At 68.2% G+C, this 40,785-nt stretch carries 41 protein-coding genes; all 41 read left to right on the top strand.

Annotated elements, in window-relative coordinates:
- On the top strand, window positions 1-235 hold a 235-nt coding region (locus tag AC5P98_RS21630; protein WP_495230211.1), incomplete at its 5' end, for a flagellin.
- A 441-nt stretch (window positions 236-676) separates the two neighbouring features.
- On the top strand, window positions 677-2,092 hold the full coding sequence (fliD, locus tag AC5P98_RS21625; protein WP_049405345.1) for a flagellar filament capping protein FliD: 1,416 nt from the start codon (window positions 677-679) through the stop codon (window positions 2,090-2,092).
- Between the two features lie 127 nt (window positions 2,093-2,219).
- Window positions 2,220-2,636: a flagellar export chaperone FliS gene (gene fliS, locus AC5P98_RS21620; protein ID WP_005416447.1), complete on the top strand. Its 417-nt coding sequence runs from the start codon at window positions 2,220-2,222 to the stop codon at window positions 2,634-2,636.
- Window positions 2,633-2,926, top strand: a complete 294-nt coding sequence (locus tag AC5P98_RS21615) for a hypothetical protein (RefSeq protein WP_032959403.1) — start codon at window positions 2,633-2,635, stop codon at window positions 2,924-2,926. Before fliS ends, AC5P98_RS21615 begins: the two co-directional genes overlap by 4 nt.
- Window positions 2,923-3,501 carry a PilZ domain-containing protein gene (locus AC5P98_RS21610; RefSeq protein WP_049405341.1) on the top strand — a complete coding sequence of 193 codons (579 nt, stop codon included), beginning with the start codon at window positions 2,923-2,925 and terminating at the stop codon, window positions 3,499-3,501. Before AC5P98_RS21615 ends, AC5P98_RS21610 begins: the two co-directional genes overlap by 4 nt.
- Window positions 3,502-3,593: 92 nt before the next feature.
- A complete protein-coding gene (locus tag AC5P98_RS21605; RefSeq protein ID WP_032959406.1) occupies window positions 3,594-4,226 on the top strand; it encodes a response regulator in 633 nt (210 codons plus the stop codon).
- 321 nt (window positions 4,227-4,547) lie between these two features.
- A complete protein-coding gene (rpoN, locus tag AC5P98_RS21600) occupies window positions 4,548-5,957 on the top strand; it encodes an RNA polymerase factor sigma-54 (RefSeq protein ID WP_049419501.1) in 1,410 nt (469 codons plus the stop codon).
- A 14-nt stretch (window positions 5,958-5,971) separates the two neighbouring features.
- Window positions 5,972-6,349 (top strand): response regulator, encoded by a 378-nt coding sequence (locus tag AC5P98_RS21595; protein ID WP_010485922.1) that lies wholly within the window; start codon window positions 5,972-5,974, stop codon window positions 6,347-6,349.
- Complete coding sequence (locus AC5P98_RS21590; RefSeq protein ID WP_495230210.1) at window positions 6,346-7,851, top strand: sigma-54 dependent transcriptional regulator; 1,506 nt, start codon at window positions 6,346-6,348, stop codon at window positions 7,849-7,851. The genes AC5P98_RS21595 and AC5P98_RS21590 overlap by 4 nt, the downstream gene beginning before the upstream one ends.
- A 185-nt stretch (window positions 7,852-8,036) precedes the next feature.
- Window positions 8,037-8,453: a hypothetical protein gene (locus AC5P98_RS21585; protein WP_049407635.1), complete on the top strand. Its 417-nt coding sequence runs from the start codon at window positions 8,037-8,039 to the stop codon at window positions 8,451-8,453.
- A gap of 441 nt (window positions 8,454-8,894) precedes the next feature.
- Window positions 8,895-9,260, top strand: a complete 366-nt coding sequence (fliE, locus tag AC5P98_RS21580) for a flagellar hook-basal body complex protein FliE (protein ID WP_014037113.1) — start codon at window positions 8,895-8,897, stop codon at window positions 9,258-9,260.
- Between the two features lie 13 nt (window positions 9,261-9,273).
- The gene (gene fliF / locus AC5P98_RS21575) at window positions 9,274-10,920 is read left to right on the top strand and encodes a flagellar basal-body MS-ring/collar protein FliF (RefSeq protein ID WP_014647047.1); all 1,647 of its coding nucleotides are present in this window, start codon (window positions 9,274-9,276) and stop codon (window positions 10,918-10,920) included.
- A gap of 7 nt (window positions 10,921-10,927) precedes the next feature.
- Complete coding sequence (gene fliG / locus AC5P98_RS21570) at window positions 10,928-11,914, top strand: flagellar motor switch protein FliG (protein WP_024958226.1); 987 nt, start codon at window positions 10,928-10,930, stop codon at window positions 11,912-11,914.
- Window positions 11,911-12,552: a FliH/SctL family protein gene (locus AC5P98_RS21565; protein ID WP_032959411.1), complete on the top strand. Its 642-nt coding sequence runs from the start codon at window positions 11,911-11,913 to the stop codon at window positions 12,550-12,552. The genes fliG and AC5P98_RS21565 overlap by 4 nt, the downstream gene beginning before the upstream one ends.
- A complete protein-coding gene (locus tag AC5P98_RS21560) occupies window positions 12,549-13,934 on the top strand; it encodes a FliI/YscN family ATPase (RefSeq protein ID WP_014647044.1) in 1,386 nt (461 codons plus the stop codon). Before AC5P98_RS21565 ends, AC5P98_RS21560 begins: the two co-directional genes overlap by 4 nt.
- Window positions 13,935-13,937: 3 nt before the next feature.
- Window positions 13,938-14,405, top strand: a complete 468-nt coding sequence (gene fliJ / locus AC5P98_RS21555; RefSeq protein ID WP_014647043.1) for a flagellar export protein FliJ — start codon at window positions 13,938-13,940, stop codon at window positions 14,403-14,405.
- Window positions 14,405-15,574 carry a flagellar hook-length control protein FliK gene (locus AC5P98_RS21550; RefSeq protein ID WP_099475879.1) on the top strand — a complete coding sequence of 390 codons (1,170 nt, stop codon included), beginning with the start codon at window positions 14,405-14,407 and terminating at the stop codon, window positions 15,572-15,574. The genes fliJ and AC5P98_RS21550 overlap by 1 nt, the downstream gene beginning before the upstream one ends.
- A 238-nt stretch (window positions 15,575-15,812) precedes the next feature.
- Window positions 15,813-16,328 (top strand): flagellar basal body-associated FliL family protein, encoded by a 516-nt coding sequence (locus AC5P98_RS21545; RefSeq protein ID WP_049407246.1) that lies wholly within the window; start codon window positions 15,813-15,815, stop codon window positions 16,326-16,328.
- Window positions 16,329-16,338: 10 nt separating this feature from the next.
- Window positions 16,339-17,343: a flagellar motor switch protein FliM gene (fliM, locus tag AC5P98_RS21540; RefSeq protein ID WP_014647040.1), complete on the top strand. Its 1,005-nt coding sequence runs from the start codon at window positions 16,339-16,341 to the stop codon at window positions 17,341-17,343.
- The gene (gene fliN, locus AC5P98_RS21535; protein ID WP_005409543.1) at window positions 17,340-17,675 is read left to right on the top strand and encodes a flagellar motor switch protein FliN; all 336 of its coding nucleotides are present in this window, start codon (window positions 17,340-17,342) and stop codon (window positions 17,673-17,675) included. The genes fliM and fliN overlap by 4 nt, the downstream gene beginning before the upstream one ends.
- Window positions 17,672-18,091 (top strand): flagellar biosynthetic protein FliO, encoded by a 420-nt coding sequence (gene fliO / locus AC5P98_RS21530; RefSeq protein WP_080354537.1) that lies wholly within the window; start codon window positions 17,672-17,674, stop codon window positions 18,089-18,091. Before fliN ends, fliO begins: the two co-directional genes overlap by 4 nt.
- A 1-nt stretch (window position 18,092) precedes the next feature.
- Window positions 18,093-18,872, top strand: coding sequence for a flagellar type III secretion system pore protein FliP (gene fliP / locus AC5P98_RS21525; RefSeq protein ID WP_032959420.1), 780 nt, complete (start codon window positions 18,093-18,095; stop codon window positions 18,870-18,872).
- Window positions 18,873-18,938: 66 nt separating this feature from the next.
- Entirely contained in the window at window positions 18,939-19,208 is a 270-nt protein-coding gene (locus AC5P98_RS21520; protein ID WP_005413254.1) for a flagellar biosynthetic protein FliQ, read from the top strand.
- Window positions 19,209-19,221: 13 nt separating this feature from the next.
- Window positions 19,222-20,013: a flagellar biosynthetic protein FliR gene (gene fliR / locus AC5P98_RS21515; protein ID WP_014037103.1), complete on the top strand. Its 792-nt coding sequence runs from the start codon at window positions 19,222-19,224 to the stop codon at window positions 20,011-20,013.
- A gap of 275 nt (window positions 20,014-20,288) precedes the next feature.
- The gene (locus tag AC5P98_RS21510; protein WP_049407250.1) at window positions 20,289-22,421 is read left to right on the top strand and encodes a putative bifunctional diguanylate cyclase/phosphodiesterase; all 2,133 of its coding nucleotides are present in this window, start codon (window positions 20,289-20,291) and stop codon (window positions 22,419-22,421) included.
- Between the two features lie 206 nt (window positions 22,422-22,627).
- Window positions 22,628-23,758 carry a flagellar biosynthesis protein FlhB gene (gene flhB / locus AC5P98_RS21505; protein WP_046430444.1) on the top strand — a complete coding sequence of 377 codons (1,131 nt, stop codon included), beginning with the start codon at window positions 22,628-22,630 and terminating at the stop codon, window positions 23,756-23,758.
- Window positions 23,759-23,802: 44 nt separating this feature from the next.
- Window positions 23,803-25,863: a flagellar biosynthesis protein FlhA gene (flhA, locus tag AC5P98_RS21500; protein ID WP_153643679.1), complete on the top strand. Its 2,061-nt coding sequence runs from the start codon at window positions 23,803-23,805 to the stop codon at window positions 25,861-25,863.
- Between the two features lie 145 nt (window positions 25,864-26,008).
- Window positions 26,009-27,625: a flagellar biosynthesis GTPase FlhF gene (gene flhF / locus AC5P98_RS21495; protein WP_049407258.1), complete on the top strand. Its 1,617-nt coding sequence runs from the start codon at window positions 26,009-26,011 to the stop codon at window positions 27,623-27,625.
- Window positions 27,612-28,499, top strand: a complete 888-nt coding sequence (locus tag AC5P98_RS21490; RefSeq protein ID WP_032959426.1) for a MinD/ParA family ATP-binding protein — start codon at window positions 27,612-27,614, stop codon at window positions 28,497-28,499. Before flhF ends, AC5P98_RS21490 begins: the two co-directional genes overlap by 14 nt.
- Window positions 28,496-29,242, top strand: coding sequence for an RNA polymerase sigma factor FliA (locus AC5P98_RS21485; protein ID WP_014647032.1), 747 nt, complete (start codon window positions 28,496-28,498; stop codon window positions 29,240-29,242). The genes AC5P98_RS21490 and AC5P98_RS21485 overlap by 4 nt, the downstream gene beginning before the upstream one ends.
- 57 nt (window positions 29,243-29,299) lie before the next feature.
- On the top strand, window positions 29,300-29,692 hold the full coding sequence (gene cheY, locus AC5P98_RS21480; protein ID WP_005413247.1) for a chemotaxis response regulator CheY: 393 nt from the start codon (window positions 29,300-29,302) through the stop codon (window positions 29,690-29,692).
- Complete coding sequence (locus AC5P98_RS21475) at window positions 29,692-30,297, top strand: protein phosphatase CheZ (protein ID WP_006442968.1); 606 nt, start codon at window positions 29,692-29,694, stop codon at window positions 30,295-30,297. The genes cheY and AC5P98_RS21475 overlap by 1 nt, the downstream gene beginning before the upstream one ends.
- 2 nt (window positions 30,298-30,299) lie before the next feature.
- Window positions 30,300-32,144, top strand: coding sequence for a chemotaxis protein CheA (locus tag AC5P98_RS21470; protein ID WP_049407263.1), 1,845 nt, complete (start codon window positions 30,300-30,302; stop codon window positions 32,142-32,144).
- A 90-nt stretch (window positions 32,145-32,234) separates the two neighbouring features.
- A complete protein-coding gene (locus AC5P98_RS21465) occupies window positions 32,235-32,975 on the top strand; it encodes a flagellar motor protein (protein WP_005409527.1) in 741 nt (246 codons plus the stop codon).
- Between the two features lies 1 nt (window position 32,976).
- Window positions 32,977-33,993, top strand: a complete 1,017-nt coding sequence (gene motD, locus AC5P98_RS21460) for a flagellar motor protein MotD (protein ID WP_014647029.1) — start codon at window positions 32,977-32,979, stop codon at window positions 33,991-33,993.
- A gap of 4 nt (window positions 33,994-33,997) precedes the next feature.
- On the top strand, window positions 33,998-34,780 hold the full coding sequence (locus AC5P98_RS21455; RefSeq protein WP_014647028.1) for a ParA family protein: 783 nt from the start codon (window positions 33,998-34,000) through the stop codon (window positions 34,778-34,780).
- Window positions 34,777-35,967: a chemotaxis protein CheW gene (locus AC5P98_RS21450; RefSeq protein WP_049418946.1), complete on the top strand. Its 1,191-nt coding sequence runs from the start codon at window positions 34,777-34,779 to the stop codon at window positions 35,965-35,967. Before AC5P98_RS21455 ends, AC5P98_RS21450 begins: the two co-directional genes overlap by 4 nt.
- A gap of 284 nt (window positions 35,968-36,251) precedes the next feature.
- Window positions 36,252-36,560, top strand: coding sequence for an STAS domain-containing protein (locus AC5P98_RS21445; protein ID WP_014647026.1), 309 nt, complete (start codon window positions 36,252-36,254; stop codon window positions 36,558-36,560).
- Window positions 36,557-36,922 carry a response regulator gene (locus AC5P98_RS21440; protein WP_005409521.1) on the top strand — a complete coding sequence of 122 codons (366 nt, stop codon included), beginning with the start codon at window positions 36,557-36,559 and terminating at the stop codon, window positions 36,920-36,922. The genes AC5P98_RS21445 and AC5P98_RS21440 overlap by 4 nt, the downstream gene beginning before the upstream one ends.
- 45 nt (window positions 36,923-36,967) lie before the next feature.
- Window positions 36,968-38,956, top strand: coding sequence for a chemotaxis protein CheA (locus AC5P98_RS21435; protein WP_049418949.1), 1,989 nt, complete (start codon window positions 36,968-36,970; stop codon window positions 38,954-38,956).
- Between the two features lie 368 nt (window positions 38,957-39,324).
- The coding region (locus tag AC5P98_RS21430) for an MCP four helix bundle domain-containing protein (protein ID WP_495230209.1) at window positions 39,325-40,785 on the top strand (1,461 nt) is incomplete at its 3' end.

Raw genomic sequence — 40,785 nt, 5'->3', positions numbered from 1 at the left:
GATCAACAGCACCCGCGCCGACCTCGGTGCGATCCAGAACCGCTTCACCTCGGTCGTGGCCAACCTGCAGACCTCGTCGGAAAACCTGTCGGCATCGCGCAGCCGCATCAAGGACACCGACTTCGCCAAGGAAACCGCCGAACTGACCCGCACCCAGATCCTGCAGCAGGCCGGTACGGCCATGCTGGCCCAGGCCAACCAGGTGCCGCAGGGCGTGCTCAGCCTGCTGCGCTGATCCACGGCAAGAAGGCGCCGCTACCGTCGGGTCGAACCGACGGTAGCGGCAACCGGGAAGCCACGATGCACGAAGGCGCGGGCCATGCCCGGCCCGGGATCACTCCCGAACCGGCTTGGCATCGCCCGCTCCTGCGGACCTCTCTTTCAGCGCTGTACCTTTGACTGTACGTACCGGGCGGCTTCGTCTCCCCCCGATTGTCAGTAGCCTGATCCCTCCCCTGCATTGGGGGAGGGCTTTTTGCAGACTCCCGGCAGCCCGCGGTGAACCTACCCGCACCCTGCCCCAGCCCTCCTGCAACCCGCGTGCCAGAACCCGCGCCAGGCGATTGGCACGGCACGTGCATCGACGAAGTCCTCAAGACCCAGCGGCGCAGGCCGCTATTTTCGTTGACGACGGGCCACCGCACGACGGCCGGGCCCGGATACCAGGAGAAACGACGTGGCAGACTTTGGATACGGTGGCATTGGCTCGGGACTGGATATTTCCAGCATCGTCAACCAGCTGGTCGCAGCTGACCGCAAGCCCGCCGACAATGCGCTGAACCTGCAGCAGTCCAAGGCCAAGATGCAGTTGTCGTCGATCGGCACCATCACCTCTGCTTTCGACAAGCTGAAGACGGCGCTGACCGCACTGAAGGCCACCACGGCGTTCGACACGCGCACGGTGACCGCCAGCAAGGGCGGCGACAAGGGCACCGACGAGATCCTGACGGCGTCGGTCGCGCTGTATGACGTTGGCACCACCAAGGCTGCGGCCTCCAACGGCACGCACGTGGTCAATGTCACCTCGCTGGCGACAGCGCACAAACTGATCGCCGATACCTCGGTACCCAAGACCGACACGTTTGCTGCCGGAACCTTGACGCTGACCGTTGGCGTGGGCGACAAGGCCAAGACCATGAACGTGGAGGTGGAGGACGGCGACACGCTGACCACCATCCGCAACAAGATCGATGCGGCCGGCCGCAAGGAAGGCGTGCAGGCCACCCTGATCAGCTCCGGCGACAACCAGTACCTGTCGATCGCCCAGGAGAAGACCGGTGCCGCCAACGCGATCAAGCTCGAATACGCCGGCAGCGACGCCAAACTGGGCGGCCTGGTCAACAGCCTCAAGCAGAACACCGCCGCCGCCGACGCCGAGCTGACCATCGATGGTGTGAAGGTCGTCAGCGCGAGCAACACCGTGGCCGATGCGGTTCCGGGCCTGACCCTGAACCTGAAGATGCCGGGCACCAGCACGGTGACCATCAGCACGGACACTGCGGCAGCCACCAAGGTGATGCAGGAGTTCGTCACCGCCTACAACTCTGCACTGGCGGCGATCAACACCGAAACCAAGTACGACGCCAAGACCAAGGAAGCCTCCACGCTGACCGGCGATGCGCAGATGCGCGGCGCCACCAGCCAGCTGCGCTCGGTGATGTCGAGCGTGCTCAAGGACCTGGCCGGTGACAAGCTCGATGCCAAGGCGATCGGCCTGGATACCCGTGGCTATCCCAATGCCGACGGCACGCTGATCCTGGACACCACCAAGTTCGCCGCCGCACTGGCCAGCCAGCCGGAGAAGATGCGCCAGGCGATCACCGGTGATACCGGCGGTGCCGGCAAGCTGTACACGCTGGTCGACGGCTATGTCAGCACGACGGTCGGCAAGGAAGGCGCCTTCGTTGCCCGCACCAAGGGCCTGAACACCACGCTGGACAACATCGACAAGCGCCGCAAGGACCTCGACACGCGCATGAAGAGCGTGGAAGAGCGCTACAAGAAGCAGTTCCTGGCGCTGGACAGCCTGATGGGCAAGCTGCAGCAGAGCAACACCGCGCTGCAGCAGCAGCTGGCCCAGTTGAACCGCTGACGGACATGCACGGCACTCAAGTTTGCCGCGCAATGCACCGATAACGGACGCAACAGCAATCATCGCCGCGCCGTCGGCACCGGTCCCCGCGATCACCCGACGGCACCCCGCGCAAGGAGAATCACGAATGTACGGTTCCAGCCGTCAATATGCCGAGCAGTACCGCCAGGTGGGGGTGACCAGTGCGGTCGCCGATGCCGATCCACACAAGCTGGTGGCGATGCTGCTGGCCGGCGCGCTGGAGCGCGTGCGCCGCGCCCTGGCCAGCCTTGAACGCGGTGACCAGGCCGGCAAGGGCAAGGCGATCGGCGAAGTCTGCGCGATCGTCGGCCACCTCAACGGCTCGCTGGACCATGAGGCCGGTGGCGAGATCGCCGGAAATCTGTCGGCGCTGTACGACTACGTGCTGCAGCGCCTGACCGAGGCCAACCTGCACAACGACCGTGCCGCGCTGGATGAATCGCTGCAGCTGCTGGGCGAGATCGACAGCGCCTGGAACGCGATCCCGCACGAACAGCGCCGCCCGGCCGCGGTGGCGCCATGAGCCTGCAGGAACTGCATGCGCAGCTGGATGCCTTCGAGAGAGCCTTGGGCGAAGAATCCCTCGACCAGGCCGACAGCCTGCTCGACGGCCACGACAGCACCCTGCACGCCCTGCTCAGCCAGCCGCTGACCGCTGCGGACCACGCGCCGCTGAGCGCCCTGTTCGAGCGCCAGCAGAGTCTGCTCGGCCTGCTGCGCCAGCGCCGTGATGCCGTGGCCGCACTGATGAACGACGGCCAGCGCTCCCTTCGCGCGGCGCATGCCTATCTGCAGGCAGAATCGCTGGCATGACCTCGCTGCCGACCACCTCGCTGCATCACCCGGCCGAAAGCGAGCTGTTCGACGAGACGCTCAGCTGCGAACTGGCCCTGCCGGCCGAGTTCCAGGCGGGCAGCGCGGCCGGCCGCACCAGCAGCGCCGAAGGCCTGCTGCGCAGCCTGGCACTGGTCGAGGACAGCCGCGTCGACGAGCACGACGAACGCAACGAAGCCAGCCTGCAGCTGCAGCGCCTGGAAGCCAAGCTGGACCTGGCGATGGTGCTGCTCGGCCGGCTGGTGCGCCAGCAGGGCCAGGAGCTGACCCTGCGCCCGGTGCGCTGGTCGCGCCGTGGCATCCGCCTGCAGCTGGGCCCGCGCAGTGGCGCAAGCCCCGGCCAGGCCGGCGTGGTGCGCCTGCAGCCCAGCGATTGGCTGCCCGACCACATCGACCTGCCGGTGGAGGTCGTCGCAGAAGCCGCCGACGGTAGCGGCGGGCACTTCCTGTGGCTGCGCTTCCAGCGTTTGGGCGATGGCCTGGAGATGGCGATGGAGCGGCACCTGTTCCGCCTGCACCGCCGCCAGGTGGCCGAGGCACGCCGCGCACGCTGAAACCCGCCCCCTTGGCGCTGTACGGCCGACCCTTGGCGCGCCCGTTCAGCTAAGTTAAGGTGGATGCCCCTACACGGATCTGCTGCGTGCCTGTGCGAGTTCTCATCGTCGACGATCACACCCTTGTCCGCGCCGGCCTGGCGCGGCTGCTGCAGGGGTTTGCCGACGTGCAGCTCGTGGCCGAGGCCAGCAACGCCGAACAGGCACTGCAACTGTCCCTGCAGCACGCACCGGATGTGGTGCTGATGGACCTCTCGCTGCCGGGCCGCACCGGCCTGGAAGCGCTCAGCGACATCCGCCTGCGTGCCCCCGGTACCCGGGTGGTGATGATGACCATGCACGACGATGCCGCCCACGTGCGCGATGCACTGGATCGTGGCGCGGTCGGGTTCGTGGTGAAGGACGCCGCACCGCAGGAACTGGAACTGGCACTGCGGGCCGCGCACGCCGGCCAGGTGTTCCTGAGCCCGCAGATCTCGGCCAAGATGCTGGCGCCGATGCTGGGCCGCGAGAAACCCACCGGCATCGCCGCACTCTCACCACGGCAGCGTGAGATCCTGCGCCGCATCGGCAAGGGCGAGAGCAACAAGGAAATCGCCGCCGATCTCGGCATCAGCGTCAAGACGGTGGAGACCCACCGCGCACGGATGATGGAATCGCTGGGCTGCCGCCGCGCCAATGACCTGCTGCTGCTGGCCGCGCGCCATCAGCACGAGCTCGAGTAAGCGCCGGTATCGGGGTCAGATCCCTTTCCCGTGGAAACGGATCTGACCCCGCGACACCCTGCGTTGGCGACGACATCCCGTCACCCCGACATTCCCTGACAGGAATCCGTGCCCCGACCGCCGCGCGCCCAGCGGCTTCGCCACCACAAATCAATGACTTGGCGACGCATTTCGTCAATTTCCCGCGTCGGTGTAGGGAATTCCCCTACACCCTGTCGGGAGTTCCACGAAATGCATCAGGAACCCCCCGATTCCGCCCCCGCCGGATCAAAAGCAAGATGCGTTCCACAAGGCGCCGGGGAGCGGTGCCGGGGAACCACGATGAAGGCTGCACTCTCGACCCAGCTGGGCCAGCAACTCCACCTCACCCCGCAACTGCTGCAGTCGATCCGGCTGCTGCAGCTCGATGGCCTGCACCTGGAGCAGGAAATCCAGCGCCTGCTGGACTCCAACCCGCTGCTGGAGATCGAGGAGGCCGAAGCGCCCGCTGCTGAAGCCACCGAAGCGAGTGCCACCACCCTCGACACCGCCGCCTTCGACGAGCTGCCCGAGCCGTCGATGTGGGATGTGGCCGGTGCCAATTGGCAGGACGGTGATGACGACCGCATGGCACGCATCGCCGCTGGCGAGTCGACCGACCCGCAGCTGCGCGTGCTGCAGCGCCTGGCGCTGGACATGGACGACCATCAGCTGGCGGTGGCCGCGTTCTGGCTGGACCACTGCGATGAAGCCGGCTACCTGCAGGCGCCGCTGGCCCAGCTGCAGCTGCTGGCCAGTGCCCAGTTCGACATCACCGCCGACGGCGTGGAAGCCATCCGCCAGCAGCTGCTGCATGGCGAACCCGCCGGCATGGCCGCGCAGGACCTGCGCGAAGGCCTGCAGGCGCAGCTGCGCAGCCTGCATGGCGTGGTGCCGGCCCGCCACCTGGCCGCACGCATTCTCGATGGCGCGCTCGACGCGCTCGCGGCCCACGACTACCCCGCCCTCGCCCGCCAGCACGACGCCGAGATCGACGACGTGCGCGAGGCGGTGCGCCTGATCCTCTCGCTGCAGCCGCGCCCGGGCGACAGCCTGCTGCCCGAACGCAACGCCGTGGTGGTGCCGGACGTGGTCGCCTGGCACGCTGATGGGCAGTGGAAGGTCGCACTGAACCCGGCCACCAGCCGCCGCGTGTCGATCAACAGCCAGTACGAACAGGCCCTGGCCGAGACCAGCGACGCCGCCCCGGCACTGCGCGAAATGCTGCAGGAGGCGCGCTGGTTCAGCCGCGGCCTGTCGATGCGCTACGACACCCTGCTGCGCACCGCGCGGGTGATCGTCGAGCGCCAGGCCGCCTTCCTGGTCCGTGGCGAAGAGGCCATGGCGCCGTTGACCCTGAAGGAAGTGGCCGAGGAGATCGGCATGCACGAGTCCACCGTCTCGCGCATCACCACCGGCAAGTTCCTGCAGACCCCGCGCGGCACCTTCGAACTGAAGCACTTCTTCGCCGTGCGCCTGGAAGGCGCCAGCGTCTCCGGCCAGGCGGTGAAGGCCATGGTCCGCCGCCTGATCGACGCCGAACCGGCCGGCCGCCCGCTGGCCGATGAGGCCATTGCCGGCCTGCTGTCACGCCAGGGGGTGAACATTGCCCGCCGAACCGTCGCAAAATACCGAGAACAACTGGATATCGCCCCGGCCCGCGAACGGCGCCGGCTCAGCGCCAGGCAACCCCAGCTGGCCCGGGTGGGCTGAAAAGGATGTTGGACATGAACAAGCTCACGGTCCTGCTGGTCGATGACCACGAGGGCTTCATCAACGCGGCGATGCGCCATTTCCGCAAGATCGACTGGCTGCAGATCGTCGGCAGTGCCGGCAACGGCCTGGAAGCGATCGAGCGCTCGGAAACGCTGCGCCCGCAGGTGGTGCTGATGGACCTGGCGATGCCGGAAATGGGCGGCCTGCAGGCGACCCGCCTGATCAAGTCGCAGGACGATGCACCGTACATCGTGATCGCCAGCCACTTCGACGACGCCGAGCACCGCGAACACGCGCTGCGCGCCGGCGCCGACAACTTTGTCAGCAAGCTGTCCTACATCCAGGAAGTCATGCCGATCCTGGAAGGCCTCAGGGAGGATCGATCGTGAGCGAATCGCGCATCCTGGTGCTGGACAACGACGCCGTGCGCGCAGAGCGCACCGTTGCCCTGCTGGAATTCATGGACTTCAACCCGCGCTGGGTGTCCGACGCGGCCGACTTCGACCTGGGCCGCCAGCACCAGAACGACTGGATGGCGGTGATCGTCGGCAGCCTGGACGACAGCGCCGCCAGCACTGCGCTGTACCACTGGCTGGGCGGCAGCAGCCTGCCGCCGCCGGTGCTGCTGGCCGATGGTGATGCTGCAGCGTTTGCCCAGCAGCACGGGCTGCACGAGGCCAACATCTGGCCACTGGAAACGCCGCTGCGCCACGCGCAGATGGAAGCCCTGCTGCGCCGTGCCAGCCTCAAGCGCCTGGATGCCGAGCACCAGGCCGGCGCCGCGCAGGATCAAGGCCCGACCGGCAACGGCCCGGCGGTCACCGCGCTGCGCACCATGATCGAGCAGGTGGCCGCGTTCGACACCACCGTGCTGGTGCTGGGCGAATCCGGCACCGGCAAGGAAGTGGTATCGCGCGCCATCCACCAGCGCTCGCCGCGCCGTGATGGCCCGTTCGTGGCGATCAACTGTGGCGCCATTCCGGCCGACCTGCTGGAAAGCGAACTGTTCGGCCACGAGAAGGGCGCCTTCACCGGCGCACTGACCGCGCGCAAGGGCCGATTTGAAATGGCCGAGGGCGGCACCCTGCTGCTCGACGAAATCGGCGACATGAGCCTGCCGATGCAGGTGAAGCTGCTGCGCGTGCTGCAGGAACGCAGTTTCGAGCGCGTTGGCGGCAACCAGACCATCCGCTGCAACGTGCGCGTGGTGGCCGCGACCCACCGCGACCTGGAGACCCGCATCGCCGAGGGCAAGTTCCGCGAGGACCTGTTCTACCGCCTCAACGTGTTCCCGATCGACGTGCCCGCGCTGCGCGAACGGCGCGAAGACCTGCCGGCGCTGGTGGAAACCATCGCCGCGCAGCTGGCCCGCACCGGCCGTGGCGAAGTGCGCTTCACCCCGGAAGCGCTGCAGGCGCTGGCCGGCTACGAGTGGCCGGGCAACGTGCGCGAGCTGACCAACCTGGTCGAGCGCCTGGCCGTGCTGCATCCGGGTGGCTCGGTGCGCGTGCAGGACCTGCCGGCTCGCTATCGTGGCGATGCCACGCTGGCAGCGGTGGCCGCAGCGGCACCGGCAGCGCCGATTGCCAGCGAAGAACGCCTGGACCTGCGCAGCTTCTCGTTCCATACCCCGGGCAGCGGCGGCCAGCCGGCGCTGGAGCACGGCATCGCCGTCAATCGCACAGCCGCCCCGGCGGCACTGCCCGACGACGGTCTGGACCTGCGCAACCACATGGCCAACATCGAACTGGGCCTGATCAACGAAGCACTGGAACGCACCCAAGGCGTGGTCGCCCACGCCGCCCAGCTGCTCGGCCTGCGCCGCACCACCCTGGTGGAAAAGCTGCGCAAGTACGGCATCGAGCGCGAGCAGGCCGAACTGGCCGGCTGACGCGCGCTACCAGCATGAAGGGGGCACGAACGCCTGGGCTTGCCCGGGCGTTGGTGTTTGTGGTGCCCGGGGTCAGATCCCTTTCCTGCGGAAAGGGATCTGACCCCATTGCATTTGCACGTTTTCCTAGAGACAACGGAATCGCACTGCGGAGCATGGCAGGGACATCCCAAGGAGGTCCCACCATGCATCACCTGATCCTGCTCGCCGTCCTGCTCTGCCCGGCCCTGGCCACCGCGGCCAACTGCACACTGCCCGCCGCGCTCGACCAACGCCGGTTCACCAACCTCAGCGACCCGTTGTACGCGCCGGACAACCCCAACGCCGGACGCATGGTGCAGCTCAGCTTTGCTGGCAGCCAGTACGTGCTGGACATCCTCGGCACCGACCTCCGCATCGGCGGCAGCTACCGCTACCAGCGCCTGGCCCCGCATATCGCGGAAATCCAGATGACCGAGGCCCACCCGGCCGGCCCCGCCCACTACACCCTGCTGCTGACGTGCCAGAGCGACCGCCAGGGCCGTTTCATCTACACCCAGCATGACGGCCCCATCGCACCGCGCCAGCGCCAGAATTCCGGCCGATGGACCCTGCAGCCATAGGCCAGAAAACCGACGCCGGTTAAATGGCGCCGCCAATGGGGTCAGAGCCCGTGCCGACCAACGGTCGGCACCCACCATCAGCAGCAAGTTCCAACAGATCGCGGCCACCTGTCGAAGGCGGGGTGGGTCCGGTTGCGGGGGCGTGAGCGCCATGGATGGCGCGACCGAGCCTCCATGGACGGATTTACGGCGTCCCCCGTAACCGGACCCACCCCGCCATCCCTCAGTAGACCCGCTTCTGCTGTTGCTCCGGCTCCGGCTTCGGCTTCGGCCGTTGCCGTTGAGGTTGCCGGCCAGCGGCCGGCACTACCGCGGGGCGCGGGGTGCAACCCCGCACGCACATCCAACCTCCTCACTTCACTGAATCGAAAACCGGTTTCGGCACGGCACTTGCACTGGCTCCAGCAGACAACCCCATCCCTGTTTCTGGAACCGTTGCAGATGTCCCACTCCGTCACTTCGATCCTTTCGCAGATCCGCTCCTATCAGACCCAGATGGGACAGCCGGCGCTCAACCCGCTGGGCGAAACGCCGCGCAGCAATGCCCTGCCGGGCACGGTGCTGGATGCGCCGCAGGTGCAGCCGGCCAGCTTCACCGAAACCCTGCGTGGTGCGATTGCCGGCGTCAACGATGCGCAACAGAAGTCCGGCGCCCTCGCCAAGGCCTTCGAAATGGGCGACCCCAGCGCCGACCTCGCCAAGGTGATGGTCGCCTCGCAGCAGTCCCAGATCGCCTTCCGCGCCACCGTGGAAGTCCGCAACCGTCTCGTCCAGGCTTACCAGGACGTGATGAACATGCCGCTGTAAGGAATAGAGACGCATGGCACTGACGCTCTCCAAGGACAGCCTGAACGCCGAAAAGGCCGGGCAATGGTTCGACCGCCTGCAGAGTCTGCAGATCACCCGTCGGCTGGGCCTGATGGCGATGATCGCAGTGGCGGTGGCGGCAGGCCTGTCCGTGTTCTTCTGGTCACAGAAGCCGGGCATGGTCCCGCTGTACACCGGCCTGGACCAGAAGGCGACCGCTGAAGCGACCGACCTGCTGCGCGCCGCGCAGATTCCGTTCGCGCTCGACCCGGCCACCGGTGGCATCACCGTGCCGGAAAAGAACCTGCACGACGCCCGCCTGAAGCTGGCCGGTTCCGGCCTGACCGACAGCGGCAAGCTGGGCTTCGAGCTGATGGAACGCGACCCGGGCTTTGGTGTCAGCCAGTTCGTGGAAAGCGCGCGCTACCAGCACGCGCTGGAAACCGAGCTGTCGCGCACCATCAACACGCTGCGCCCGGTGCGCGATTCGCGCGTGCACCTGGCCATTCCCAAGCCCAGCGCGTTCACCCGCCAGCGTGACGTGGCCAGCGCCTCGGTCACCCTGGAACTGCGTGGCGGCCAGCAGCTGGAACGCAGCCAGGTCGATGCCATCGTGCACATGGTCGCCGCCAGCATTCCGGATCTCGCGCCGGAGCGGGTGACCGTGGTCGACCAGAGTGGGCGCATGCTCAGCATCACCGACCCGAACAGCGAAGCGGCGGTCAACGCGGCCCAGTTCGAGCAGGTGCGCCGCCAGGAAACCTCGTTCAACCAGCGCATCCGCGAGCTGCTGGAACCGATGACCGGCCCCGGCCGCGTCAACCCGGAAGTGAGCGTGGACATGGATTTCTCGGTGACCGAGGAAGCCCGCGAGCTCTACAACGGCGAGCCGCAGAAGCTGCGCAGCGAGCAGATGAGCGAGAACACCACCAGCACGCCGGGCCCGCAGGGCGTGCCGGGTGCGACCAGCAACAGCCCGCCGGGCCAGCAGGCCGCACCGGCCACCGCGCAGGCCCCGACCGAAAGCAGCAAGAACGCGACCCGCAACTACGAGCTGGACCGCACCCTGCAGCACACCCGCCAGCCGGCCGGCCGCATCAAGCGCGTCTCGGTGGCGGTGCTGGTGGACAACGTGCCGCGCGCCGGCGCCAACGGCAAGATGAGCCCGCAGCCGCTGTCGGCTGCCGAACTGACCCGCGTCGAAGCGCTGGTCAAGCAGGCCGTCGGCTTCAACGCCGAGCGTGGCGACACCGTGTCGGTGATGAATGCCCCGTTCGTGCGTGACACCACGCCGGTCGAAGGCCCGTCGTGGTGGGAGCTGCCGTGGGTGCACGATGCCGGCCGCATGCTGCTTGGTGCGGTGGTGGTGCTGGCGCTGCTGTTCGGCGTGCTGCGTCCGGCGCTGCGCGCGATCACCGGCCAGAGCAGGAAGAACGACGAACAGGCACTCGAGCCGCATACCGCGGACGTGCAGCTGGTCGATGACGATGGCATGCCGCTGCCGGCGCTGGGCGCTGACCGGGCCAGCCTGGGCGGGCCGGAAGCACTGGCCCTGCCGGTGGATTCATATGAGGAACGACTGCGGATGGCGCGTGAAGCCGTGAAGACCGACTCCAAGCGCGTGGCCCAGGTGGTCAAGGGCTGGGTGGCCAATGACTGAGGCACAACTGACCGGCGTACAGCGCGCGGCCGTGCTGCTGCTGTCCCTGGGTGAGCTGGATGCGGCCGAAGTGCTGCGCCACATGGAACCCAAGGAGGTGCAGAAAATCGGCATCGCCATGGCCACCATGACCGACATCACCCGCGAGCAGGTGGAACGGGTGATGGACCAGTTCGGCCAGGAGCTGGGCTCGAAGACCTCACTCGGCGTTGGCTCGGACGACTACATCCGCAACATGCTGGTGCAGGCGCTGGGCAGCGAGAAGGCCGGCAACCTGATCGACCGCATCCTGCTCGGCCGCAACACCACCGGCCTGGACGCGCTGAAGTGGATGGACCCGCGTGCGGTGGCCGACCTGGTGCGCAACGAGCACCCGCAGATCATCGCCATCGTGATGGCGCACCTGGAAACCGACCAGGCCGCCGACGCGCTGAAACTGCTGCCGGACCGTACCCGCGTGGACGTGCTGCTGCGCATCGCTACCCTCGACGGCATTCCGCCGAACGCACTCAATGAACTCAACGAGATCATGGAGCGCCAGTTCGCCGGCAACCAGAACCTGAAGTCGTCGAACATCGGTGGCGTGCAGTGCGCGGCCAACATCCTGAACTTCATGGACAGCGGCCAGGACCAGGCGATCCTGGGCGAGATCGCCCGCATCGATGCGCCGTTGAGCAACCGCATCCAGGACCTGATGTTCGTGTTCGACGATCTGGTCGACCTGGACGACCGCGAGATGCAGCTGGTGCTGCGCGAGGTGAGCGGCGAGCGCCTGGGCCTGGCCCTGCGCGGCGCCGACATCAAGGTGCGCGACAAGATCACCCGCAACATGTCGCAGCGCGCGGCCGAGATCCTGCTGGAAGACATGGAAGCCCGCGGGCCGGTGCGCCTGTCCGACGTGGAAGGCGCGCAGCGCGAGATCCTGGCCATCGTCAAGCGCATGGCCGATGAAGGCACCGTCACCATCGGCGGCAGCGCGGAGGCCATGCTGTGAGCAACGTCGTGCGCTGGCTTGCCCCGGACCTGCTGGCCCAGCCCGAACCGGCGCTGGAGCAGGAGGACGCGTTCGAACTCACCGAGCCGGACCCGGAACACGAACCGGAGCCGCCGCTGCAGCTGCCGACCCTGGAGGAAATCCAGGCGATCCAGGACAGCGCGGAGAAGGAAGGATTCGATCAGGGCCATGCCGAAGGGTACGGCCAGGGCCAGGCGGAGGTGCGTCGCCTCGTCGCGCAGATCGAAGGCATCCTCGACAACTTCAGCCGGCCGCTGGTGCGGCTGGAGAACGAAGTGGTCGGCGCCCTTGGTGAACTGGCGGTGCGCATCGCCGGCGCGCTGGTCGGCCGCGCCTACGAGGCCGAGCCGGCACTGCTGGCGCAGCTGGTCGGCGAAGCGATTGACGCCGTGGGCGGCAGCACCCGCGAGGTGGAAGTGCGGCTGCACCCGGATGACATCGCCGCGCTTGCCCCGCTGCTGAACCTGTCGCCGGCGCAGCGCCTAGTACCGGATACCAGCCTCAGCCGTGGCGACCTGCGCGTGCACGCCGAAGCCGTACGCATCGACGGCACCCTGGAGGCCCGCCTGCGCGGTGCGCTGGATGCGGTGATCCGCCAGACCGGGGCGACGGCATGAGCGCCGCACCGCAAACGACGCCGCCGCCGGCCGACTGGGCCGTGGCCCGCAACCTGCGCCTGGCCCGGCGCCTGGACGGCCTGCGCGTGGATACCGCGCATGGCCGTGGGCTGATCCGCGAGGGCGTGCTGCGCCGCGCGGTCGGGCTCACCCTGGAAGCGGTCGGCTGCGAGGCGCCGCTGGGCGCCAGCTGCAAGGTGGAAGTGGTCGATGGTGGCTGGGTCGATGCCGAAGTGGTCGGCTTTGCCGGTGAGCGCACCTACCTGATGCCCAGCGCCGAACTGCACGGCCTGCTGCCCAACGCCCGCGTGGTACCGTCGGCGCGGCGTGGCGGCGTGGAAGTGGGTGAAGGCCTGCTCGGCCGCGTCATCGACAGCGACGGCGTGCCGCTGGATGGCAAGGGCCCGATCCGCGCAGAAGGGCATGTCGGCATGGCCGGCGTGTCGATCAATCCGTTGGCGCGTGAACCGATCACCCAGCCGCTGGACGTGGGCGTGCGCGCGATCAACGCGCTGTTGCCGATCGGCCGCGGCCAGCGTGTCGGCCTGTTCGCCGGTTCCGGCGTCGGCAAGTCGACGCTGCTGGGCATGATGACCCGCTACACCGCTGCCGACGTGATCGTGGTCGGCCTGATTGGTGAACGAGGCCGCGAAGTACGCGATTTCGTCGAGACCACGCTGGGCGAGGAAGGCCTGCGCCGCGCCGTGGTGGTGGCCAGCCCCGCCGACCGGCCACCCTTGGCGCGCCTGCACGGTGCCTACCGTGCCACCGCCATCGCCGAGTGGTTCCGCGACCAGGGCCTGAACGTGCTGCTGCTGATGGACTCGCTGACCCGCTTCGCCCAGGCGCAGCGCGAGATCGGCTTGTCGGTCGGTGAACCACCGACCACCCGCGGTTACCCGCCCTCGGTGTTCGCCAAGCTGCCGGCGCTGGTCGAACGCGCTGGCAACGGCGCAAAGGGCCGCGGCTCGATCACCGCGTTCTACACCGTACTGACCGAAGGCGATGATCCGCAGGATCCGATCGCCGACGCCGCACGCGCGATCCTCGACGGCCACATCCTGCTCTCGCGCCGGGTGGCCGACAGCGGCCTGTACCCGGCCATCGACGTCGAATCGTCGGTCAGCCGCGTGGTCACGGAAATCGCCGACGAGCCGTGGCGCCTGCGCATCCGCAAGTTGAAGCGACTGGTCTCGGCGTACTCGGCCAACCGTGACCTGATCGCGATCGGTGCCTACCAGCGTGGTAACGACGCGGCCACCGACGAAGCCCTGGAACGCTGGCCGGAAATCATGGAGTTCCTCGGCCAGGACGTTGCCAAGGCCGCAGATCTCCCGCACAGCCAGGCGGCGCTGCAGCGCCTGGTGGAACAAGAGAGTTAAGCCATGAACCAGTCCAAGCGCATCGATCCCCTGCTCAAGCGGGCCCAGGAACACGAGGACGCGGTCGCCCGCGACCTGGCGGAACGCCAGCGCGTGCTCGACACCCATCTGTCGCGCCTGGACGAACTGCGCCGCTATGCCGAGGAGTACGCCAACGCCCAGATGGCAGCGACCAGCCCGGCACAGCTGCTGAACCGCCGCGCCTTCCTTGATCGCCTGGACAGTGCGGTCGAGCAGCAGCAGGCCACGGTCAACGGCAACCGCGAAAAAGTGGAGGCCGAGCGCGCGCGGCTGATCCTGGCCAGCCGTGACAAGGCGGTGCTGGAGCAGCTGGCCGCCAGCTACCGCGCGCAGGAAAAGGTGGTGACCGACCGCCGCGACCAGCGCGAGATGGACGACATTGGCGCGCGGCGCGCGCGCCTGGTGCAGGCCGAAGACCAGGACGGCGCCGAGCAGGGAGGCCGCCCGTGATGCCCGCCCCGCTCGCCAGCAGCGCCAACCCGGCCCCGCCCGCCACCAGCAACAGTGCCGCGCGCGCCGCGCGCAGCGAAGGCGCAAAGGACTTCAGCCAGCTGCTGCAGGGCGGTGCGCCCTCCGCGCCCGCGCCTGCGGGCAGCGCTACCACACCGACGCCGTCCACGCCCAGCCAGCCATCGACCGCCGACAGCAATGGCCAGGCACCGGGCGAACGCAGCGCGGACGCGGAAGCGGCAACTGCCGAAACGCCGCCGCTACCGCCCGTTGCCCTGCCCCCGGCTGGACCCGGCACCGACAAGGACAAGCCCGCCGCGACCGAGGACGCCCCGTGGCCACCGATCGGCCTGGCCGGCCTGGTGCTGGCGATGCCGACGCCTGCCGATCCGGCCGTCGCTCTGGCGGGCAGCGCTGCACCGTCACTGGCCAGCGACGGTACGGCGCTATCCACCACTGCCCCCGCCGCGACCCCGACACTGCCTGCAGCCGCGCCGGCAGCGGCAACCGCAGCCCCCGTGGCGGCCGACGGCAAACCGGCGGCGACCAGCGCGGAGGATGCCACCGCGCTGCCACTGCCGGAGATGATCCTGCCCGGCAAGCGCAGCGAGCGCGGCGAAGGCAGTGACGTGGCCGCCGTTGGCGACCGCGCAGTTACACCGTTGCTGCACGCACCGGCAGCGGCCGCCGTGCAGGACCTGAAGGCGGCGCTCGCCACCGGCAACGCGATCTTCAATGGCGAACCCACGCCCAAGCCCGTGCTGGGTGACGATGGCTTCGACCAGGCCATCGGCGCACGCCTGGGCTGGCTGGCCGACCAGAAGATCGGCCATGCCCACATCCGCCTGAGCCCGGACGACATGGGGCCGGTCGACGTGCGCCTGCAGTTGAACGGCGACAAGGTGCATGCCAGCTTCAGCAGCCCGCACGTGGACGTGCGCCAGGCACTGGAAAGCAGCCTGCCGCGCCTGCGCGAGCTGCTGGGCGAACAGGGCTTCCAGCTGGCTCACGCCGATGTCGGCCACCAGGCGCCTGGTGGTGACGGCAATGCGTCGGGACAACCCGGTGGCGGCGCTATGACCGGCGACGGAGAACCGACGCCGGGCGATGCCAGCGTGTCGTCCGCGCAGTTGATCCGCCAGCGCGGCTTGCTGGACGCCTACGCCTGACAGGTGTGCCAACCAAGGTTGGCACCCACCAGAGCGGGCGGTTGGCACCTACCGGAGCGGGGCAATTGGCACCCACCAGGGCGGGCGGTCGGCACCCCCCGTATTGCGTTGGTGGGTGCGGAGCTTGCTCCGCACGGCCCTACCTGCACCCCGACGGAATTCCGTCGCACCCTGCGGGCCCAGCCTTCGGCACACCCCTTGCATATCCCGGTGAAGCAACCCTCAGGAGCTTCACCCCGTGGCCGCAGCCGCTGACAAAACCAAGAAGACCGTCGAGAAGGACAAGGCCGCCAAGCCGCGTAGTCCGATCCTGATCACCGCACTGGTGGCCGTACTGGCCGCCGCTGCCGCTGGTGGCGGCGTGTGGTTCTTCACCCAGTCCAAGCACGAAGAGAAGACCGCGCAGGCGCCGAAGAAGAGCGCGACGCCGGCCCCGGCACAGTACTTCGCGCTGGACCCGGCGTTCGTGGTCAACCTCAATGGCCCGGTCGACGGCCCGCGCTACCTGCAGCTGGAGGTCCAGCTGATGACCCGCGACCCGGCCGCGCTGGAAGCGATCAAGACCCATGCCCCGGCCATCCGCGCGCGCCTGCTGATGCTGTTCTCGCAGGTCAGCCCGGACCAGATCGCCGATGTCGCCGGCAAGCAGAAGCTGCAGGCCAGTTCGCTGGCCGAGGTGCAGAAGGTGCTCAAGGCCGAGACCGGCAGCAACGGCGCCGACGATCTGCTGTTCACCAGCTTCGTGACCCAGTAAGGGCCCCCCGATGAATGATCTGCTGTCCCAGGACGAGATCGATGCCCTGCTCCACGGCGTGGACAGCGGCGCGGTCGAGACCGATGCGGAACCCCCGTCAGGCGAAGCGCGCTCGTACGACTTCGCCAGCCAGGACCGCATCATCCGTGGTCGCATGCCGACCCTGGAAATGGTCCACGAGCGCTTCGCGCGCCTGTGGCGGATCGGCCTGTTCAACCTGATCCGGCGCTCGGCCGAGCTGTCGGTGCGCGGCATCGAACTGATCAAGTTCAACGACTACATGCACTCGCTGTATGTGCCGACCAACCTGAACCTGATCCGCTTCAAGCCGCTGCGCGGTACCGGCCTGATCGTGTTCGAGCCGACCCTGGTGTTCGCCATCGTCGACAACTTCTTCGGCGGCGACGGGCGCTACCCGACCCGCATCGAGGGCCGCGAATTCACGGCCACCGAAATGCGGGTGATCCACCTGCTGCTGAAGCAGACCTTCGCCGACCTGCGCGAAGCGTGGGCACCGGTGATGGACGTCGACTTCGAGTACATCAACTCGGAGATCAACCCGCACTTCGCCAACATCGTGACGCCGCGCGAATACGTGGTGGTGTGCCGCCTGCACGTCGAGCTCGACGGCGGCGGCGGTGACATCCACGTCACCCTGCCCTACTCGATGCTGGAACCGATCCGCGAACTGCTCGACGCCGGCATCCAGAGCGACCGCAACGACCGCGACGAGAGCTGGGGCAAGACCCTGCGCGAGCAGCTCAACATCGCCGAAGTCACCCTGTCCAGCGTACTGGCCAGCAAGCGCATGACCCTGCGCGACCTGACCCAGTTGAAGGTCGGCGACATCCTGCCGATCGAGCTGAGCCCGCAGGTGCCGCTGTGCGTGGAGAACATTCCGGTGTTCACCGGCGAGTTCGGCATCGCCAACGGCATGAACGCCGTGAAGATCACCGCTACCCATCCGCCGGGCACCCGCCCGCGCGTACCCGTCATCCAGGAAGACCCGCAATGAACGATATCGACGCCCTCGAACCGACCCCGGCCCAGTTCAGCAGCCTGCAGGCCGACGAGGCCAACGGTCCGGACCTGAACCTGGACGTGATCCTCGATGTGCCGGTGACCCTGTCGCTGGAAGTCGGTCGTGCCCGCCTGCCGATCCGCAACCTGCTGCAGCTCAACCAGGGTTCAGTGGTGGAACTGGAGCGCGGTGCCGGCGAATCGCTGGACGTGTTCGTCAACGGCACCCTGATCGCCCACGGCGAAGTGGTGGTGATCAATGACCGCTTCGGCGTGCGCCTGACCGACGTGGTCAGCCCGAGCGAGCGGATCCGGAGACTGCGTTGAGCCTGCTGGCCTCCACCCTGCTGGCGGTCGGCAAGACCGCAGCGCCGATCGGCCCGCAGGTCGGCCAGCACGCGGCCGCCGCACCCAGCCTGTTCGGTGCGGTGCTGGCGCTGCTGGCGGTGCTGGCGCTGGTGATCGGCCTGGGCTGGCTGCTCAAGCGCATGCCCGGCAGCGGCTTCCGCCCGGCCGAAGGCATGAAGCTGGTGGCCAGCCTCAGCGTCGGCGCCAAGGAGCGCGTGGTGGTGGTGGAGGTCAACGGCCAGCAATTGCTGCTGGGCGTCACTGCCGGCGGCATCAACACCCTGCATACCCTGCCCGAACCGTTGCCGGCACCGGCGCCGGTGCGCGTGCCGGACTTCAAGAACCTGCCGAATTTCGCCCAGCTGCTGCAGCAGCGGCTGCGCAAGGACCCCTGACATGCGTGTCACCCGTACCCGTGTTGCCACCCTGATGCCGTGGCTGCTGTTGCTTGCCCTGTGCCTGTTGCCGGCGCTGGCGTTCGCCGCGCCCGGCGCCCCGGCCACCCCGCTGCCGGACGTCAACGTCGGCAAGATCGGCGGCCAGCCGGTCAGCCTGCCGCTGCAGACCCTGCTGCTGATGACCGCGATCACCCTGATCCCGTCGATGCTGCTGGTGCTGACCTCGTTCACCCGCATCATCATCGTGCTGGGCCTGCTGCGCCAGGCACTGGGTACCGGCCAGACGCCGTCCAACCAGGTACTGCTGGGCCTGGCCCTGTTCCTCACCGCGATGGTGATGATGCCGACCTGGGACAAGGCGTGGAGCACGGGCATGGCGCCCTATCTCAACGGCGACATTGACTTCCAGACCGCCTGGACATTGACCACGCAGCCGCTGCGCGGGTTCATGCTGGCGCAGATCCGCGAGACCGACCTGATGACCTTCGCCGGCATCGCCGGGCACGGCACCTACGCCAGCCCCGATGCGATCCCGTTCCCGGTGCTGGTCGCCTCGTTCGTCACCAGCGAACTGAAGACCGCTTTCGAGATCGGCTTCCTGATCTTCATTCCGTTCGTGATCATCGATCTGGTCGTCGCCAGCGTGCTGATGTCCATGGGCATGATGATGCTGTCGCCGATGCTGGTGTCGGCACCGTTCAAGATCCTGCTGTTCGTGCTGGTGGATGGCTGGGTGCTGACCGTGGGCACGCTGGCGGCCAGCTTCAATCCCGCGTGACGCGATCCGGCGCGATTGAAAGACAGTCGAGCATGGCTCGACTCTATATAAGAAGGTGGAACCCGAATGTCTCCCGAACTTGCCTTGACCGAACTGCGTGGCGGCCTGATCACCGTGCTGTGGGTGGCCGGCCCGCTGCTGCTCACCGTACTGGTGGTCGGCGTGGTGGTCGGTGTCGTGCAGGCTGCAACCCAGCTCAATGAACCGACCATCGCCTTCGTCGCCAAGGCGGCGGCGCTGACCGCAGTGCTGTTCGCGCTGGGCAGCCTGCTGATCGGCCACCTGGTTGAATTCACCACGCTGCTATTCCAGCGCATTCCGCACCTGATCGGCTAGGACACGCGCTTCGATGGATGCCGCGACACAGATGGCGGCCGACGGCCTGCAGGCCTTCGGCATGATCGGCACCGTGCTGTGGACCATGCTGCGCATCGGCGCGGTGGCCATGGCCATGCCCATGGTCGGCACGCGTGCGGTGCCGTCGCGGGTGCGCGTGGTACTGGCCGGCACCCTGGCCATTGCACTGGCGCCGCTGCTGCCACCGGTACCGGACTGGACCGGCTTCGACGCGGCTACGGTGCTGACCATCGCGCGCGAACTGGCCATCGGCGTTTCCATCGGTTTCATGCTGCGGCTGGTATTCGAAGCCGGTGCGATGGCCGGCGAACTGATCGCGCAGGGCACCGGCCTGGCCTTCGCGCAGATGAGCGACCCGCTGCGCGGTGGCACTTCGGGTGTGATCGGCCAGTGGTTCTACCTGCTGTTCGGCCTGCTGTTCTTCACCGCCAACGGCCACCTGGCGTTGATCTCGCTGCTTGTGGACAGCTACCGCGCACTGCCGATCGGCGCCCCGCTGCCGGACCCGCACGCCTTCTTCAGCATCGCCCCGACCTTCCTGCTGACCGTGCTGCGCGGCGCGCTGACGCTGGCCATTCCGCTCACCGTGGCGATGCTGGCGGTGAACCTGGCCTTCGGCGTACTGGCGCGTGCCGCCCCTGCGCTGAATCCGATCCAGCTGGGCCTGCCGGTCTCGCTGCTGCTGGGCCTGTTCCTGCTGGCCCTGCTGGCCGGGGAAATGGGGCCGCCGGTACAGCGCCTGTTCGACGCCGCCTTCCAGGCTGCGGACGCGGTCACACACTGACCCGATCATCACGTTCTACTGCTTGCCATGCATTTGTTTCTGTAGAGCCCAGCCCATGCTCGGCTGCCGCTCCTGCCGAAGGCAGCCGAGCATGGGCTCGGCTCTACAGAGGCGCAATTTCACGTATTGCCGCTTGAAGTCCCCCCCGGTCTGCGCGTTAGAGTGAATGCGCGGCAACCGGGGGGATGCCGCACATGGCCGGCGTCGTGCGTCGGCCTGCCTCATGCATGCCCCACCGTGGTTTCCGTCGACAGGCAGGTCCGGGAGACTGACGAATGCTGGTAGGCACGTACAACCCGTGGCTGGTGGCGATCTCGCTGCTGGTCGCCGTGATGGCTTCATACACCGCGCTGGCGATGGCCGGGCGCACGGTGACCGCACCGGGCAGGGGCGCGGCCTGGTGGTGGCGGCTGGGCGGCGGCTTCGCCATGGGCCTGGGCATCTGGTCGATGCATTTCATCGGCATGCTGGCTTTCGACCTGCCCATTCCATTGGGCTACGACCTTCCCATCACCCTGCTCTCGCTTGCGCTTGCCATCGCCTCATCGGTGTTCGCGCTGTGGCTGGTCTCGCTGCGCACCCTGCCCCACCCGCGATTGGCGGTCGGCGCCCTGCTGATGGGCACCGGCATCGCCGGCATGCATTACGTTGGCATGGCTGCAATGCGCATGCAGCCGGGCATCGACTACGACCCGGGCTGGCTGCTGTTCTCGCTGATGGTGGCGGTGGCTGCCTCCTGGACCGCGCTGTACGTGGCGTTCCGGCTGCGCGCCCAGCGCACCCGCATCGGTGATCGACTGGCGGCGGCGGGCCTGCTCGGCCTGGCCATCGTCGGCATGCATTACACCGGCATGGCCGCTGCGCGCTTCCCGGAAGGCAGCGTCTGCGGCGCGGCGGTCGGCGATGGCCTGCAGAACGAGTGGCTGGCGATGCTGGTGGTGGTGCTGACCGTGGCGATCCTGGCCGTGGTGCTGGTGGTCTCATGGCTGGACCAGCGCGTGGAAGCGCAACTGCTGCGGCTGCGCAATTCGATGCTGAGCACCTCGTTGACCGACGCGCAGCAGGAACTGACCCAGGCCGCGCTGCACGATCCGCTCACCCGCCTGCCCAACCGCCTGCTGCTGCAGCGGCGCATCGTGCAGGCACTGGCCGAGGCCGAACAGGGCGGCAACCGCTTCGCGGTGATGTTCATGGACCTGGACGGCTTCAAGCAGGTCAATGATGCCTATGGCCATCAGGCCGGTGATGCGCTGCTGGTGGCGGTGGCCGAACGCACCCGCCAACTGCTGCGCCCGCACGATATGCTGGCACGGCTGGGCGGCGACGAGTTCGTGCTGGTGGTGCGCATCGAGCACGACGAGGACCTGCCGACCCTGGCCCGGCGCATCCTGCAGGCGGTGGGCAGCGGCCCGTTGCTGCCGGACAACGAACTGCAGGTGACCGCCAGCATCGGCGTGGCGATCTGCCCGGACCACGCCGCCAGCGAGCGCCAGCTGATGGCCTTCGCCGATGCGGCGATGTACCAGGCCAAGGAGTCCGGACGCAACGCCTTCGTGCTGTTCGCCGACTGGATGAACGACAGCGCCGAGCAGCAGTTCCGGCTGCTGGCCGACCTGCGCCGGGCCATCGGCAGCGAGCAGCTGTTCCTGCACTATCAGCCGAAGATCCGCGTGGCCACGCAGAAGGTGGCCGGCGCCGAAGCGCTGATCCGCTGGCGCCATCCGGAACACGGCCTGATTCCCCCCGACCGCTTCATCCGCCTGGCCGAGCGCAGCGGTGCGATCAACGAGATCGGGCGCTGGGCGCTGGACCAGGCCTGCCAGCAGCTGCGGCGCTGGCACGACGCCGGGCATGAAAGCTGGTCGATGTCGGTGAACCTGTCGCCGGTGCAGTTCAGTTCGCCGCACCTGCTGCAGGATGTGCGCGAGGTGATCGAGCGCCATGGCATTGCCCCGCGCCACCTGGTGCTGGAGATCACCGAAAGCACCGTCATGCGCGATACCGATACCAGTCTTCGCCTGCTGCAGGCGCTGTCGGTGCTGGGCGTAGGCATCTCCATCGATGACTTCGGCACCGGCTATTCCAGCCTGCTGTACCTGAAGCGGCTGCCAGCCACCGAGATCAAGATCGACCATGCGTTCGTGCGCGACCTGGAACACAGTGCAGAGGACGTGGTGATCGTCTCGGCGATCGTGGCGCTGGGCCATGCGCTGGACATGGACATCGTCGCCGAGGGCGTGGAGACCGCCGCCCAGCGCGCCTACCTGGAGCGCCTGGGCTGCGACTACCTGCAGGGCTACCTGCTGGGCCGCCCGGTCGATGCGGCGCGCTTCATGCAGCTGCACGACCTGCCCCGGCCGCGGGTGGAACTGGCGCAGAGCCCGCCGCCGCAATACCCGCCGGGCTGACACCGGGCCACGCGCGCCCGCCATCACGGAACGATTCCTGCGGCACCCTCCTGTAGAGCCGAGCCCATGCTCGGCGGTGCTACGCGCCTGGCCCCAACCGTAGCCGAGCGTGGGCTCGGCTCTACAGAACGGGCCGTCGGTAGATCCACGCCATGCGTGGAACAGTTCTTGCACGCACCCCGGCACCCCCTGCCGCAGTGCCCGTGATGTCCGAGAACGAATCCGCCGGCGAAAAGACCGAACAACCGACAGAAAAACGCCTGCGCGATGCCCGTGAACAGGGCAACCTGCCGCGCTCGCGCGAACTTGGCACCGCCGCCGTGTTCGGCGCCGGCGTGCTGGCGGTGATGGCCATGAGCGGCTCGATCGGCCGTGGCGCCACGGCCTGGATGAAGCACGCGCTCAGCCCGGAACAGAGCCTGCGGCAGAACCCGAAGGAACTGTTCGGCCACTTCGGCGACCTGCTGCTGCAGTTCATGCTGGTGATCGCACCGCTGGTGCTGGTCTGCCTGCTGGCCAGCTTCGTCGCCCCGCTGGTGATGGGCGGCCTGCGCTGGTCGCAGAAGGCGTTGCTGCCCGACATCAACCGCATGAACCCGATGAGCGGGCTCAAGCGCCTGTATGGCCCGGAGGCGATTGCCGAATTCACCAAATCGCTGCTGCGCGTGGCCTTCGTCGGCGTCGCCGCCGGGCTGGTGGTCTGGACCGGCTTCGACACCCTGCGCGGGCTGATCCACCACCCGCTGGAAACCGCCATCACCGATGGCCTGGGCTTCACCCTGCGCCTGCTGCTGGCCACCGCCGGCGCGATGCTGGTGCTGGCCGCCATCGATGCGCCGTACCAGCGCTGGAACTGGACGCGCAAGCTGAAGATGACCCGCGAGGAACTGCGCCGGGAAATGAAGGAAAGCGAGGGCAGCCCCGAGGTGAAGGGCCGCATCCGCCAGCTGCAGCAGCAGATGGCCAACCGCCGGATGATGGAGGCGGTGCCCACTGCCGACGTGGTGGTGGTCAACCCCACCCACTACGCGGTGGCCCTGAAGTACGAGGGCGGCGCCATGAACGCCCCCACCGTGGTCGCGCTGGGCGTGGACGAAACCGCCCTGCGCATCCGTGAAGTGGCCGACGGCAACAAGGTGGCGATCGTCTCCGCCCCGCCTTTGGCACGCGCCTTGTATCGGGAAGGCCAACTCGGAAAGGAAATCCCCGTGAGACTGTATTCGGCCGTCGCCCAGGTCCTGTCCTACGTCTACCAGCTGCGCGCCTGGCGCACTGGCCCGATGCCGGACGCCCCGCACATCCAGGTGGATGAATTCGGCAAGGGAGGCCGCCCGTGAGCGCCCAGCCCTCCGCCGGTTTCAACACCCGCCGCGCCCTGGAAATGATCCGCCAGGGCCTTGGCGCGCCGCTGATCGTGCTGGCCCTGCTGGCCATGGTCGTGGTGCCGCTGGCCGCGCCGGTGCTCGATGCGCTGTTCACCTTCAACATCGCCATCTCGCTGATGGTGCTGCTGGCGGTGGTCTACGTGAAGCGCCCGCTGGACTTCACCATCTTCCCGATCGTGCTGCTGATCACCACCATGCTGCGGCTGGCGCTGAACGTGGCCTCCACCCGCGTGATCCTGCTGAACGGCCAGAACGGCCATGATGCCGCGGGCAAGGTCATCGCCGCCTTCGGCGAATTCGTGATCGGCGGCAACTATGCGGTCGGCATCGTGGTGTTCGCGATCCTGACCATCATCAATTTCGTGGTCATTACCAAGGGTGCGGGCCGCGTTTCGGAAGTGACCGCGCGCTTCATCCTGGACGCGATGCCCGGCAAGCAGATGGCGATCGACGCCGACCTCAACGCCGGTTTGCTGACGCGTGAAGAAGCCAAGCTGCGCCGCGAGGAAGTGCGTGAGGAAGCCGACTTCTACGGTGCGATGGACGGCGCCAGCAAGTTCATCCGCGGCGATGCCATTGCCGGCATCCTGATCCTGTTCATCAACATGCTCGGCGGCCTGGCCGTGGGCGTGCTGCAGCATGGCATGCCGTTCGGCGAAGCCGCCGCCACCTACACCCTGCTGTCGATCGGTGACGGCCTGGTAGCGCAGCTGCCGGCCCTGCTGGTCTCCAGCGCCGTGGCCATGCTGGTTACCCGCGCCTCGCGCTCGCAGGACATGGCCCAGGCCATGACCGGCCAGGTGTTCGGCCAGTACCGTGCGCTGGCGATCACCGCCGGCATCATCGGCGTGGTCGGCCTGGTGCCGGGCATGCCCAACGTCGCTTTCCTGACGCTGGCCGCGATCCTCGGCTTCATCGCCTGGAAGCTGTACCGCAAGGGCAAGGCGCCGGCTGCCGATGCGGCAGGCGGTGGCACCGATGCCGCCGCACTCAACGCACTCGGCCGCCCGGCCGCACCGGCACCGACTGCCGAACTGAGCTGGGACGAACTGCGCCCGGTCGATCCGCTGGGCCTGGAGGTCGGCTACCGGCTGATCCCGCTGGTGGACAGCAACCAGGGCGGCGAACTGATGGCGCGCATCAAGGGCGTGCGCCGCAAGCTGACCCAGGATGTCGGCTTCCTGATCCCGTCGGTGCACATCCGCGACAACCTGGAACTGCCGGCCAACGGCTACCGCGTGCTGGTGCACGGCGTGCCGGTGGCCACCGCCGAGATCCACCCCGACCGCGAGCTGGCGCTGGACCCGGGCAGCGCCCTCGGCGCGCTGGAAGGCATCGCCGGCAAGGACCCCGCGTTCGGCCTGGACGCCACCTGGATCCAGCCGCACCAGCGCGCCCAGGCCGAAACGCTGGGCTACACCGTGGTCGATCCGGCCACCGTGGTCGCCACCCATCTGTCGCACCTGATCCGTGAGCACGCGCCGGAACTGCTCGGCCACGAAGAAGTGCAGCACCTACTGGCCAACCTGGCCAAGAGCGCGCCCAAGCTCGTCGAAGATCTGACGCCGAAGGCGTTGCCGCTGTCGGCGGTGGTGCGCGTGCTGCAGAACCTGCTGGTCGAGCGCATCCCGATCCGCCAGCTGCGCAAGATCGCCGAGGCACTGGTCGAACATGCGCCCAGCAGCCAGGACCCGGCCGTGCTGACCGCCGCTGTTCGCACCGCACTGGGCCGCTTCATCGTGCAGGAGATCGCCGGAATGTCGGCGGAGCTGCCGGTGTTCACCCTCAACCCGCAATTGGAACGTGTCTTGCAGGAGTCCACGCAGGGCAACGGCGCCGCGCTGGAACCCGGACTCGCTGAGCGACTGCACCAGAGCCTGGCCGAATGTGTCAGCAAGCAGGAAGCCCGCAACGAGCCCGCGGTCGTGCTGGTACCTGGCCCGGTGCGCGCCGCGCTGGCCCGCCTGGTCCGCCACAGCGTTCCGTCGCTGTCGGTCCTGGCCTACAGCGAGGTGCCGGAGGACAAGCGCCTGAAGCTGGTCGGAACGATCAGCTGACGCCGCCCTGCGATGCGCCAGAAAACAGACACCACTTTCGAACCAACGCAACAGACAGATACCAAGGGGAACCCGCACCGTGCAGACCACCGACCACCCGAGTTCTCCGACCGCCACCCCGCCGTCTTCGCCCCGTGACCACAGCATGAAAATCAAACGATTCGTCGCCGCCGACATGCGCTCGGCCATGAACCTGGTGCGCAAGGAACATGGTCCTGACGCCGTGATCCTGTCCAACCGCCGGATCGAGGAAGGCATCGAGATCGTCGCCGCCGCCAACTACGACGAGAGCGCCGTGCAGCGTGCATTGGAAGCCTCGCGCCGTGACGTCGCACCGCCGCCGGCACCCAAGCCGCGCACCGCCGCCGACGCGGTGATCGCCGCCGTCACCCGCCGCCGCAGCAGCACCCCGGCGCCGGAACCGGTCGCGGCCACCACCTCGGCAGTGGCCGCCCTCGCCCGCGCCGCCGTCGGTGCCACCGGCCGCACCCTGGACAGCGCCGACGAGATCGTGCCGACCCGGGGCAGCACCGGCTTCGCCGCCACCCTGGCCCGCGCCGCCGTCAACGAACCGGCACCGCCGGACCAGACCTTCGCGCCGTTCGCCGAGGCCATCGTCGCACCGGCCGCCACCGTGCCGGCCAACCGCGCGCGCTTCCAGATCGACCCGCCGCACGAGGCGCATCACCAAAGCGTGGCCCCGGCCGTGCTGCCGCCGCCGCTGCCGACCGCTGCCGTGATCGACGCGCAGCCCGGGATCGCCGCCAGCGAACCGGCAGCGGTCGAAGCCGCTATCGAGGCCAGCCCGGCCCCCATGCTGGCCCCGGCACCGACGCTGACCGTGGTTGCCCAGGACGACGCCGAGATCCGCCAGCTGCGCCAGGAAGTGGCCGGCATGCGCCAGGTGATCGAGCGCGAGATGAACCGCTTCACCGACGAGCGCCTGCGTGGCAGCCCGGTGCGCGCCACCGCGCTGGACCTGATGGACGAGTACGGTTTCGACGCCGGGCTGGCCCGCGACGTGGCCATGCAGATCCCGCTGGAGACCGAAGCCCATCGTGGCCGCGGCCTGATGCTGGGGCTGATCTCGCGCAAGCTGCCGATCGCCCCGGTCGACCCGCTGGAGGAAGGCGGCGTGATCGCGCTGGTCGGCCCGACCGGCGCCGGCAAGACCACCACCATCGCCAAGCTGGCCTCGCGCTTCGCCGAGAAGCACGCCCCGCGTGACGTCGCCCTGGTCACCACCGACACCACCCGCATCGGCGCCCGTGAACAGCTGTATGGCTACGGCCGCCAGCTCGGCATCGCCGTGCACGAGGCCAACAGCGGCACCGACCTGGACCAGCTGCTGGAACGCTTGAAAGACTACAAGCTGGTGCTGATCGATACCGCCGGCCTGGGCCCGCGCGACCGTGCCCTGGCCGCCCAGCTGCAGTGGCTGCGCGCCGCGCGCCAGGTGCGCACCCTGCTGGTGCTGCCGGCCAACACCAGCTTCGGCGACATGGACGAGGTGGTGCGCCGCTTCGGTGCGGCCAACCTGCAGGGCCTGGTGCTGAGCAAGCTGGACGAGACCGGCCGCTTCGGCAACGCCCTGTCGGTGGCCGTGGACCACGTCCTGCCGATCACCTGGGTGACCGATGGCCAGGACGTCCCGGAGGACCTGCACCGGGCCAGTGCAGCCAATCTTGTACTTCGCCTTGAAGATTTGCGCCGAGCGGCCGATATGCCCTGCAACCCGGAGTTGAACCATGCCGTCGCGTGAGTACGCCAAGCTGACCAAGACCTTCCCGCTGTCGGCCACCCGCAGCGAGCCGCTCGGCCCTGTGCGCACCATCGCCGTGACCGGCGGCAAGGGCGGCGTGGGCAAGACGAATGTGTCCGCCAACCTGGCGGTGGCGCTGGCCGGCATGGGCAAGCGCACGCTGCTGCTGGACGCCGACCTCGGCCTGGCCAACATCGACGTGATCCTGGGCTTGAACCCCACCTTTACGCTGGCCGACCTGGTGGCCGGCCGCTGCTCGCTGGACGACGTCATCGTCGAAGGCCCGAACGGCGTGCTGGTGGTCCCGGCCGCTTCCGGCCGCCGGCACATGGCCGAGCTTGCCCCGGCCGAGCATGTCGGCCTGGTCAACGTGTTCTCCGAACTGGAACGCGAGCTGGACATCATGGTGGTCGATACCGCCGCCGGCATCACCGACGGCGTGCTGACCTTCTGCCAGGCCGCGCAGGACACCGTGGTGGTGGTCTGTGACGAACCGGCCTCGATCACCGACGCCTACGCACTGATCAAGGTGCTGTCGCGCGAGCGCGGCGTGGACCGCGTCCAGGTGGTGGCCAACATGGTGCGCGACCCGAACGAGGGCCGCGTGCTGTACGAGAAGCTGACCCGCGTCTGCGAGAAGTTCCTCGCCGATGTCTCGCTGAACTACCTGGGCTGCGTGCCGCAGGATGACTGGCTGCGCCTGTCGGTGCAGCGCCAGCAGCCGGTGGTGAAGGCCTATCCGTCCAGCCCGTCGGCGCTGGCGATCACCGAGATCGCACGCCGCACCGCGCGCTGGCAGGCACCGACCGAACCGCGCGGTGGCGTCGAGTTCTTCCTCGAACGCATCCTCAAGCAGCGTGGGGTGGCCGCATGAAAGGCGCAGCCCACCAGTACAGGGAAGTCCAGCGCTCGGCGGCCAACGAGGTCATCGCCCAGCATTCGGACCTGGTGCGACGCATCGCCCACCACCTGGCCGCGCGCCTGCCGGCCAGCGTCGAAGTCGATGATCTGATCCAGGCCGGCATGATGGGCCTGATCGAAGCCTCGCGCAGCTACGACGCCGACCAGGGCGCCTCGTTCGAGACCTATGCCTCGATCCGCATCCGCGGCTCGATGATCGACGAGATCCGCCGTGGCGATTGGGTGCCGCGCTCGGTGCACCGCCGTGCACGCGACGCCGCCGCCACCATCCGCCGCCTGGAACAGAGCACGGGCCGTGCCGCCAGCGCCACCGAAGTGGCCGCCGCGATGGAGATGCCGCTGCCCGAGTACCTGAGGCTGATGGAAGACGCCGCACGTGGCCAGGTGCTGAGCCTGGAGTCGCGCATCGAAGACCAGGGCGAACTGGATACCGTCGCCCAGGGCGGCCCGACCCCGCAGCAGGTGCTGGAGCGCGGCGAGTTCGGTCGCGAGCTGGGCAAGGCCATCGGCCACCTGCCCGAGCGCGAACAGCTGGTGCTCTCGCTGTACTACGAGCAGGAGCTGAACCTGAAGGAGATCGGCGCGGTGCTCGGCGTGAGCGAGTCGCGGGTCTGCCAGATCCATGGCCAGGCCGTGCTGCGCCTGCGCGGCCGCCTGAAGATTTTCGAGGCCGTCGACGCCGGCCTGGAAGAATGAACATCCCCGAGGCGACTGCCCCCGGCCGCCCGGAATGAACAACAAAGGAACTCTGCTTTGAACAAGAACATGCGCATCCTCATCGTCGACGACTTCTCGACCATGCGTCGAATCGTCAAGAACCTGCTGGGCGATCTGGGCTTCACCAACACCGCCGAAGCCGAGGACGGGCATGCCGCGCTGTCGCTGCTGCAGAGCCAGCCCTTCGATTTCGTCGTCACCGACTGGAACATGCCGGTGATGACCGGCATCGAACTGCTCAAGGCGATCCGTGCCGACGCCAAGCTGAAGACCCTGCCCGTGCTGATGGTCACCGCCGAAGCCAAGCGCGAGCAGATCATCGAAGCGGCCCAGAACGGCGTGAACGGCTACATCATCAAGCCGTTCACCGCGCAGACGCTGGAAGAGAAGCTGGGCAAGATCTTCGAACGCCTGGCGGCCAGCGCCTGATGGATACCACGGTCGACAAGAACGCCCTCGCCCTGCGCCTGCAGGAAGCCCTGGATGCCCTGGAGTCCGGTGACGAAGCCGCCTGGCGGCAACGCATCGACGGACTGGTCGCGCTGCGCACGCAGCCGATGATGAGTGGCCTCTCGCGGCTGGCCCGCGAGCTGGGGCAGGCCCTGGGCGAACTGCCGACCGTGCCCAGCGAGGCCGGCGAACTGGACGATGCGTGCGCACGCCTGGACCACGTGGTGGCGATGACCGAACAGGCCACCCACCGCACCCTGGACCTGGCCGAGGAATGCCGCAGTCTGACCGAGCAGCTGCGCGCCGAAGGCCTGCAGCCAGGCCAGGACGCGCAGCTGGAGCGCATCCGCCACAACCTGACCGAGATCGCACTGACCCAGAGCTACCAGGACCTGACCGGGCAGATCATCCGTCGCGTGGTCGGCATCGTCCGCCGCGTGCATGAAGGCTTCGGCGCGCTCGGCCTGCCGCCGGAACAGCATCGCACCGACCCGGAACTGGCCGGGCCGGCACTGAAGGGACTGGACCGCCACGCGGTCTCGCAGAACGACGCCGACGACCTGTTGTCGGATCTGGGGCTGTAAGCATGAGCGCGGTATCCGACGACATCACTGCCGATTTCATCATCGAGGCACAGGAAATCCTGGATCGCCTCGGCGAACAGCTGGTGTCGCTGGAGCAGGCACCGCAGGACACCGAACAGCTCAACGCGGTGTTCCGGGGCTACCACACGCTCAAGGGCGGCGCGGGTTTCCTCGGTGTCACCGCCATGGTCGAGCTGTGCCACGCCGCTGAAGAAGCGCTGGGCGCTGCACGTGCCGGCCAGGCCGTGCTGCAGGCCCATCACTTCGACGCCGCCCAGCAATCGCTGGACTACCTGCAGTCGATGCTCGATGCCGTGTCTTCCGGCACCGAGCCGGGCTATGCACCGCCGGACCTGATCGCCCAGTTCGACGTGCATGGAGGTGCAGCAGCGCCTGCCGCCGCTGCCGCCGCACCGACGGCCGGTGCCGGCGACCTGATCACCGACGACGAGTTCGAGGCGCTGCTCGACCAGCTGCACGGTGGCAACGCACCGACTGCGGTGGCGCCGGCAAAGAAGGCCGACGACGGCCTGATCAGCGAAGATGAGTTCGAAGCCCTGCTCGACCAGCTGCACGGCGGCGCCGCACCCGGCGCCAGGCCCGCAGCTGCGGTGGCGCCGGCACCGATCGCCGCCCCGCGCCCGGCGGCCGCACCGGCACCGGTGGCCAAGCCGGCCGCCAAGCCGCTGGCCGAAGCCGAACACACCGTGCGCGTGGACACCAAGCGCCTGGATGCGATCGTCAACCTGATCGGCGAACTGGTGCTGTCGCGCAACCGGCTCAAGACCCTGCGTGCGCGCCTGCGCGACGAGGAGCTGGACCGCGCCGTGTCCACCCTGGACATCGCCACCGCGCGCCTGCAGTCGGCGGTGATGCGCACCCGCATGCAGCCGGTGGGCAAGGTATTCTCGCGCTTCCCCAAGGTCGCCCGCGACGTCGCCCGCTCGCTGAAGAAGGAAGTGGACCTGGAGCTGATCGGCGCGGAGACCGAGCTCGACCGCAACCTGGTCGAAGCGCTGGCCGACCCGCTGGTGCACTTGGTCCGCAACGCCATCGACCATGGCGTGGAAATGCCCGACCTGCGCGAAGCGCAGGGCAAGCCGCGGATGGGCCATGTGCGGTTGTCGGCGCAGCAGGAAGGTGACTACGTCAGCATCGAGGTGCAGGACGATGGCGCCGGCATCGATCCGGAAAAGCTGCGCGCGAAGGCACGCGAGAAGGGCCTGATCGATCCGGAAGCCGCCGCCCGCCTGAGCAGCGAGGAGTGCCTGCACCTGGTGTTCCTGCCCGGCTTCTCGACCAAGCAGCAGGTCACGGATATTTCCGGGCGCGGCGTCGGCATGGACGTGGTGCAGTCGCGCATCCGCGAACTCAGCGGGCAGATCCAGATCCAGTCGGAGCTGGGCCGCGGCAGCCGCTTCCTGATCCGCGTGCCGCTGACCCTGGCGATCCTGCCGACCCTGCTGGTGCAGGCCGGCGAGGACGTCTATGCGCTGCCGCTGGCGCGCGTGATGGAGGTGCTGCACGCGCCGCGCACCTCGCTGGGCTGGTTCGATGGCCGTGCCGTGCTCGACCGCCGTTCGCACACGCTGCCGCTGGTCGATCTGCGGCAGTGGCTGGATGTGACGCCGGCCGCATCGACCCTGCTGACCATCGTGGTGCTGCAGGCCGGCGAAGCGCGCTTCGGCCTGGTCGTGGACCAGGTCCGTGGGCGCGAGGAAGTGGTCATCAAGCCACTGCCGAAGGCCCTGCGCGGCCTGCGCGGTTACGCCGGTGCAACCTTGATCGGCGATGGTCGCATGGCGCTGATCCTGGATGTGGATGGCCTGCGCAGCCAGCACGACTGACCCGCTTGCTGAACCCGTAAAACCGTGAAGTCGCACCAGTAGCCCGTACCGGTGTCTCAAGTCCCATTCATACAAGCCGATACCGGATCCATGGATAGACTCAGCCTCATTGGACTCTTTCTCGCCCTGGCCTCGCTGGTCGGTGGCAGCATCCTCAAGGGCGCCGGCCTGGCGTCGTTGTGGTCGCCTGCGGCGTTCGTGATCGTCATCGTCGGCACCGTTGCCGCGATCCTGCTGCACACCTCGCCGGCGGTGTTCAAGCATGCGTTCAAGATCGTGCGCTGGGTCGTGCGCCCGCCGCACAGCGATCGCCGCGAACTGATCCAGCAGATCGTCGAGTGGAGCAACATCGCCCGCCGCCAGGGCCTGCTCGGCCTGGAATCGCAGGTGGAAGCGCAGCAGGACCCGTTCCTGCGCAAGGGCCTGCAGTTGCTGGTGGACGGTGTCGAGCCCGAATCGATGCGGCACATGCTGGAAATCGAACTGGGCAGCCAGGAACACCAGGACCAGGCCGGCGCCAAGGTGTTCGAAGCGATGGGCATCTACGCACCGACGCTCGGCATCATCGGCGCCGTGCTGGGCCTGATCGCGGTGATGAAGAACCTGGCCGACCCGAGCAAGCTCGGCCACGGCATCGCTGCGGCGTTCACCGCCACGATCTACGGCATCGCCTCGGCCAACCTGCTGTTCCTGCCGATCGCCGCCAAGCTCAAGAGCGTGATCTCGCACAACACGCGCGACCGCGAAATGGTCATCGAAGGCCTGATCTCGATCGCCCAGGGCGAGAACCCGCGCAACATCGAAACCAACCTCTCCGGCTTCCTGCACTGACATGGCCCGCCGCAAGCACCACGAAGAGCACGCCAACCACGAAGCATGGGCGATCCCCTATGCCGACCTGATGACGCTGCTGCTCGCCTTCTTCGTGGTCATGTACGCGATCTCGTCGGTGAACGAGGGCAAGTACCGGATCATGGCCGACGCGCTCACCGATGCCTTCGGTGGCGCGCCGCGCACGATCAATCCGGTGCAGGTGGGCAACAAGCAGGTGCAGGGTGGCGGCTGGGACAGCCCGTCGGTGATCAAGTCCGGCACCAAGATCGGACCGTCCGCGCCGGCGCCCTCGCACGACCCGACGCTGCTGCCGTCGATGGCTTCGCAGATGCGCATGCCGGTGTCGGTGCACAACCAGGAGCAGATCGCCCGTGCCGAGCGCCAGCTCAACACGATTGCCGACCGGCTCACCGCCGCACTGGCGCCGCTGATCGACCGCGGCATGATCAGCGTGCGCCGCACGGAACTGTGGATCGAGGTCGAGATCAACAGCGACATCCTGTTCCCCACCGGCTCGGCCGCACTGGACGTACATGCGCGGCAGACCCTGGCCAGCCTGGCCGAGGTGCTGCGCGACGTGCCCAACAGCGTGCGCGTGGAAGGCCACACCGACAACGTGCCGATCGCCACCGCCACCTTCCCTTCGAACTGGGAGCTGTCGGCCGGACGCGCCGCCAGCGTGGTGCATCTGTTCGCCGACCAGGGCGTGCAGCCGTCGCGGCTGGCGATGGTCGGCTATGGCCAGTTCCGCCCGCGCGAAGAGAACGACAGCGCACAGGGCCGCAACCGCAACCGCCGGGTGATGGTCATCATCCTGGCCGACACCTCGCATTCGGTGGACCCGCTCGGCCAGCGCCTGAACGCAGCCACCGGCGCCACCGGCAGCACCGTCACCGAACAGGCCGCCGCAACGCCGGCCAGCGCCCCCACCTCCCCCATCGCACCGGTGACGTTGCCACCGGTGCCGGCTGGCAGCCGCGTCGGCGCCGCCGTTCCCCCGGCAATGAAGGAGTAATCCGATGCGCATCTGGGCAGTCGCCAACCAGAAGGGCGGAGTCGGCAAGACCACCACCACCCTCGCCCTCGGCCGCGGCCTGGCCGCGCTCGGCCATCGCGTGCTGCTGATCGACCTCGACCCGCATGCTTCGCTCAGCCGCGCCTTCGGCGTGCCGGTGGACCCGCCGCCGGCCGGCGTGCTGGAGCTGTTCGGCGCACCGCCAGCGGACCTGTCCGGCCTGTGCCATGCCAGCAACATCCAGGGCCTGGACTACGTCTGCGCGCAGTCCGCACTGGCCACGCTGGAACGCCGTAGCGCCAACCAACCCGGCCTCGGCCTGGCCCTGCAGAACGCGCTGGCGCGCCACCAGGGCCAGCACGATTACATCCTGCTGGACTGCGCACCGACGCTCGGCCTGCTGATGATCAACGCACTGGCTGCCGCCGATCGCCTGATCATTCCGACCCAGGCCGAGCCGCTGGCGCTGCACGGCCTGGATGGCATGGTCCGCACCGGCGAGATGGTCGAGCGTTCGCGCCGCCGGCCGCTGCCGATCTCGATCCTGCCAACCCTGTTCGACCGCCGCACCCGCGCCGGCAACGAATCGCTGCGCACCATGCAGGACCGCCATGGCAGCCGCGTCTGGGAAGACGCGATTCCGATCGACACCCGCATCAGCAACGCCGCCGGGCTGACCCTGCCGAGCGTCGGCGAAGACTACCCGGGGCGTGGCCTGGCCGCCTACCGGCGCGCCTTGAACTGGATCCTCGGCGAGGATGCCCGCGCCCTGGAGCAGGCCGCATGAACAGCACTGGCATCCTCGACGACTACCTGGACGAACTGCTGGGCGAGGCGATTGCGCCGGCCGCCGCTCCCCTCCCCGCGCCGATCAGCACCGCCCCGGCCACGGCCACCGAAGCCGCCGCCGAACGCGAACCCACCTGGGATGACCTGCCGGCCGAGGTGATCTACGAAACCGAAACCGAGAGCGTTGCCGCTGCCCCTGCCGTGGACAATGCCGCACTGGAAGCCGCTTTCGATGCTGCGTCCGCGCCCGTCAGCGTGATCGATGCCGAACGCGAGCCCACCTGGGACGATCTGCCTGCTGAAGTGGTCTACGAAACGGATGCCGTCGTCGCGGCCCCGGCCGAGGATGAGGCTGCACTGGAGGCCGCCTTCGAGGCCGCCGCCGCGCCGGCACCCGCTGCGGCCGCTGCGAACACCGGCCCGGAACCCACCTGGGACGATCTGCCGGACGAAGTGATCTACGAGACCGACCCGGCGGACAGCCATCGTCTCGCCCACACCGACAGCCCCGGCCTGCAGGCCGCCTTCGAGGCGGCCGCTGGTGGCGAAGACGTGCCTGCGCCGCCGCCCGCCGTGGTCGCAGCGCCGGTGCCCCCCCCGGCGGCACGCCCTGCACCGGCCCCGGCCGCACGCGCCGCCACGCCGCCGCCGCGCGTCGCCGTCGATGCACCCGCAGGCAACCGCCCCGGCACCTGGCAGGAGCTGCAGGCGCAGGCCCACCAACCGGCCCGCAGCCCGCATCCGCAGAACCGTCGTGCCGGTGAACGCACCTCGCGCTGGCTGCGCCTGCGCTGTGGCACCCAGGCCTATGCGCTGGAACTGCTGAAGGTCCAGGAGGTTGTGCTGCCGGTGCCGCTGCTGCCGTTGCGCGGCACCGCTGCCGCCATGCTGGGCATCATGAACCTGCGCGGCCAGGTGGTCCCGGTGATGGACCTGGGCCTGCACCTGGGCGCGGCTGCCGCCGAGGACGACGCCCAGACCCGCATCGTGGTGCTGGAAGAAGACGGCGAGACCATCGGCCTGCGCGTGTCGGCGGTGGAAGATGTCGCCAACCTCACCGATTCGCAGATCGAACCTCCCGATACCGCACGCATCTGCCAGATTTCCAACGACCTGTTCCGCGGCGTGGCCCGCGTCAGCCAGCGCCCGATGATCCTGCTGGACGCCACACGGCTGTTGAGCTGACCCCCAAAAAGGGGACGGAGGGATTAAGTCGCAAGTGGCTCGGCGCTTGGCGCCGAAGCGGTGCCTGTCGGGGACGCAAGGAGTTGATCCGTTGGATCAACACCTTACATCCCCACTGCGCGGTCGACGTTGCCGAGGGGGCTGCGGCAGAGCCAGGTCGCTTGCGACTTAATCCCCTCCGTCCCCTTTTCAACAGCGACCGCATCGACGCACCGCGTCGATTCTTCTAAAGAACCCCACCGGGGTGCCGTTATGGATCACGGAACCGTTTGTCCGGAGCAACGATGAGCACTGTCGAACTGGGTGGGGATCTCGGCATCGAGAGCACTACCGAGCTCAAGAACCGCCTTGCCCCCCTGGTGGAGCAGGCAGGCGAGCTGACCCTGGATGCCAGCCAGGTCGCCCGCATCCACACGGCCGCCGTGCAGGTGCTGTGTGCGTTCGTGCAGGCCCGCCGCGAGGCAGGCCTGGGCACCGGCTTCCACGGTTGCACTGCAACCTTCCGTGACGCCGCGCGCCTGCTGGGCGTCACCCAGGCCCTCGGCCTGGACGTAACCCATGACAACCTGAAATCTGTGGAGAACGCTGCATGAGCGCACGTATCTTGGTGGTGGACGATTCGGCGTCGATGCGCCAGATGGTGTCCTTCGCCCTCACCTCGGCCGGTTTTGCCGTCGAAGAAGCTGAAGACGGCGCGGTCGCGCTCGGTCGCGCCAAGGGCCAGCGCTTCAATGCGGTGGTTACCGACGTCAACATGCCGAACATGGATGGCATCGCGCTGATCCGCGAACTGCGCCAGCTGCCGGACTACAAGTTCACCCCGCTGCTGATGCTGACCACCGAATCTGCCGCCGACAAGAAGTCCGAAGGCAAGGCCGCTGGCGCTACGGGTTGGCTGGTCAAGCCGTTCAATCCCGAACAGCTGGTCGCCACCGTGCAGAAAGTGCTGGGCTGATCGCCCCGCACCGCTCCCCCTCTTCGCTTCCGGACCACCACTGCCATGAGCATGGACCTGCAACGCTTCCACGCCACCTTCTTCGAGGAGAGCCGCGAAGGCCTCGACGCGATGGAGGCTGGCCTGCTGGCCCTGGAATCGGGGCAGCAGGACGCGGAGATCATCAATTCGGTGTTCCGCGCTGCCCATTCGATCAAGGGCGGCGCCGGCACCTTCGGCTTCGACGCGATCGCCGGCCTGACCCACGTGCTGGAAACGCTGCTCGATGAGCTGCGCGCCGGCAAGCGGGCACTGGAAGGCCACGCCGTCGACGCCATGCTGTCTTCGGTGGACGTGCTGCGCGCCCTGCTGCGCGAAGCCGAACATGGCCAGGCTGCCGATCCGGCTGCCGTCGCTGCGGTGAAGGCACGCCTGGAAGCGGTTCTGTCCGGCCAGGCCGCAGCGAGCGCCCCGGCGACCGCCGCAGCCAAGGTGGACGATACGCCGGAAGCCTGGCAGATCGGCTTCACCCCGGCGCCGTCGCTGTTCATGAGCGGCAACGACCCGCTGCGCATCATCCGCGAACTGGAACACCTCGGTTCGCTGCAGGTCGCCGCGCGCATGGACCGCCTGCCGGGCTTCGCGCAGCTCGATCCGCTCGAAGCCCACCTGGCGTGGGACCTGGGTCTGGTCGGCAAGGTGCCGCGCAGCAAGATCGAAGACACCTTCGCGTGGGTACTGGACGACTGCGAGCTGGACATCCGTCCGGCCGCACCGCCGAGCCTGGCCACCCAGGCGCCGGCCGCGGCTGCTCCCGCTCCGGCGGCAGCGTCGCTGTCGGCACCCGCCGCGCCTGCCGCCAGCGGTGGCGCCAGCCAGGAAGCGGAAACCTCCATCCGCGTCAGCGTCGACAAGGTCGACGCGCTGATCAACCTGGTCGGCGAACTGGTCATCACCCAGGCCATGCTCAAGCAGGTCTCGCATGCGCTGGACCCGGTCCACGCCGAGAGCCTGTTCGCTGGCCTGGACCAGCTTGAACGCAACACCCGCGACCTGCAGGAAGCGGTGATCGGCGTGCGCATGCTGCCGGTCGATGCGGTGTTCCGTCGCTTCCCGCGCCTGGTCCGCGACCTGTCCAGCCGCCTCGGCAAGCAGGTGCGGCTGCGCACCGTCGGCGAAGGTACCGAGCTGGACAAGGGCCTGATCGAGAAGATCGCCGATCCGCTGGTGCATCTGGTGCGCAACTCGATCGACCACGGCCTGGAAATGCCCGACGTGCGCCGCGGTGCAGGCAAGGACGAAACCGGCACGATCACCCTGGCGGCCTCGCACCAGGGCGGCCACATCGTCATCGAAGTCAGCGACGACGGTCGCGGCCTGGACCGCGCCAAGATCCTGGCCAAGGCCACCGAGCGCGGCCTGGCGGTGCCGGACAACCCGACCGATTCGCAGGTCTGGGACCTGATCTTCCAGCCCGGCTTTTCCACGGCCGATGCGGTCACTGACCTGTCCGGTCGTGGCGTCGGCATGGACGTGGTCCGCCGCAACATCCAGGCGTTGGGGGGCGAGGTGCAGATTGAAAGCAGCCTCGGCGCTGGCACCCGCACGCTGATCCGCCTGCCGCTCACCCTGGCCATCCTCGATGGCATGACCGTGGCGGTAGCCGGTGAAACCCTGATCCTGCCGTTGGCCTATGTGCTTGAGGCGTTGCAGCCGCAAGCCGAGGACATCCGCAGCATGGCCGGCGAAGGCCGCGTGCTGCGCGTGCGCGGTGAATACCTGCCGATCCTGTCGCTGAGCGAGTACTACGGCTACGGCAACCGTGCACCCGGCAGCGAATCGCTGGTGGTGGTGGTCGAAGGCGATGGCCAGAAGATCGCCCTGGAAGTGGACGAACTGGTCGGCCAGCAGCAGGTGGTGGTGAAGAACATCGAGAACAACTACCGCCGCATCGGCGGGGTGTCCGGTGCGACCATTCTCGGCGACGGCCGCGTCGCATTGATCGTCGACATCGGCGGGCTGGTGCGTTCACTGCGGATGCCGCAGGCCGCCTGATCCACACTGCATGCGTGTACTGGACCGCCGCCCTTCAGGGCGGCGGTTTTTGTTTGCGCGCTCTGCCAAGGGGGTCGGATCCCTTTCCGCAGGAAAGGGATCCGACCCCATCCCTTCTGTGAACTCCGTCGCCATGATGGTTGCGGGCGCAACTACTTCATCCAAGCGAAAGCACGCCGCTGCAACGCTTTCGCGCTGTCATCCCTACGCAACCGAATGTGATCTGCGTCCATAAAGTCCACGCGGACGGCGCCGTTATTTCGCAATGACGGCCGTCACCGAACCCCACCGGGCACCACCGTTCGCTCTGCAACCACCCCCAAACCGGCGCACAGACGCCGGCACTCTGCCCACCTGGAGCACCCTGCATGAAGTGGTTCCAAGATCTGCCCATCGCCCGCAAGCTGGCCGTGGGGTTCACCCTTACCACCCTGATGACCCTGGTCCTCGGCGCGTTCGCCCTGCTGCGACTGAGCGAAGCCAACGCACAGCTGCGCGAGATGGCCGGCAACGATATCCCCTCGGTCCAGCACCTGGGCGAGGCGCGCTCGCAGCTCGGTGAGTTCCGCACCTACGAACTGGCCCAGCTGAGCATGCTCGACCAGCCGGAGAAGGTCGCCGACTACAACAAGCGCATGGACGACACCGCCAAGGCCGTACATGACGAACTGGCGGCGTACGCGGCGCTGCCGGCGCTGGACAAGGAGCGCGAACTGTATCGCGCCGCCAGCACCCAGCTGGATCGCTACTTCGCCGCCAACAAGGCGATGCGCGAAGCCGTGGCCGCCGGTGATGGCGCGCAGGCCCAGCAGATCTCCGATGAGCAGTCACGCCCGGCGCGCCGCGACCTGTTCGCTGCGATGAAGGCACTGGGCACCCACATCGCCGGGCAGATGGACGGCAAGATCGCCGACGCCAACGCCACCCATCGCACCAGCATGATCGCCATCATCGGCTGCATCGTGCTGCTGTCGCTGGTGGCCGCCGCGCTGGCCATCGTCATCTCGCGCGCCGTTACTGGCCCGCTGGGCAAGGCCGTGCATGCCATCCAGGCGGTTGCCCGCGGCGACCTCAGCGTCAGCACCCAGGCCACCAGCAAGGACGAAGCCGGCAGGATGCTGGCCGCCACGACCGAGATGACCGCAATGCTCCGCCGCTTCAGCGAGCAGACCCAGCTGATGGCACAGATGCACGCGGGGCCGGACATCAGCCATCGCATTCCGGAAGATTTCCCGGGTGTCTATGGCCAGCTGGCCGGCGGCATCAATACGGTGATCTTCGAGCACCTGGATGCGATCCGCGATGCCATCGACGTGCTCAACCAGTACGCCATCGGCAATCTCACCCCGGATGCACGCCGCCTGCCCGGCAGCCGCGCGATCCTGCACGAATCGATGGACGCGGCCAAAGCCAGCCTGCTGGCGATCAATTCGCAGATCCAGCAGCTGGCCGCGGCGGCCGCTGCCGGTGACTTCAGCCAGCGCGGCGACGCACAGCGTTTCCAGCATGACTTCAAGCTGATGATCGAGCATCTCAACACCATGATGCAGGTGGCCGACGGCAACCTCGGCCAGCTCTCGCAGCTGCTGCAGTCGATCGCCGCCGGCGACCTGACCGCGCGCATGGAAGGCCAGTTCAATGGCGTGTTCGCGCGCATGCGGGATGATGCCAACACCACCGTTGCACAGCTGACCCAGATCGTCGGCCAGATCCAGGCCAGCGCCTCCAGCATCACCCTGGCCGCCGGCGAGATCGCCTCCGGCAACAGCGACCTGTCGCGCCGCACCGAGCAGCAGGCCGCCAACCTGGAAGAAACCGCCGCCTCGATG

Source organism: Stenotrophomonas sp. YJH_SMC_135 (assembly GCF_059372355.1).
The sequence above is the reverse complement of the archived record's forward strand: the minus strand, read 5'-3'. Positions and strand labels throughout refer to the sequence as shown.

Bases quoted from the DNA above. Each gene is read 5' to 3' on its own strand.
- AC5P98_RS21435 (WP_049418949.1), top strand. From the start codon at position 36,968: ATGAGCATGGACCTGCAACGCTTCCACGCCACCTTCTTCGAGGAGAGC.
- rpoN (WP_049419501.1), top strand. From the start codon at position 4,548: ATGAAGGCTGCACTCTCGACCCAGCTGGGCCAGCAACTCCACCTCACC.
- fliN (WP_005409543.1), top strand. From the start codon at position 17,340: ATGAACGATATCGACGCCCTCGAACCGACCCCGGCCCAGTTCAGCAGC.
- AC5P98_RS21450 (WP_049418946.1), top strand. From the start codon at position 34,777: ATGAACAGCACTGGCATCCTCGACGACTACCTGGACGAACTGCTGGGC.
- AC5P98_RS21550 (WP_099475879.1), top strand. From the start codon at position 14,405: ATGCCCGCCCCGCTCGCCAGCAGCGCCAACCCGGCCCCGCCCGCCACC.
- AC5P98_RS21560 (WP_014647044.1), top strand. From the start codon at position 12,549: ATGAGCGCCGCACCGCAAACGACGCCGCCGCCGGCCGACTGGGCCGTG.
- fliM (WP_014647040.1), top strand. From the start codon at position 16,339: ATGAATGATCTGCTGTCCCAGGACGAGATCGATGCCCTGCTCCACGGC.
- flhF (WP_049407258.1), top strand. From the start codon at position 26,009: ATGAAAATCAAACGATTCGTCGCCGCCGACATGCGCTCGGCCATGAAC.
- flhB (WP_046430444.1), top strand. From the start codon at position 22,628: ATGTCCGAGAACGAATCCGCCGGCGAAAAGACCGAACAACCGACAGAA.
- AC5P98_RS21615 (WP_032959403.1), top strand. From the start codon at position 2,633: ATGAGCCTGCAGGAACTGCATGCGCAGCTGGATGCCTTCGAGAGAGCC.
- AC5P98_RS21585 (WP_049407635.1), top strand. From the start codon at position 8,037: ATGCATCACCTGATCCTGCTCGCCGTCCTGCTCTGCCCGGCCCTGGCC.
- AC5P98_RS21520 (WP_005413254.1), top strand. From the start codon at position 18,939: ATGTCTCCCGAACTTGCCTTGACCGAACTGCGTGGCGGCCTGATCACC.
- AC5P98_RS21610 (WP_049405341.1), top strand. From the start codon at position 2,923: ATGACCTCGCTGCCGACCACCTCGCTGCATCACCCGGCCGAAAGCGAG.
- fliE (WP_014037113.1), top strand. From the start codon at position 8,895: ATGTCCCACTCCGTCACTTCGATCCTTTCGCAGATCCGCTCCTATCAG.
- motD (WP_014647029.1), top strand. From the start codon at position 32,977: ATGGCCCGCCGCAAGCACCACGAAGAGCACGCCAACCACGAAGCATGG.
- fliF (WP_014647047.1), top strand. From the start codon at position 9,274: ATGGCACTGACGCTCTCCAAGGACAGCCTGAACGCCGAAAAGGCCGGG.
- AC5P98_RS21510 (WP_049407250.1), top strand. From the start codon at position 20,289: ATGCTGGTAGGCACGTACAACCCGTGGCTGGTGGCGATCTCGCTGCTG.
- AC5P98_RS21455 (WP_014647028.1), top strand. From the start codon at position 33,998: ATGCGCATCTGGGCAGTCGCCAACCAGAAGGGCGGAGTCGGCAAGACC.
- flhA (WP_153643679.1), top strand. From the start codon at position 23,803: ATGATCCGCCAGGGCCTTGGCGCGCCGCTGATCGTGCTGGCCCTGCTG.
- AC5P98_RS21485 (WP_014647032.1), top strand. From the start codon at position 28,496: ATGAAAGGCGCAGCCCACCAGTACAGGGAAGTCCAGCGCTCGGCGGCC.
- fliJ (WP_014647043.1), top strand. From the start codon at position 13,938: ATGAACCAGTCCAAGCGCATCGATCCCCTGCTCAAGCGGGCCCAGGAA.
- AC5P98_RS21440 (WP_005409521.1), top strand. From the start codon at position 36,557: ATGAGCGCACGTATCTTGGTGGTGGACGATTCGGCGTCGATGCGCCAG.
- AC5P98_RS21475 (WP_006442968.1), top strand. From the start codon at position 29,692: ATGGATACCACGGTCGACAAGAACGCCCTCGCCCTGCGCCTGCAGGAA.
- fliP (WP_032959420.1), top strand. From the start codon at position 18,093: ATGCGTGTCACCCGTACCCGTGTTGCCACCCTGATGCCGTGGCTGCTG.
- AC5P98_RS21595 (WP_010485922.1), top strand. From the start codon at position 5,972: ATGAACAAGCTCACGGTCCTGCTGGTCGATGACCACGAGGGCTTCATC.
- AC5P98_RS21445 (WP_014647026.1), top strand. From the start codon at position 36,252: ATGAGCACTGTCGAACTGGGTGGGGATCTCGGCATCGAGAGCACTACC.
- AC5P98_RS21490 (WP_032959426.1), top strand. From the start codon at position 27,612: ATGCCGTCGCGTGAGTACGCCAAGCTGACCAAGACCTTCCCGCTGTCG.
- AC5P98_RS21470 (WP_049407263.1), top strand. From the start codon at position 30,300: ATGAGCGCGGTATCCGACGACATCACTGCCGATTTCATCATCGAGGCA.
- fliS (WP_005416447.1), top strand. From the start codon at position 2,220: ATGTACGGTTCCAGCCGTCAATATGCCGAGCAGTACCGCCAGGTGGGG.
- fliR (WP_014037103.1), top strand. From the start codon at position 19,222: ATGGATGCCGCGACACAGATGGCGGCCGACGGCCTGCAGGCCTTCGGC.
- AC5P98_RS21465 (WP_005409527.1), top strand. From the start codon at position 32,235: ATGGATAGACTCAGCCTCATTGGACTCTTTCTCGCCCTGGCCTCGCTG.